Below are 55,640 nucleotides of genomic sequence, written 5' to 3'. Positions count from 1 at the left end.
ACAGCCGACCCGTTTGGCAAACAGCGAAATCAAATTGCTGCTATTCGGATACCCCACCTGCCGGGATACCTCAGCGACAGACAGGTCGCTCGTCAGCAGCAGTGCCTTGGCCTGGTCGATGCGGGAATTGATGACAAACTCGGTGGGCGACTGCCCGGTCATCTCTTTGAACAGATGGGAGAAGTAATAGACGCTCAGTCCAGCCACATCGGCCAGTTCCTGTAACGAAATGCGTTTTCCAACATTGCTGCGGATATAGCTGACCGCACGGATGAGGGAATCGTCGTTTTTCTTCAGGCGCGGCGAAATAATGGGAGAATTGAGCAGCATAAGCAGACGGTAGATGCGAGCCGAAGTTGTAAAAATGCTTTCATTGCCGCCATTCTGGTAAAAAAGGATCATCTCATCCAGGATTTTCAGAATAGTATCGTTGTTTTCCCCATCGATCACCACGCCGCTGTTCTGGTTGATGTACCGGCAAAGTTCGGAGGCCTGCGGGCCGTCAAAATGCAGATAATAAAACTCCAGATCGTCCGAACCGTGATAATAATGCGGCTGACGACAGTCAAAAAAGGCGATTTGTCCGGCTTGCGCCGTATAATGACCATCCTCCAGTTCCAGATAAAACTCGCCGTGCTGCACATAGACCAGCAGGAGCACCGGGAAGGTTTTTCGTTTGATGTAATAATCCTTGGTGCAGAAAAAGTGACCGCACATGGTGTGGTAATAAAACAGTTTTTTGGTGTCCTCGGTGGGCGAAAAGAAAAACCAGGTAGAGGCAGGCAATACGCCGATTTCATAATTCTTCATGACAAAACTCCTGTTTCGAAAGCGGGATTATTCGGACTGCGGCTCATCTGGCCGCTCGGGAATGGCCTTAAAATAGCGCGGGGGATATCCCGTGACCTTTTTAAAGAGGCGGGAAAAATAGTTGGCATCGCAGATGCCGACCTTACGGCCGATTTCGGACACCGGCGCATCACAGGTTTGCAGCAGTTCGAGCGCGCGCAAGATGCGGATGCGGCCCAAGTAATCGGTGGGCGACATGCCGGTGATCTCTTTGAAAATCGCACGGAAATAACTGAGGGTCACGCCTTTGCTGTGCGCAATGGCTTCAAAATCGATGCCCTGTGCCAGGTTTTGATCGATCTGGGTCAGCACCTCGCCGACCATGTCTTCCTTCCACGATGTCTGCTCCCCGGCTGGCTGCAACTGACTGAGCTGGATGCGGCGAATTAAAATCAGCAATTCCTGCAAACGCAGCCGTTTCATTTCTTCAAACCCGCAGCAGCGTTCTTCTTGTTCGGAAGCGATGTTTTGCAGGATTTCATGGAGCCTAGTAAATTCCGCGCGCGCTAAGTGCATGATGTCCGGCGGGTTTGGAGCATCCGAATCGGAGAAAGTGCGCCGCTTGAGCAGCGGCACTTCGCTCGATGCAAAGGCTTGCAGATCGTGCAGCCGCTTGTGCGCCGCAGACGCCTGCGGCATGTCCCAATAGCCGGTATTCTGCATCAGGGTGCGGGGAATGAGATGAGATTCAAACTGACAAGAGCAAATCTGCGCCCCCTTTTGCGGAAGGCAGGCATGCAGCCGGTCGGGCGGAAAGAGCAGCAGGTCGCCCGGAATGAGCAGGATATGATGCCGGCTCGTAAAGACTTTGCAGCTTCCCCGCACAACCAGTGTCACCTCGAAAAAAGAATGGCAGTGTGGCAACGCCGCGGGCGACGGCTCGGGCGATTCCGATTCACACAGCAGGGTGATACCGGACGCATCCGGTTTGGTGCGGTCGATGTATACGGTTGGCATGGGAGGGGCTCCTTTCTGTCCGGGCGGCATTTGGGGGACATGGATTCTTTTCTATATTGTACCGCAGCCCGGCCAGAAAGAAAGACAAAATCGATAAACAATTTTCAAATCAGCAGAAGGAACAAAAAGAAAATAACAATTTAGATAAATTGCATAGAGCAAAATAAAACAGTTGCGTTTTGTGCTAATTTTCGTTTTGTTCTATTCTACCCAAAAACAAAACCTTAATGCTAGAATAAATGTGCAAGATGATAACAAATACAAGAAAAATAAAGAAACCGCTTGGTTGAAAGACGCAAGATGTCGTTATTTTAAAGAAGCAAGAATAGTGAATCCTTGTTCCCGACAGGGTTGCTTCCAAAAAAGCAATATCAATAAGTTTTCAAGCCGCATGCAGTTTGCGCGCGACGCTGCGCGGCATGAAATAATCCGAGAGAATGAAGAAAGGAAGGATCACGCAAATGAGTATATCCAGAAAGGAGTGCATCACGCAGACCGCGAAAAACTGGGCCATTGCGGGCGCCATGATTTTAGTATACCTGATTTTTGCACTTCTGTCTGCCAATTTTCGTACCGGCGAAAATGCCGTACTGATCTTGCGGCAGGTGGCCACGATTGCCGTGATGGGCTGCGGCATGAGCTTTGTCATCATCGGCGGCAACTTCGACCTGTCCGTCGGTTCGCTGCTCAGTTTGTGCTGCTGCATGTGCATCGACCTGCACGATAAGATCGGTCCCATTCCGGCGATTCTGGTGACGTTCCTCGTCGGCATTGCTTCGGGTATGGTCTGCGGATTCCTCGTTGGCTACCTGCGGCTCAACTCCATGATCGTCACCTTGGGCATGATGAATGTTTTGCAGGCCCTGACCCTGATGTATACCGGCGGCTCGTCGGTCATGCTCAAAGACCAAAACGTCTGGTTCGGGCAGATCGGCAAGGGCAGCCTGGGCCCGATCCCCTATGTCACCATCATCATGGTGATCGTCATTGCAGCCTATGCGATCCTGCTGAATAAGACCGTATTTGGCCACCATGTTTTGGCGGTCGGTTCCAACGACCAGGCTTGCCGGTACAGCGGCATCAACGACAAGCGGGTCATCTTCAACACCTTTATCCTGTCCGGTCTTTCCACGGCCATTGGCGCCATCCTGCTGTGTTCGCGCGGCGGCGCGGCCCAGACCACCATTGGCCAAAGCTATGAATTTGACGTTATCACCGGCGTTATCCTGGGCGGTGCGAGCCTGAACGGCGGCAGCGGCAACATTGTGAAAACCTTCATCGGTGTAGCCATCATCGGCATCCTGAAAAACGGATTCGTCATCTTGGGACTGCCCTATTACCTGCAATGGCTGGCCCAGTGCATCATCATCCTGCTGGCTGTTTGGATGGCCATTCGAGCCGCGAGAAAGAAGGCGCTGTCATGAACGGAAAAAATTTCAGAACATTTTTGGAACGCAATACTGTGGTGCCCATTCTGGTGGTCATCCTGGTGCTGGCAGCCATCTTTGTGCCCGACTTTTTGACGGTACGCAACCTGTTAAACGTCTTAAACCAGAACGCCATCAAGGGCATCATGGCCATTGGCATGACGTTCGTCATCATCAACGGCTATTTCGATATGTCGCTGTGTACGCTCATCTCGCTGACCGCTGCGCTGTCCTGCGGGCTGCAATCTTCGCTCGGTCTGGTGCCGGCCATTCTGATTTCCCTGCTGGTGGGCATCGTTGTGGGCGCGATCAACGGTTTTCTGGTCGCCAAGGCGGGCATCAACGCTTTTGTCGTAACCTTGGCCCTCATGCTCGGCTGCCGCTCGCTGTCCTATCTGTACAGCCAGGAGCAATCCATTCTGGCCACCGACCCGGTCTTTATTGAGATCGGTCTGGGCCGCATCGGCAACCTGACCTATATCAGCATCCTGTTTATCGTGATGCTGTGCCTGGCCCATTATGTGCTGCGCTACACCAGTCACGGCCGCAACACCTACGCCACCGGCGGCAACGCCAACGCAGCCTTCAATGCGGGCATCAACGTGACCCGCACCACCTTTATCAACTTTGTCATCTGCGGATTTACCGGCGCACTGGGCGGCGTCCTGTACGCGGCGCAAAGCGGCGCATCCTCTCCCCCGCTGGGCTGGCCGGATATGCACATGCTGGTCATCGCCGCCGTTGTTTTGGGCGGCAGCAAGCTGACCGGCGGCTTCGGCAACATCTGGTACACCTGCGGCGGCGTCCTGATTCTGGGCATTGTGTCCAATGTGATGAATCTGCTCAATGTGCAGACTTATGTATCGACCCTGGTCACCGGCCTGATTATGATCGGCGTCCTGTACCTCGACAAGGTACTGACCGACCGCCGCAAAAAGGCCAGCCTGACCAATGCATAAACAAATTTAAGGAGGAAAAGAAAATGCGTAAAAAGAGATTGGTATCGATGTTGTGTGTAGGTGCAATGGCTCTGAGTTTGACCGCTTGCGGCAGTTCAAGCGGCGACAGCAGCGCAGCCGGCAGCGGCGGCGGTGCCGCAAACGGTGACATCGTCATCGGCATGACGGTCAACAACGCGGGCGCGGACCCGTATCAGACGGCTTACTATTCGGCAGCCGAAGAATACGCCAAAACGCTGGGCGTGGACCTCAAGCTTCTCGACCCGGTCGGCGACGTGACCAAGCAGCAAAACCAGGTGCAGGACCTGATCGGTATGAACTGTGACGTCATCGTCCTGTGGCCGACCAACTCGGAATCGGGCGTTGCGATGGTGCGTCAGATCAATGCCGCTGGCATCCCGGTCATGAGCGCGAACACCAACGTCGAAGAGAGCGGTAAGGAATACCTCGAATGCTATGTCGGCCCGTCCAACGTGCTCGAAGGCAAGCAGACCGCCGAGCAGATGATCGAAGACATCGGCACCGACGCCAAGATCCTGTACATCGACGGTCAGGCCGGTTATTCGACCTCGGCCGAACGCCGCCAGGGCCTGGATGAAGCCATCGAAGGCACCAACATCGAAGTGCTCGAGTCCCAGATTTCGGACGGCAACCGTGAAAAGGCACAGCAGGTCATGGAAAACTATCTGGTCAAGTATCCCGAAGGCTCGGTTGACGCGGTCTTCTGCATGGATGACAACATCGCCATCGGCGCCATCAACGCCATGGACGCAGCCGGACGCACCGACATCAAGGTCTATGCAGCTGCCTGCGGCGACTACAACACCCTGACCTACATCGAAAGCGGCAAGCTGCGCGCAACTGCGATGCAGTCCCCGATCATCGACGCACAGACCGCTCTGGATTATGCTGTCCGCATCGCCAAGGGCGAAGAGATCGCCGAGTTCGACAACTTCATGGAAACCCCGGTTGCAACAGCTGACAATCTCGATTCGCTGAACATCGAACCGTGGTAATCGGCACAGATTGCCCGGTCCCGGAATCCCCATACAAGGAGTCGGTGGATGAACCATGAGTAAGAACGAATTTGTGCTGCAAATGCAGAACATCAACAAAAGCTTTCCAGGTGTCAAGGCGCTCAACGGCGCCTGCCTGGATTTGCGCTACGGCGAAGTGCTGGCGCTGTGCGGCGAAAACGGTGCGGGCAAGTCCACGCTGATGAAATGCCTGTCCGGCGTTTACCAGCCCGACCCCGATTCGGGGGAAATCCTCTATCAGGGCAAGCCGGTGCGCTACACCAACCCGAACGACGCCAAAAAAGACGGCATTGTGCTCATCTTCCAGGAGCTTTCGCTGGTCATGGATTTGAGTGTCGCCGAAAATATCTATCTGGGCTCGCTGCCCATGAAGCATGGCCGCGTAGACTGGAAAAAGCTATACAGCGACGCGCAGGCCGTGCTCGACAAGCTCGGCTGCCCGGCCAGTCCCAAGGATGTCATTTCCACGCTGCCCATCGCCCAGCAGCAAATGGTCGAGATCGCGCGCGGCATCGCCCTGGGCGCCAAGGTGCTCATCCTGGACGAGCCGACCTCGTCGCTGACCGAGCGCGAAAAGAACTATCTGTTCGAGATCATCCGCACCCTCAAGGCCGAGGGCGTCGGCATCGTCTACATCAGCCACAAGATGGATGAAATTTTTGAGATCAGCGACCGGGTGCTCGTCTTCCGCGACGGTCAGCCGACCGGCCAGTTTGTCACCAAGGAGATCGGTCTGGACGACATCGTGCAGGCCATGATCGGCCGCACGCTGGACGGTTACTTCCACAAATGCCAGGCCGAGCCAGGCGAGGAAGTGCTGCGCGTCGAAAATCTGTCGCTGCGCGGGGTGTACAAGGACATTTCCTTCCACGTACGCCGCCGGGAAGTGGTCGGCTTCTATGGTCTGGTCGGCGCAGGCCGGTCGGAAATCATGGAAACCATTTTCGGCGTGCGGCGGCCGGATGCCGGGGACATCTACATGAACGGCAAGAAATCTTCCATCCGCACGAGCGTGGACGCGGTCAAGAACAAGATTGGCTTCGTGACCGAAAACCGCAAGGAGCAGGGGCTGGTGCTCGACAAATCCTGCCGGGAAAACATCGCCCTGGCCAAGCTGCCCTGGATTTCCAAAGGCGGTTTTGTCGACGACAAAGCCACCTATGACATCTACAACGAATATCACGACAAACTGCGCATCTCGTCGCCCTCGTCCGAGCAGCAGATCGTCTATCTATCGGGCGGCAACCAGCAGAAAGTGGTCATCGGCAAATGGCTGACCACCGAGCCCGATCTGCTCATCCTCGATGAGCCGACGCGCGGCATCGATGTGGGTTCCAAGTCTGAAATCCACAAGCTGATCGCCGATCTGGCCGAATCGGGCATGGCGGTGATCGTCATCTCGTCCGAGATGCCCGAAATTATGGGTGTATCCAACCGCATTTACACCATCGCCCAGGGGCTGATCACCGGCGAACTGACCGGCGATGAAATCACCGAGGAAAACCTCATCAAGGCCATTACCATCACCGAATCGGCCAAACACGCTTAATTTGCATCTATTCTTCTCTTTTCTCTTCTTTGGGGCTGCCATCGTGAAAATCCGGCAAACGGATTTTCACGATGCCTGCAGCAGCCAAAGCTTTCAAGGAGCTGATTGTATTGATTACCGAAAAGGAAAAATCCGTAATCCAGGACCTTGCCAAGCGTCTGGCCGAACTGGCCGAGCTGCCGGTCATGGAAGAACGCCGCAAACTGTGGTATGCACACAATGACCTCAAAACCGAGCAGCCGGTCATCGACTGCTCGCCCGAAGGCGCGTGGCGCGAAATCGTCCCGCCGGACACGCTGGTCAGTGAAGACCCGGTGGCCCGTGAAATCGAATGGACGCTGCGCGCGCGCATCTACCGCGCCGAAACCATCAACGACGACGTGCCTGCCGAAAAGCGGTGGGACTGCCGCAAGCGCATTTCGGACACCGGCTGGACACTGGCTGGCCAGCAGGCGCACAACGCCTTCACCAATGAATCGGTACATGTGCCGACCATCTCGACGGTCAACCCGTTCTGGCGCACCGATTATCGATTTGACGAAACCGCGGCCGAATTCGAGCCGCTCATCAGCGACGACGACATCGAGGACGATGAAATCCCCTTCAAACTGGTGCCGCCCAAGGTCATCTATGACGAGGAAGGTTCCAAGCGCGATCTGGAAATCCATCAGGAACTGCTGGAGGATATCCTGGATGTACACTGGTGCGGCAACACCTATGTCGCCTTCTCCTGGATGGAGACCTACACCAAGCTGCGCGGCTACGAAAACGCGCTGTATGACCTGTACGACTATCCCGACCAGATGCACGCTCTGCTGCGCGTGCTGGAGAAGGGCTATCTGGACCTGTACCAGCAGCAGCTCGATATGGGCCTGCTCGAAATGAACAACGGCTGCCAGTACAACGGCACGGGCGGCTATGGCTATACCCACGACCTACCCGATTTGAAGCCGGGCGAAAAGCTGACCTTCAAGCACCTGTGGGCCTATGCCGAGTCGCAGGAATTCGTTTCGGTATCGCCCGAGATGACCCGCGAATTTGCCATCGATTACGAAAGCCGTCTGCTCAGCAACTTCGGCCTGTCGGCCTACGGCTGCTGCGACAATCTGGAGAAAAAGCTGCCCGATGTGCTGAACATCCCGAACATCCGCCGTATTTCGGTTTCGCCCTGGGCGGATGTGGCGTCCATGCGCGACCAAATCGGCAAAAAGGCCATCTTCTCCTGCAAACCCAATCCATCGCTCATCACCAACGGCTGGGATGAGGACCTAATGCGCTCCTACACGACCAAGCTCATGCAGGACGGCAAGGGCACAGCGTTTGAGATCATCCTCAAGGATACACACACCATCCAGAACGACCCGAGCCGCTTCCGCAAGTGGACCGACCTGTGCCGCGCCTGCATCGCCAAGGTGTATGGCTAAGCCCCCCAACACAACGGATGACATCCTTCTTTCTTTGCAAAAAAGTCCGCGAAATCTTACGATTTCGCGGACTTTTTTATCCCTTGCAAGCGGTTTGCAGCCAGCCGATGACATCGTGCAGCGTTTCACACACCGCATCCAGCTTCGCGGTCGTCTGCTCGTCCGGCACATCCAGATCAGGCACCCAAATGGCGTGCATCCCCGCGCGCAGCGCGGCCTGCAACCCACGGGCAGAATCCTCGAGCACCAGACAGTCGGCCGGCTGTGCGCCCACGCGCTCGGCGGCCATCAAAAAGCAGTCGGGCGCCGGTTTGGGGTTTTTGATGTCCGAACCGCCGACGATCGCCGAAAAGTAAGCGGACACCCCGGCCGTATCCAGATATCGTTGCACGACCGCTGCCGAGGACCCGGACGCGACCGCGACCCCGATTCCCTGCCCTTGCAGAAAGTCCAGCAGTTCTTTCAGCCCGGGCTTGCACGGGATGCCCTGGGTGGTGAACTCGGTTTCCATGCGCTCGCGCACCTCGGTCCAGCACTGGCCAAAGGTCAAAACCGAGTCGTCGATGCCCAGTTCTTCGCGGAAAATCCGCGTGCAGGCGTCAAAGTTGGCGCCGCACATGCGCCGCTTCATGTCCATGGTATAGTTCAGCCCGTGCCGGGCGCAGATGTCATGCAGCATCTCATAGGCCACCCGCTCGGTATCGAACATCAGGCCGTCCATATCAAAAATCACAGCTTGAATCAAAATAAAATCCTCCTGTCGGCTTCTTTTTCTTCCCCGTTCATTATAATCGCTTTGCGCACCGAACACCAGAGAATCTTTTTCCGGGCATACAAAACGCGCAGACGAATGCAGCGTCTGCGCGTTTTGTACATGTTGAAAAGGGTGGAGGTTTATGCGACACACCGCTTCAGGCCCGCGATGCGGGTAATCAGCGGTAAGTGACGGTTAAAGAAATTGACAAAGCGGCCCACAACCAGTGCCGATACGATCGTACCAATGCCAAGGCCTTGCAGCGGATGCTGGAACACGACCGACAGCACGCAGGCAAGCAGCACGAGCGAAACATCAAACCCGATCTTGATCGAGCCAAAGCGCTTGCCACTCACTCGGGTGATGGCTTTGACCACGCCTTCACCGGGGACCATCAGCACATCGGGTGCGACCTCGATGCTGATGCCCAGGCCCAAAATCGCGCAGCCCAGCAGCAGCGCAATCGCCTCGCTGACCAGATTGGTGGGTTCAAACCAGGTCAGCAGGTTCATGCTCCCGTCGATGCAGGCGCTGAAAATCAGGTTGACCGCAATTTGCAGCCACTGAATCGGATGAAACTCTTTACGCAGCAATACGAACTGTCCGATGATAAACAGCATATTAAACGCAAATGTGATCTGCCCGAAGGTAAACGGGAACGCAAAGCTGAGTACATAGGGCACGCTGGAAATTGGCGAGGTGCCCAGCGCAGCTTTGGTGATCAGCGCGACCCCAAAGGAGTTGAGGAGTACGCCAAACACAAACCACAGATAACGGTGCATAAAGGTCTTCATTCGTCTTCCATTCCTTCCAAATTTAAAATAATCTGCCGCAGGATACGCACAAACTGTTCCTGTTCGGCCGGGCTAACGCCCTGCCAGGCCTGCGCGTCCACCTGCGCAAACACGGCGCATACCTCGGCCGCTTTTTGCCGGCCTTTGTCGGTCAAAAAAATACGGACCGTGCGCTTGTCGTCCTCTCCGGCGTCCTTGCGCACCAGACCGGCATCCAGCATACGGCCCAGCAGACTGGTCACCGTTGACTTGTCCAGCACGCATCCCTGCCCGATCTCTTTTTGGGTGCAGCCGTCGTGGGTAAAGAGAAACTCCAAAATTTTCGGCTGGCCGGGCAGTAATCCCCCGGCGCAAACTCGCCGGGATATGGTCCGGTGAAACCGGCTTTGTCCAATGAGCATCCAGTAGTGCAGTCCGATGTCTTGCATGGCGCAGCCCCCTGTGCGGCAATTTAGTTTGCATTCAAACTATATTCGAGTATAGGCAATTTTTCCGCATTTGTCAATGGCTTTTGGGCGGTCATTTTGCACAAAAACGCACATCCTGCGACGGGTACGTTGCAATTTGCCGGTCGCTATGCTAGACTGTATTATAAGTATCGTTTCACAGAAGGGACTTTGCGCATGTCTGAAAAAAATACTATGACACGCAACGCCATGCTCTTTTTGCCGGCCAAGGTGCTCGAAGGTGTACTGCTGCTGCTCATGTCGTCGCTGTACACCCACATCTTCACCAAGGATGCGGCAGGTGCATTTGGCTTTGTGCAGCAGACCATGAACTTTGCCTATCTGCTGGTCGCGGCCTGGATGGCCAATTCCTCCACCCGCTATGCGGCTGAGGAATTCAAACGCGACAAGGCAAGCGGCCTGCTGTCGACTATGACGGTTGTGTATATCCTCATGGGCGTGGTCGGCGTGGCTTCCTGCGCCGTGCTGGGCGCCGTGACCGGCGACAGCCGTTTTCTGCCGGGCGCGGTGATGTTCTGCACCTATACCGCGTTTACCATTCTGATCAATACCTTGGTACAGCTCGACCGGGTACGGCCAGCGATTTTGTTTTCGCTGGTGTCGGCGTCCTTAAAGCTGATTGTCGCCATTGTGCTGGTGGGCGGGAAAAGCAATTTCCCCGACCCTACGCCCGGTTTTATCGCCAACATTATCGCCGATGGCGTGGGCGCACTGGGCGCGGTGTTTGCGCTCGGGATGCCTTCGGTCGTGCGTTTCAAGCGCGCTTCCCGGCAAATGCTGAACAAGCTGCTCGCCTATGGCGTGCCGCTGATGGGTGTTGCCCTGTGTTCGGGGCTTTTAACCCTGTTTGACCGCTTCTATATCTATGGTGTGTTCGGCGACGCAACGGGCGGCATCTATTATTACAACAGTTCCATTCCGAACTCGGTGTTCACCATGCTGTCAGTAGGCGTCTTGCGCGGCGTGTATCCGGCGGTGCTGCGTGCCTGGAACGAGCGCAGCCACGACGAAGCCAAGGTGCTGCTGGGCGCCGGGGTACGGCTGTATCTGCTGGTGGCCCTGCCCGCAGCGTTTGGTCTGGCCGCGGTTTCGACCACCTTCTGCCGGGTGTTCTTTGCCGAAGGCTATGATGCAGGCGCGCCGGTCATCTGGATGACCGCGTTTGCGATGGTCTTTATGGGCCTGACCGAATACGCCAACAAGGGCTATGAACTCGAACAGGACACCAAACCAGTGCTGTCCAACTGCGCGATCGCTATGGCGGTCAAGATCGTATCCAGCATCGCGTTTGTGCATATGATGGGCTTTACCGGTGGCGCAATGGGGTCGGTGGTTGCATTTGCGACCTATTTCTTCCTGACCGCTTTCCGGGTGCGCAAGTATTTTATGTGGCGTGTGCCGCTCGGCTCGTTTGTCCGCATCCTGGGCAGCGCCATTTTGTGTGGCGCGGCGGCGCTCGCTTGCTGCACACTGCTGCCTTGCGGCAATCTGCTGCGGCTGGTGTGTGCCATCGTGGCGGGTGCAGGTGTGTATGCGCTGTGCCTGATTCTTTCGGGCGAAGCCAAAGAGGAACTCGGCTGGTTTTTGCGAAAACTCAAACGGCAATAAAAAAACGCGGGATATATCCCGCGTTTTTTATTTTTCCTCTGGACAAAACAGTTCATCGACCGTGGTGCCCAACACCCGGGCCAGCTGAAATGCTAGGGTGAGTGTGGGGTCATACCGGTTGTTCTCGATGGCATTGACCGTCTGGCGGGTCACGCCGCACTGTTTGGCCAGTTCCTGCTGGGAGAGTCCCAATTCCTTGCGCCGCTGATGAATGGTATTTTCCACATTCAGCCCCCGTATTTCCGCTTATAATAGAGCAAATTTGCAAAATAAAGCATGGCGATGATGGTGAGCAGGACAAACGGGTTGATCGGCTCGGCCGCCTGATGATACACCGCACCGCGCACGAAGTTTTCCACCATACAATACAGCAGGTAGGCGACCAGCGCCGCCAGTGTGTTGCTGCTCGCGCGCTGCACAATCATCCGCCGCCGCTCATCCCCCTGCCGGCCCACCGAAACGACCAGCGCTACATCCAAAGCGGCCAGCGCAAACAGGAAAAACAGCCCCAAAATCATCCAGGTATTCATCGTGATCCCTCCGTTCTTTTCCGCCAAAGTGTCAAATTTTTTTGACACTTTGAGTGTACGACATCAGCTTTATAATGTCAAGAAGATTTGACATATTTGTTATAATCAAATTTAATTTGTTTGATCTCCTGCATTTCCTCTTTTCAAACTGCACAAAAAGGCGTATACTTTTTTGGGTAAAAGAACGATTCCCGCGTTGCGGGTTTGGGAGGGGTTTTGTGTGAATTATCTTCGTCAGCTTGGCATCCTGCTGGCTATCTGTGTGCTGGGGGATGTCCTTTCGGTGCTAATCGGCAAGGTCTTGCCCGGCAATGTACTGGGCATGATGCTGCTTTTGGTCCTCCTCGGTGTGCGGCTCATCAAATGCCGCCAGGTGGAACATGCAGCGGACTTTTTTCTGAAAAATATGGCCATTTTCTTTTTGCCGGTCAGCCTGGGCATTTTGGGCCTCTATGCCGAACTGCACAGCCAACTGGCGGCCATTTTGGCCGTATGCCTGATTACGACCTTTTTGACCGCGTTTGCCACGGCAGGCACCGTTCATCTGGTGCTGCGCTTGCAGCAGCGCAAAGCAGCGCAGAAAGGGGGCGACCGGTAATGCGCGAAGCATTGACCACCCCAGCGGCTTTTCTGGCGCTGACTCTCATTGCCTTTACCATCGGCCAATGGATCAATGAAAAGACCGGTTCGCCGATTGCCAACCCGCTGCTCATTGGCTGCATCCTGGTGGGCGTGGTATTGGTCGTATTCGACATCCCGCTCGAGGAATACAACGAAGGCAGCGGCTTTTTGACCCTGTGCCTGACCCCAGCGACCATTGCGCTGGCGGTGCCCATCTACCGTCAGCTCGAAGTGCTCAAAAAACATCTGCTGCCCATTCTGGCCGGGGCCTTGGTCGGGTCGCTCGTGTCGATCGGCAGTGTTTATGGATTGGGCAAGCTGTTCGGCCTGGACGGTAAGTTAATCGTTTCCCTCCTGCCCAAGTCGGTGACTACCCCCATCGGCGTGGCACTGAGTGAGTCCATGGGCGGCCTGACGGCGGTCACGTCGCTGGCTATCATCTTCACCGGCATCGTAGGCGCGGTATTCCTGCCCGCCTCGCTCAAGCTGCTGGGCGTCAAGCATCCGGTCGTAACCGGTATTGCCATCGGCACCTCCTCGCACGCGGTCGGCACCTCGCGCGCGCTTGAACTCGGCGAAGTCGAAGGCGCCATGAGCGGCCTTGCCATCGGCATCGCGGGTTTGATTACCGCTGTGGTCATCTCGGTTGGCTCGGCCATTCTTCTATAAGAAAAACCGCCCCGGTTCTCTTGGTAAACCGGGGCGGTTTTGCATGGGTACGCGTGAGGAAGCACTCATGCATTTTATAGGAAAGTTCGGATGCGGGCAAATTTAGCGAAGGCCGAGTGCCGCCATGACCGACGCCAAATCCAATCCCGTGCCTTCGGGCAGGGTCACCTGGCTGAAGCTGCCGATGCCGATGGGCGAGAAGATCACATACACACCAATCAGGCAGATGATCGCCAGCACCGAGATGGGCTTGGCGTACTTCCAGGGCGTCAGATCGACCGCGCCGGCATCTTCCAGCACAAAATCGGTTTCGCGCGGACTGATCTTGGTGATGACGGCCATGATGACCAGGTTGACGACAAACAAGACAGCCAACACATACAGGTAATGCACGGTACGCGGCACGACGAATTTGGAAGCGCCATACAAAATGACGTGCGCAACCAAGGACACCTTGACCGCCTTGGCCGGGGTACGCTTGGTGAAGAAGCCCAGCAGTACAGCCGCAATGATCGGTACATTATAGAAACCAAAGCATTCCTGCAGGAAGTCGTACAGGCCAGAGGGGGCGAACGACACCAGCGGCGCTACACCGATCGACACAATAGCCAGCACGGTACCGAATTTTTTGCCGACTTTGACCAAATGGGCATCGGAAGCATTGGGATTGAAAATCGGACGATGGATATCCAGTGTATACAGCGTGACCGAAGAATTGAGCGCCGAGTTAAAGGACGACAGGATGGCGCCGAACAGCACGGCCGCGAAGAAACCGAGCAGCCACTTGGGCATGACTTCGATAACGAGTGCCGGATATGCCAGATCGGCATTGCTCAGCAGACCCTCCAGAGTCGCGTCGTCGTAATGGCCGGCCAGCGCCATGCGGAAGGACAGCAGGCCGCAGATGGTGATAAAGAACGGTCCCACCAGCTTGAGGAACGACGTGATGATTGCACCCTTCTGTGCTTCCTTGAGGTTTTTCGCGCCAAATGTACGCTGGATGATCGACTGGTTGGTGCACCAGTAGAACAGGTTGTTGACGACCATGCCGGTAAACAGGATGGGCCACGGGATCATGGGTGCCTGTGCATTGGCCGGATTGAGGGAGGCAAACTTTTCACTGGGCAGGTTCTGAACAAAGTCCATGAAGCCGGCGCCGATGTCGCCATTGCCCAAAAAGGCCAGCGCAAAGATCGGAACCATAAAACCGCCGATGATCAGGCCGATGCCGTTGATGGTATCCGACACGGCAACCGCCTTCAGGCCGCCGAAGATGGCATAAATCGCGCCGATCACGCCAATCGCCAGAGCGGTAATCGTCACGCCGGTCAACTGGCTGACGCCGAGCAGGGTATCGATGCCGAACAACTGGTTAAAGACCAGGGCGCCCGAATACAGGACGGTGGGCAGGTAGGTCAACAGATAGCCCAGCAGGAACAGGATGGAAATGATACGCTTGACCGTTTTGTCGTAGCGCTTTTCCAAAAACTCAGGAATGGTGGTAAGACCTGCCTTCAGGTATTTGGGCAGGAACACGTTGGCCAAAATAATCAGCGCAAAGCATGCGGTGGCCTCCCAGGCCATGGGGCCCATGTTGGTGCGGAAGGATTGCCCTGACTGACCGATGAGCTGCTCAGTAGACAGATTGGTAAGCATCAGCGAGCCTGCGATCACGCCTGCTGACAGGCTGCGCCCGGCCAGGAAATATCCGTCCTGGCTGGTCAGATCTTCCTCGCGGGTCTTCCACCAGGAGATCAGGGCAACCAGCGCGGTGAAGCCCACAAACGTCAGTAAGATGAACATGTACTTTCTCCTTTCTCTCTTTTCGGGCGGTATTTTCTCGAATCCAGCCCGATTTTGCGTATAAAAAAGCAAGCCTGCCCTCTGCCTCACATCGGCAGGCTTGCTTTTTCGTCTTATTTTGGATACTGCGTCTATGCGGGATGGGAATGCCGGAAACCGCTCGATTCCGGCGCTTTAGATTGCAACGACCTTGCCGCTTTTCCACGCCTCGGTGGTGGCAAAACCGATCTTGGTGGAGGCGGTACCGTCGTACACGCTCACGCCCGGCTTGCGTCCGGTCAGGGCACAATCGACGAATTCCTCCATTTCCAGACGGTAAGCGTCTGCAAAACGCTCGCCGAAGTTCTCGACGCATTCGGTCACGACACCGTTCGTATCATACAGCACCGCCAGATTTTTGGCCGGTACCGGGCTGACCCGAATCGAGCCTTCGGTGCCCACGATCTCGGTTTCGATGTGGTAGCCATGAGGTGCGGTGCGGCCGACATGGATGGTACCGATGGCGCCGTTGGCAAAGCGATAGGTGGCCACGCCCGTTTCGTCGTCGCCCGCTTCCTTGAACTCCGGATGCTTAAAGGTCGCACCCAGCGCATACACTTCGGTCGCCTCTGCGCCCAGGAACCAGCGCATCAGGTCAATGTCATGGATGGCCATGTCGATGAAGATGCCGCCCGAGGTGTGCGCAAAGCGGATGGAGCCTTCGACCAGCGCTTCCGGGTCAATGCCGGTCGCCTTGACCAGATAGGGTGTACCGATGGCGCCGGCTTCGATCTTCTTCTTGGCGTAGGCGTACGACGGGTCGAAGCGGCGCATGAAGCCGAGTACAAACGTCAAATCGGGATGGCGCTCGACCGCCTGCTCGGCCAGCTGGCACTCTTCCAGCGTAACGCCCAGAGGCTTGTCGGAAAAGACATGCTTGCCGGCATCCAGCGCTGCGGCGATCTGCCAGCAGTGCTCGGACGAGGTGGTGACGATGGCCACCGCGTCAATGTCCGGGGTTGCGATCATTTCGTTAAAATCGGTATACACCTGGGTGACGCCCAGTTCCTTCTGGGCATATTCCAGTTCGGCCGGCACGATCGAGCAGGCCGCTACCAGTTCGGCGCCCGGGATCTTATTGGCCAGATTGTTTGCATGCACCTTGCCCAGACGGCCCAGGCCCGCGATGCCGACTCTTAATTTCTTCACAATGATTCCTCCCAAATCGTAGAAATCCCGGAATTTTTGCATTTTTCGGAACTTTGCTGTTGCTTTTTTCATCGTTGCTCATTGTATTTCCAAACGGCAAAAAAGTCAACAAATCCGCGGATTTTTCAGAAAAATGCTGTCCTGCCCCGCCGGTTTTTTATGGAATGTGCCCGGTTTGCGGCGGGCGGATGCAGGCTTTTTTCTGTGCCCTGTGCCTTTTTTATGTGACAACTTGTATCCATGCTGGTATACTGAAAGCATCCGATTCCGAGAGGTGTGCTTTATGAAACCAACCATCCGTTCCCTGGCGCGCATGTGCGGCGTATCGCGCGGCACAGTCGACCGGGTCCTCAACGACCGCCCCTATGTCAAACCCGAGGTGCGCCAGCGCGTGCTGCGCGCCGTGCAGCAAACCGGCTATGTTCATCCGTCCGCCCGCGCCCAGGCGGGCGCACACGCGACCCATATCGGCTTTTTGATGGCCCAGTGGGAAAATACTTATTTCCGCGAACAGACCACCCGCGGCATCCGCCGGGCCGAGCGGTATCTGCGGCCGGGCGAACTGAAACTGACCGTGGAAACCATGGGCAGCCGGTCAGAAATCGAATATTTACAGCGCATCGACCGGCTGCTGGACGCCGGGGTGGACGGCATCCTGCTCAATGCAGCCGACACCGCGCTGCTGCGCGGCAAAATCGACGAGCTGGCCGCGCGCGGTGTGCCGGTGATGACGTACAATTCCGATCTGCCGTCCAGCCGCCGGGTGTGCCATGTCGGCCAGGACCTGGCCAAAAGTGGCCGGGTAGCTGCCGGACTGTTGGCCAGGCTGCTCGGTCCGCAGGACACCGTTTTAGCCGTGACTGGCAACCTGGAATTTCGCTCGCACCGCAGCCGGGTGGAAAGCTTTTGCCGCCATCTGGAAGGGTTGGGGGTGGCCGGGGAGCGGCTGACCCTGCGCGAATGCTTTGAACGCTATGACCTGACCTATCAGGCGGTGTGGGACGCTTTACAGGCCGACCCGCGCCTGCGCGGCATCTATATGGGCACCGAACATGTGCCTGCCTGTATCGATGCCATCCGCAAGGCCCGTCCCCGGCACAAAATCCATGTGATCGTCAACGATCTGACGCCCATGGCTACCCGCTATCTCAAAAGCGGCGACATCGATTTTGTCATCGAGCAGGACTTTGCCGCCCAGGCCTATGAGGCCATTCTGGTGCTGTATGCCCTGCTCGCCCACGACCGGCCGCCCAAAAAGCCGGTGCGCTATGTGACCACCAGCATCTATACCCGGGAACTGCTGGAAACGTCCTTCCCCTGACCCGGCCGCTGTGCTATAATCAGGTTGTGTAACAACAAAAGGAGGACCCCGGCATGTTGGATTTTTGGCGCGGCTTGCTCGAACGTTGGCGGCTGCGCGTGGTGTCGTTTGCCAAGTGGGTGCTGTTTGCCTGCATCGTCGGCGGTCTGATCGGCGTGGTGGGCGGCGGTTTCCATGAGGCGGTCAACTGGGCGACCGCATACCGCGAGGCCCATCCCGGACTTTTGTATCTGCTTCCGCTGGCCGGTCTGCTCATCTGGGGGCTGTACCGCCTGTGCGGATTTGCCCGCGACCCGGGCACCAATTATGTGCTGGTCGCGGTGCGCGAAAACGCGCCCCTGCGCCTGCGCACGGCGCCGCTCATCATCGCGGCGACCGTCATCACCCATCTGTTTGGCGGCTCGTCCGGCCGGGAAGGCGCGGCGCTGCAAATGGGCAGCTCGATTTCCGATTTTATCGGCCGCCGCATGCGGTTAAATGCCAAGGATGAGCGCATCCTGATGATGTGCGGCATGGCCGCCGGATTTTCCGCCCTGTTCGGCACGCCGCTGGCGGCTGCCATCTTTGCCATGGAAGTGTGCAGCGTGGGCGTGATGTATTATGCCGCGCTCTTTCCCTGCATGCTGTCCTCGCTGGTAGCCAGCCTGGTGGTGCGTACCATGGGCGGCCATGCGACCGCCTTTTCGCTTGCCGGTGCGCCCGGCCTGACCGCCCTGTCACTGGCCCAGGCGGCAGCGCTCGGCCTTTTGTGCGCCGCGGTGTCCATTCTGGTGTGCACGGTGTTTGGTGTGACCGCCCGGTTTTTCGGCCGCTATATTCCCCGCCCCTGGGTGCGGGTCTGTGTGGGCGGCGCGGCGGTCGTGCTGCTCACCCTGCTCACCGGGGTGCGCGATTATAACGGCGCGGGCATGGATATCATCACCCGGGCGGTCGAGGCTGGACAGGCCCAGCCCGAAGCCTTTTTTCTCAAAATCATCTTTACCGCGGTCACGCTCGGCTGCGGCTTTAAGGGCGGCGAAATTGTGCCCGCCTTCTTTGTAGGCGCGACCTTTGGCACGTTTTACGGCGCTTTGCTCGGCCTGCCCGCCGGCTTTGCCGGTGCACTGGGGATGACGGCGGTGTTTTGCGGCGTGACCAACTGCCCGCTCTCGTCCATTCTGCTGGCCTATGAGCTGTTCGGCGGAGCCGGACTGCCGCTGTTTGCGCTGTGCATCGCGGTCAGCTATATGCTGTCCGGTTATCGCGGCTTGTACAGCGAACAAAAGATCATGTACTCCAAATACAGCGCCGAATTCGTGGACCGCCGCGCCGGCGACTGAAAAAAACTGCAAAGGAATGTGGATCTATGAACCCCAAAGACCTGACCCTTTATGTGATTACCGACCGCACCTGGCTGGATGGTGCACCGCTCGAAGACGCGGTGCGGGCAGCCATTGAAGGCGGCGCGACCATTGTACAGATTCGGGAAAAACATGTCACGACCGAAGAATACATTGCCCGGGCAAAGCCCATCCAGGCGGTGTGCCAGGCCTATGGCGTACCGCTCATCATCAACGACTCGCTGGACGTGGCCAAGGCGCTCGGCGCAGGGGTACATCTGGGCGCGTCGGACGGTGACATCGCCGAAGCCCGGCGGGTGCTCGGCCCGGACGCCATCGTAGGCGCGACGGCCAAGACCATCGAGCAGGCGCAGGCGGCTGAGCGCGCGGGAGCCAACTATCTGGGCTCGGGCGCGGTATTCGGCTCCACCACCAAGACCGACGCCAAGCCCATGCCGATCGAGCAGTTTGCCGCCATCTGCCGGGCGGTTTCCATCCCGGTGGTGGCCATCGGCGGGGTATCGGCCGACAATGCCATGCAGCTCAAAGGCACCGGCCTTGCCGGTCTGTGCGTCATTTCGGCTGTATTCGGCCAGCCCGATGTCAAGCAGGCGGCCGAGCGCCTGCGCACCCTGGCCGGGGAGGTGCTCGCATGATCGCAGGCGCGATTTTTGATATGGACGGTACTCTGCTCGACTCCATGCAGGTGTGGGACCAGCTTTCCCAGCGGTATCTGGACAAGTTTGGGGTACGCATCACGGCCACCGACTATGCCGCCCTGGAAGCCTGCACCCAGTATCAGGGGGCGCAGTATTTCTGCGACCGGTATCCGGAGATCACCGAGACGCCTGCCGAGGTCGCACGAGGCATGGATGCGCTCATCTGCGCGCGGTATGAGGCTCTGGCCCGCCCGCGCGAGGGCATCTATGAACTGTTGGACGCGCTGCGCGCACGGGGCGTGCGCATGGCGGTCGCCACGCTGACCGACCGTCATCACGCGGAAAAAGCACTGCGTGACCGCGGGATGCTGGAATTTTTCGATTTTCTACTGACCATTGACGACGTGGGCGTAGGCAAGCGCGACCCGAAAATCTATCAGGATGCTGCCAAACGGTTGCAGCTCTCCCCCGAGCGCTGTCTGGTCTTTGAGGATGCGCCCTATGCGGCGCAGACGGCCAAACAGGCCGGTTTTCCGGTGTGCGGCGTGTGCGAGGACCGGTATGCTGCCGGTCGGGCCCAGCTGCGGGCAGCCAGTGACTGGCTGGTTTCGCACAGCTTTTCCGAGGTGCAAGACAGTATTCTGAAAAAAACCCAAAAAACCTTGGCGTAACGTCAAAAAAATGGTTGCATTCTTGTAAAGATTTCGTTAAAATAGAGGGAGCGTTTCCGGCTGCATGGGAAAATTTTTCCGATGCAGCCTGATTTTTCGCCCATTTGCTTTGGTAAAAAAGGAGGCTCCTTCTATGGATGCGTCGCAAAACAAAATGGCTACCATGAAAATGGTACCGCTGATCTTCTCCATGGCGCTGCCGGCGATGATCTCCATGCTGATCAACGCCCTGTACAACATTGTGGACAGCATCTTCGTGGCAAAGTATTCCCAGGATGCCCTGACGGCGGTTTCGCTGGTGTTCCCACTCCAGCAGCTGGTCATCGCCATCGCGGTGGGCACGGCCGTGGGTGTCAACTCGCTCATTGCCCGCCGGTTGGGCGCTAAAATGCAGGAGGATGCCGACAGTGCCGCCGAACACGGCATTGCGCTTTCGGTCGTTGGCGGTGTGGTCTTTATCCTCATCGGCTTTTTCCTCAGCCGCGCCTTTCTGTCGGCCTTCACCAACAAGGCAGCCGTGCTCGAACAGGCGGTATCCTATTCGCACATCGCGGTCGGCCTGTCCATCTTCCTGATGATCTCGGTCATGTGCGAAAAGGTGCAGCAATCGACCGGTAATATGATCATCCCCATGTGCCAGGGTCTTGTGGGCGCGATCGTGAACATCATCTTTGACCCGCTGCTCATCTTCGGCATTGGGCCCTTCCCGGAGCTTGGCATCGTCGGCGCTGCGCTGGCGACCATTTTGGGCCAGTTTATCGGTATGCTGATCGGCCTGTGGGGCGTTTTCCGGCATCAGAAGGTCCTGCGTGTGCGTATGCGGGAGTTCCGCTGGAAGGCTGCCACGGTGCTGGATATTTACCGCGTCGGTCTGCCGGGCATCATCATGCAGAGCGTTGTGTCGGTCATGACTTCGGGCATGAACATCATCCTCATCCGTTTTTCCGACATCGCCGTTTCGGTGCTGGGCATTTACTTTAAACTGCAAACCTTTATCTTTATGCCGGTCTTTGGCATCAACCAGGGTGCGCTGCCCGTTCTGGGCTTCAACTATGGCGCACGCAACCGCAGCCGCCTGATGAGCGCCTATTACGTATCCCTGGTCGGAGCGTTTGCCATCATGTTCCTGGGACTGATTATCTTCCAGTTCCTCCCCGAGCAGATGCTCATGCTGTTTGCCGACACCAAAAATGCAGCGGCGACCGCCGAACTGTTGGACACCGGCATCCCGGCCCTGCGCACGATCAGCTGGTCGTTCCTCTGCTCGGCCTTTGGCATCATCAATTCCACCATGTTCCAGGCCATTGGCCGCGGCATGGCCAGTCTGATCGTTTCGGTCTGCCGCCAGCTGGTCATCATCCTGCCCGCTGCCTGGCTGCTCGGCAACCTGTATGGCCTTGCCGCAATTTGGTGGGCGTTCCCGATCGCAGAAGTGATCGCTGTAATCATCTCCTATGCGCTGCTGTACCACGCGTATCGTGTGGACCTCCGCTTTTTAAACAGTTCGCAGCAAGCATAAAAAAAGAACCCGGTATGGTTTGAACCGGTCCAGTAAAAATGGACAGTGACAAAAACCCCCTGATGTAGGAAAATAGACTACATCAGGGGGTTTTGTCATGGAGAAACGAAAATACACACACATTCAAGTGCTGTTGCCAGAAATCAAGGCTATGCTGGCAGCGGGGAAAACCCAGCGGGAAGTTGCAGAATATTACGGTTTTCAGGATAAGCAGGTGATAAAAAGTCTACTTAAGCGTGAACGGAGGAAAGAACGTATGTTAGAAGCTGGCATCCTTGCGCGGCCCCAAGGGCGGCCAAGAACAAATGCCGCACCAAGAGATATTGTAACCGAGCAGGCACATGAGATCCAGCGACTTCGTATGGAGAATAAACTGCTGCGGGATTTTCTGCACTGCATAGGAAGGAAGTGAGGGCAAAGGTAAAATATCACATCATATATCGTCACAGAGCAGAGTATCCCGTGGCAGTTATGTGCAAATTCTTTGGAGTATCCAGAAGCGGATACTATGCCTTCGTCCATCGCCTTGGTAAGCCGGAGAAGGACGCAGCTCTTGCAGAACTAATTGGACAACAGCGGGAACGCAGCTTCCGCACCTACGGCTACCGGCGGATGTGTCTATGGCTGAAGAACCAGAATATTTTCTGTAATCCAAAAACAGTGCTGCGAATTATGAAGAAATATGATCTGCTCTCAGAAATCCGCCGACGCAGGAAATGGCAGCAGATGGGGCAGCAGCTCCACAAGTACGAGAATCTGCTAAGCAGGCAGTTTCAGGCCGACAAGCCCAACAGCAAATGGGTAACGGACATCTCCTACATCCACACCAGGCAGGGCGTACTGTACCTGTCCATGATCCGGGATCTCTATGACAACAGTATTGTGGCTTACAAAACCGGAACGGAACAAACGGTGAATCTGGTTCTGGACACCATTCGTCTGGCAATGAAGCAAGAGAAAAAGAGGGTCGCTGCGGAGTTGCAGCTCCACAGCGACCAGGGTGCTCAGTACGCCTCACAAGCATATTTTGAGCTAACTCAAACATACGGCATTACGCCGTCTATGTCAAGACGTGGAAATCCTTATGACAACGCTATGGCGGAAAATTTCTTCTCTATCCTCAAAACAGAGTGCATCTACCGCCACAAACCGGCTACCTTCTCGCAAGCCAATGAAATGATTGACCGCTACATCTACTTTTACAACCATGAGCGCATCCAGCTAAAGACTGGAGAAGCGCCGCTTACGCGACGCCTCTCCGCTTAAAACTCAATCTTTCCTACCAGGGCTCTTTTTTGTACTGTCCGCACAATCTGGGGCAGTCCAGTTTCCCATACCGGGTTTTATTTGTTTTATACGCCGACTTTGTACTTTTCAATGGCGTCTTCTACGCCTTCGTGCTGGCTCTTCTTGCCGTACTGGTCGACCTTCATGCGGCTCTTGGGCTCATGGGTCAGGCTGCCGGCGCCGCCAATGCAGCCGCCCGGGCACGCCATGCCTTCGATGAAGTTCTTGCCCAGCTTGCCAACCTTAGCCTTGAGCAGAGCGACCTTGCATTCTTCAATGCCGCTGCAAATCTCGGCCTTGACTTCAAAGTCCAGGTTGCGCTCCTTGGCGACTTGCAGCACCGCCTCGGTCAGACCGCCCGAACGGCCAAAGACACGACCGAAATAGGACGCATCGTTGATCGGGGTCTCGTCCATATCCGACAGGTTGATCTCCTTGGCGTCGATCATGGCCTGCAATTCTTCAAAGGTCAGCACGCAGTCGATCCACATATCGACCGTGGGCTTGCACTTTTCTTCCTTCTTCGCCGTGCACGGCCCGATGAAGATGGTCTTGACCGGAGTTTCGGCATTGATCTTGATGAACTTGCCGATCTCGGCCATGGGGGACAGGTTGTGCGAAATGTTGTCCGCCAGTTCGGGCATCTGCTTCTGGATGTACGAAACAAAGGCCGGGCAGCAGGACGAGGTCAAAAAGCCCTTTTCGGCCAGCTCCTGTGCTTCCTTGTCGGCAACCATATCGGCGCCCATTGCGGCTTCGACGACATAGTCGATACCGAGCGCACGGATACCGGATGCCACCTGGCCGAGCGAGCAGCCTTCAAACTGCGACGCGATGGCCGGTGCCACGATGGCTGCGACCTTGTAATTGCGTTCGCCAAAGCGGTCGACCGCGTTGTGGATGAGGTTGATAGCATCGACCATGAACGACTTGTCCATCACCGCGCCAAACGGGCAGGCCGATACACAGGCGCCGCACGAGATGCACTTATCCGGATTGATCTGCGCCTTCTTTTCCTCGTTCATGGCAATTGCGCCCACCTTGCACGAGCGTTCACACGGACGCACATGCTCGGTAATCGCACCATAGGGGCAGACCTTGGCGCAGCGGCCGCATTCGATGCAGGCATCCAGATCGATGACAGCACGGCCGTTTTTGTCCTTGGAAATCGCATTCTTGGGGCAGTTCTTGATGCAGCGCTGGGAAATACAGCCGCGGCACGATTCGGAAACGGTGTAGCGCTCAACCGGGCATTCGTCGCAGGCGATCGGGATAACTTCGATCACGCTGGGGTTGCGGCGGTCGCCGCCCATCGCCAGACGGACACGCTCCTGCGCAATGGCGCGTTCCTTGTAGATGCAGCAACGCATGGTAGCCTTGGGACCCGGCGAGATGATCTTCGGAATCTCATAATAAGACTCCATCAGGTTGCCGTCAAAGGCACGAATGGCAACTTCCTTGAGTACGCGATACTTGAGCAGCTGCACATCGGTTTCAAATGTTCTCATCTTCTTTTTCATTCCTCCACTTTCATCAACATGAACTTAACTCTTCCTTCTCTTTCCAAACTCTCTCTATTGCATCGCCCGACCCCAAAACGGGAATTCAGACGTTTTGCGCTTTGTACTTGGCGACCCCTTCTTCATAGAGGTTGCCGCCCACACAGTCCATAGACACGATGGCGGTAAAGCCTTCCACGGTCAGCCGCTTGACCGATTCGCAGCCCAGATCGTCATAAGCGACCACTTCCAGGCCCTTGATCGAGTCGGCTTTGACTGCACCTGCGCCGCCGATCGCGACCATATAAACCGCGCCGTTGCGGCGCATGGCCTCGAGTACACCCGGACCGCGTACACCCTTGCCGATCATGCAGCACAGCCCGGCATCGAGCAGTGCCGGTGCATAGGGGTCCATGCGGCCCGAGGTGGTCGGACCGACCGAACCGATGACCTGGCCGGGCTTGGCCGGGGTCGGGCCTGCATAATAGACGGCTGCGCCGTCCAGATCAAACGGCAGGGGGGTGCCCTCCTGCATGGCGGTCACGATGCGCTTGTGCGCGGCATCGCGTGCCGTATATAAGGTACCGGTCAGGGTCACGGTATCGCCCGCGCGCAGCTTGGGCGCCATGGCCTTGAGGTCTTTTGTATGTAAATCATAATGTGCCATTGGGATTCCCTCCATTGCGCGCCGGTTTGACGCTCCGCAAAACATCGTCCAGAGCCGTATGCCGTTCGGGTGCCGGAGCCGGTGGATTTTTTTCGGTCGGAGTCTCCGAACCGCTGCCCAGCCGGTTGAGGATCTCCTCGGTGCGGCGGCGCGCCTCATCGGCGGCCTGCTGGGTGCGGCGCAGGGTGTTGCTGTATTCCTGCCGCGTGTTTTCCAGTTCGCGCTTCATGGCCTCGATGCGGCGTTCGGCATCGGCTTCGATCTGGGCCGCATGCTTTTGCGCCTGCTCTTCGAGTTCCTGTGCGCGCCGGTGGGCACACAGCTCGATCTCGGCCAGATGGTCGCGGGCGGCGGTATATTCGTCCGACCGTGCTTGCAGCTTCTGATTTTGCTCCCGCAGGCGGGCACACTCGCTTTCGAGCGTCTTATACTGCGTATGCAGCTCCTCGTAGCATTCGTTTTGTACGGTGGACTCCTCGCCGGCCAGCGCGAGCGAACGGTCGCGCTCGTCCAGATCGGCCTTGGCCTTGTCCAACTCCATAGTCATCTCGCCCAGACGCTCGAGCAGCCCGGCGTTCTTCTGCGTCAGCTCAGCTACTTTTTCAGCCCGGTTCTTGGCGTCCTGTTCGGCCTTGTCCAGTTTGTCTTTCAGTTCTGCGATTTCCTGCGCATGTTTTTGCGCGGCCTCTTCGATATATTTGAGCACATCGTCGCGCTGGAATCCGCCGACGACTGCGCTGCGAAAGCCGATCTCCAGATCGCCCATAGGAGGCCCTCCTTTTTCTGTTCCCAGGTGTTTGTTTAATTTCTGTCAATCCTATTATAACAACGCCCTGAGCCGTTGACAAGTGGCAATGGGCGAGAAAAAAACCAATTTCCGTTGCATTCCTTGTGCATGCATGCTATATTTATATGGAATTGAAAGTTAAAAAGGAGAAACCGTCATGTTAAGCGTCAACGACTTCCAGGCGGCGGCCGGCCGTCTGAAAAATGTGATCCATACCATTCCGCTTTCCTCGTCCAAGACCTTTTCGGAAATGTCGGGGGCGGAAGTGTATCTGAAATATGAAAACCAGCAGAAAACCGGTTCGTTTAAGGTGCGCGGCGCGTACAATAAAATCATGAAGCGCTATGAAGAAGGCGGTCTGTCGGCAGTCGTTGCGTCGTCGGCCGGCAACCATGCGCAGGGCGTGGCCTTTGCAGCCAGCCAGATCGGCGTCCCGGCGACCATCGTGATGCCGCGTTCGACGCCCATCGCCAAGGTGTCGGCCACCGAAGGCTACGGCGCCAAGGTCGTGCTGCACGGCTCCATCTACGACGAAGCTTATGCCAAGGCGTGTGAGATCGTCGAGCAGGAGGGCGCGGAGTTCATCCACCCCTTTGACGACGAAGATGTCATGGCCGGACAGGGCACGATCGCGCTGGAGATTTTGTCCGACCTGCCGACTGTCGATATGATTTTTGTCCCGGCGGGCGGCGGCGGCCTGATTTCGGGTGTTGCGGCCTGCATCAAGCAGATCAATCCGCGCATTCAGGTCATCGGTGTTCAGGCCGAAGGCGCCAACGCCATCGTCGCATCGTTCGGCAAGGACAAGGTCCAGCCCTCGACCTCGGTGCACACCATCGCCGACGGCATCGCGGTCAAGACCCCGGGCGAAAAGACCATGGCTTACATCAACCAGTACGTCGACCAGATGGTCACCGTATCCGATTCCGAGATCGCGGGCGCCATCCTGCTGCTGCTCGAACGCACCAAGCAGGTGGTCGAGCCTTCGGGCGCTGCCCCGCTGGCCGCTGTCCTCAACCACAAGGTGGACATCCGCGGCAAAAAGGTGTGCTGTGTGCTGTCGGGCGGCAACATTGACGTGTCGTTCATCCACAAGGTGGTCGAAAAGGGTCTGGTCACCCGCGGCCGTCATTTGAAGTTCTCGACCATTATGCCCGATGCGCCCGGTTCGCTCGAACGGTTTGCGCATCTGGTGGCCGAGCAGAATGCCAATGTGATCCTCTTCAACCACGACCGTGTACAGGCCGATCTGGACATCGGCGACGCCATCATCCATGTGGTGTGCGAGGTCGGCGGCAAGGAGCACGGCAAGCGCCTGCTGGACGTGCTGCGCAAAAACGGGTACACCATTTTGGCGTAAATGCAAAAAGCCTTCCCAAATCGGGAAGGCTTTTGTTATGCGTTTTTTAAGAGGCTGCATTATGCTCTCGGGATGCTGCGATGTCATCCGCATCAAAATCGGTGCCGCAGTAGCAACCCCTGGCGTATTCGGTGTGCGTTCCTGCTCCATCCTGTACTGTGATTTTCGCCTTGATATAGAGATAGGGAGCATCGTACGCATCTAGGGCAATGCGGCCAGATGCTGGAAGCCCGTTTGCTTCCGGCTCGCTGTCTGCAATCTGCTCGGCCGAGGTAATCACAAAATCTTCCCCGTACTGAATCGCCGTGATGACCGCGTTTTTGTCCTCTTTATCCCAGGTATAGACCAGGCTGTCCGAAGAAGTCGCGACCGCCGGCCCGGGATAGGTATCGAGCGCGGTGGTTTCCGGCTCGACCGGGCCTACATCAAAAACCAGACGGCCGATCTTGCGGTGTACCTCGCTCCCATCGGGCTGATGCAAAATCACCTCTTCGCAGGCCGCTGTACCCTGCTGCGCCGCCGAAAGCGTCAGGCTCAATCCGTCAAATACCATACCATCCTGCTGAGCCGGTGCCCCCGGTTCGACCACCTCGGCATCGATCACTTCTATCGGGCAAAAGTCATCCTCAAACACGAGTTCGACCGCGCTCGCCTGCTCAAGTGCAGGGTCTTTGGTTCCCTCTGGACGAAACGAGGTGAGCATCAGCGACCACTCTTCCCCTTCGGCTAGGGCAATATAGCCTTCCATCCAAGCAAAAAACGGGGTATTTTCCAACGCATTCTGCCCAGGTGCGGCCACCTGCGACGCCGGGCTGCATCCCGCGCCCAAAAGAGCGAATATCCCAATGAGGAACTTCCAGTTGCATGTTTTTCTCATGTCATTCACCCTTTGTTATTGATAAGCCTCCCATTTATCTTCTCTTTTGTAATAGCCAAAACCAGCAGGATACAAGCCACCCCTTTCGCCCATGCTGCAACCGCAGCGGAATCATCCTCTATTGTGACTTGTTTTCGCAAAAAATAGCGGTCGACTACTCCGTTTCTGCATTCTTCCACCTGAATCACAGTATTTTCTTCCGGTTGTTCTAAGGGCTTTGCATAGATTTCATAATCACCATTTGGATAATATGTCGCCGTTATATAGCTTTCTGCTGTCATATACCCTATGATGATATTATCCTTATATTTTGTGATTTCCCCTGCTTCTTCCATACCAGAAATGTTAAGATCCCACAATAACTCTTTATTGTACTGTATGATATCTCCAGGTAATACGCCAACTTGGTTGTCCTCTACTGCTACTCTTCGCAAGTCTTCATACGAATAATTGATTTCATCCAAGCTATAAGGTACAGGAATTGAATCATCACGTACAAACTCCACCAATTCAATCGGAGTCGCCGAATCCGGTTCTTGTCCCTGGGTATCGGAAACTGCCATCGCACAATTTGACGATAGAATCGTCATAATCAACAGGCCAGAGATAACTTTTCTTAGCATAAACTCGCTCTCCTCTTTATACTCTGAAAAGTTACTACATTTTTATTCTTGAATATATTTCACTTCCTTCCTTTTTTTGATTGTATCGCATTCATAGTTGCAATTCAATACCATTTATTTGTTCACCTTTCCGAATGTTCGTGGTTTATCACACTTTTCTTTTGCTTTTTGGTCAAATCCCGCATGGAAAATGTGTACATGTTGCGTAAATTTGGTTTTGGCGGCCCCGCCCGCTTGACGCTGCCCGCTTACATTGATATAATTTTGACAAAACGGTTATTTTAGAAGAATGAGGAGGAGTTTCCCATGGATTACAAAGCTTTATACAGCCAGAAACTGACCACCGCCGACGAGGCTGCTGCGGTCGTAAAATCGGGTGACTGGGTCGATTACGGTTGGTGCGTTGGCACCCCGGACGCGATCGACAAGGCACTGGCCAAGCGGCTGCCCGAACTGACCGACGTCAACTTCCGCGGCGGTGTTTTGATACGCGTGCCCGAGATCTACAAGATCGAGGACCCGGCAGCGCACATGACCTGGAATTCCTGGCACATGTCGGGCATTGAACGCAAGTTCATCTCCACCGGTGCTGGTTTCTATGCTTCGATGCGTTATTCCGAACTGCCGCGCTTCTACCGCGAAAACATCCGTCACGTAGACGTTGCGTTCCTGCAGGTTGCACCGATGGACGAGCACGGCTTCTTTAGCTTTGGCCCGCAGGCTTCCCACCTGCGCGCAATTTGCGACGTAGCGGACAAGATCTATGTCGAAGTCAACACCAATATGCCGCGCTGCCTGGGCGGCATGGAGGACTGCATCCATGTTTCCGAAGTGACCGGCATTGTTGAAGGCGACAACCCGGGTATGCCGCAGATGGGCTCCATCCCGGCAACCGACGTAGACCGCAAGGTTGCCGAACTGATCGTGCCCGAAATCCCGAACGGTGCTTGCCTGCAGCTCGGCATCGGCGGTATGCCCAACACCATCGGCGCGATGATTGCAGACTCTGACCTGAAGGATCTGGGCGTTCACACCGAAATGTATGTCGATGCGTTTGTCGACATCGCGATGGCAGGCAAGATCACCGGCCGTCATAAGAACATCGACCGCGGCCGTCAGGCATACGCGTTCGCTGCCGGCACCCAGAAGCTGTACGATTATCTGGACAATAACCCCGAATGTGCATCGGTCCCGGTTGACTACACCAACGATGTCCATGTCATTGCGGGCATTGATAACTTCATCTCGATCAACAATGCGGTTGACATCGACCTGTACGGCCAGGTAAACGCCGAATCCGCAGGCACCAAGCAGATCTCGGGCACCGGCGGCCAGCTGGACTTCGTCATGGGCGCATACCTGTCCAAGGGCGGCAAGAGCTTCATCTGCCTGGCATCCACCTTCAAGCAGAAGGACGGCACCATCGCATCCCGTATCCGTCCGACGCTGGCCAATGGCTCGATCGTCACCGATACCCGTTCGGCAACCCACTATGTCGTAACCGAGTACGGCATGGTATGCCTCAAGGGCAAGTCGTCCTGGGAGCGTGCTGAAGCGCTCATCTCTATCGCGCACCCGGACTTCCGCGAACAGCTCATCGCAGACGCTGAAAAGATGAACATCTGGAAGCGTTCCAACAAGCGCTAATCGATGACCATCCGGTCTTATCGCACCCTTCCGCCGGAGGCGGTGGCTATCCGGCAGGCGGTCTTTGTCGATGAGCAGGGCTTTGCCGAGGAGTTTGACGGCACCGACCGCGAGGCGGTGCATCTGGTCCTGTTTTTGCAGGATACCCCCACCGCGACCTGCCGGTATTACTGGAACCCGGAACAGGGCTGTCATGCCATCGGTCGTCTGGCCGTGGTACGGACCCATCGCGGACAACAACTGGGCGCTGCCATGCTGCGCGCTGCCGAGGAGCAGATCGCGCAGGCGGGCGGAACCCAGGCGGCGCTGGCCGCACAGATCCGCGCCCAGGGTTTTTATGAAAAACAGGGCTATCAGCCCCACGGTGCGCCCTTCGACGAAGAAGGCTGCCCGCATATCTGGATGCGCAAAGCGCTGTAAATCGCTGCATAAAAAAAGCGGACAGGCATATACTATCCTCGAGGTGATGAACAGATGGAACCCATTTCTTCCCGCGAGGAAACACTGTACGACTGCGTGCAGAGCCTGCTTTCAGCCGAGCCGCGCGCCAAAGAATACTATCTGGCGCTCAATGAACGCGAACAGGGTGAAGTCATCCTGCACGCGGACAGCATCTGCTCCTATGAGCGCCTGCAAAATTTCGTTTCCGGGCTGCGTGCCTGAATTTCGAGTTTCCCTAAGGGACCGGTCTTGCCGGTCCCTTTTTTATGTTTCCAAACAAAAAAAGAGCCCAAAGGGGCTCTTTTAGGAGAAAAAGAACAAAATAAAACCATAGATCACGCTGGCTGAAATGCCATACACCAGCACTGGTCCGGCGATGGTGAACAGCTTGGCCGCCATGCCGAGGATCAAACCTTCGCTTTTAAACTCCATGGCCGGGGAGACGACCGAGTTGGCAAACCCGGTGATGGGGACAATCGTGCCCGCGCCCGCGTATTTGGCGATCTTGTCATACAGGTGCAGACCGGTCAGCAGCGCACCCAAAAAGACCATGGTGATGGCGGTCGCTGCGGCGCTTTGTTCGGTGTCCAGTCCGCGCGTTTTATAGAACGTCGAAACCGCTTCGCCCACCACACAAATCAGGCCGCCGATCAGTCCGGCCAGCAGCATGTCCCGTCCGAGCGGCGACGGCGGCGATTCTTTCTTGAGCATGTACTGATATTCGGTGCGGTTGAGTTTCATGGGGATGGCCTCCTTTGCAGTGCCCGCCGCAGCGGGCCAACGATTGCACAAGGCTAGTTTGTCCCTTTTTTCCACCGCTATGCACCCGAAAATCAGCCGTGTTCGGGCAAATTTGGCAAATTTTTTTCGAGTTCCAGCAGGCCCTGCACGGTGCGCCGCCCGCGCGCATCCAGTGCGCGGAAGCCGGCCAGCAGCGTGCGTTCTTCGTCGGTCAGTGGCTCGGCCAGGTCCGGGCAGTCGCTGCGCCCGATGAGATAATCGACCGAAACCCGGAAATGGGCTGCCAAAATGTCGAGCGCTTCCAGTCCGGGCTGCCGCTTGCCCGATTCGTACATCGAATACGCTTCCCGGCTCACGCCCAGCAGACCAGCTACGTCATTTTGCGTCTGTCCCGCCGCCAACCGCAGCGGTTTTACCCGCAGCGAACCCGCCATATCGGTCCCCTCCTATCTTGCGTTTTCTTTTATGGTATCATAGCTTGGGCTGGTGTGCAAAGCCCTCCCGCCATCTTTCCCGCACAAAAAGTTTTCCCACTTTCGCTTGACAAAGTGGAAAGCAGCGCCTATAATAGCACCATAAGGCAAAACCGTTGACAAAGACGAGTAGCCCGGAAGCTGTCCTTTTAGAGAGCCGCAGATGGTGGAATTGTGGCAGGTGCAGGCCGGTGTGAATGGACTTTGGAGGGCAAGGCGAAAGGAAATATTTCCGAGTATCTGCGCCGGGTTCCCCACCCGTTACCAGAGGGGCGCGTATTTTGTACGCGGCCAAAGTGGGCGCTTTGCGCCAATCCGGGTGGCACCGCAGAAGAGTATTGAGGCTTCTGTCCCAGAATCATGGGACAGAAGCCTTTTTAAGTTTTTTCGATAAAGGAGCGATCATTATGCCGAAGATTCCGCACAGACTGTATTTGACCGAAGACCAGATGCCGCGCCAGTGGTACAACCTGCGCGCTGATATGCCCGAGCAGCCCGACCCCATGCTGAACCCCGCCACCGGCAAGCCGGTGACCGAAGAAGAACTGTATCCCATCTTCTGCAAAGAGCTGGCCCATCAGGAACTCGACGGCGAGACCCGTTACGTCGACATTCCGGCCGACATCCTCGAAGAATACATGATTTACCGTCCCTCGCCGCTCATCCGCGCATACAACCTGGAAAAGGCGCTCGATACCCCGGCGAAGATCTATTACAAGTTCGAAGGCAACAACACCTCGGGCAGCCACAAGCTCAATTCGGCCATCGCCCAGGCGTATTATGCCAAGCAGCAGGGCATCCAGCGCCTGACCACCGAGACCGGCGCCGGCCAGTGGGGCACGGCTCTGGCCGAAGCCTGCGCATACTACGGCTTGGAACTGGACGTCTTCCAGGTCAAGTGCTCGTATGAGCAGAAGCCCTTCCGCAAGGCCATCATGCAGGTGTTTGATGCCAATGTTGTCCCGTCCCCGTCCATGACCACCGAAATCGGCCGCCAGATTCTGGCCAAGGACCCGAACACCACCGGTTCGCTCGGCTGCGCCATCTCGGAAGCCGTCGAAAAGGCAACCCATACCGATTCGTGCCGGTATGTGCTCGGTTCGGTGCTCAATCAGGTGCTGCTGCACCAGTCGATCATCGGCCTGGAAGCCAAGACAGCCATGGAGATTCTGGACGAATATCCGGACATCGTCATCGGCTGCGCGGGCGGCGGCTCCAATCTGGGCGGCCTGATTGCACCCTTCATGCAGGATAAGCTGACCGGCAAGGCTGACCCGCGCATCATCGCGGTCGAACCGGCTTCCTGCCCGTCGCTCACCCGCGGCCGCTATGCGTACGACTACTGCGACACCGGCAAGGTCACACCCATGGCGCGCATGTATACCCTGGGCGCTGGCTTCGTGCCCTCGGCCAACCATGCGGGTGGCCTGCGTTACCACGGCATGAGCCCGATCTTGTCCAAGCTGTATCACGACGGCTATATGGAGGCCACCTCGGTCAAGCAGACCGAAGTATTCGAAGCAGCCGTTTACTTTGCCAAGAAGGAAACCATTCTGCCCGCTCCGGAATCGGCACACGCCATCCGTGCGGCTATGGACGAAGCCATCCGCTGCCGCGAATCGGGCGAAGCCAAGACTATTCTGTTCGGCCTGACCGGCACCGGTTATTTCGATATGACCGCTTACTCGGCTTACCGAGAAGGCATCATGCAGGACTACATCCCCACCGACGAAGATCTGGAACGTGGCTTTGCGTCGCTGCCCACCATCCCGGGCATTCAGGAATAAAAAAAGAGAAACCAGGCGGACTGCCTGGTTTCTTTTTTTTATGTGCCCAGATGAAAAACGACGCCCACCACCGCGGCAAAGGCGATATAAATAACCGGATGCCAGTCGGTCTTTTGGGTAGCGACCAGCAAGACCGCCGCCAGCGCGACCTGCGGCCAGCGCACGGCCATGCCCGCCAAAAACGTGGTTTTGGCGACCAGCAGACCGGCGGACGCAATCAGCGCCGTGGACGCCGGACGCAGGCCATAAAACGCATTGTCCACCAGCGTGCTGTGCCGAAAGCGCTCCAAAACCTGCGATATGAGCAAAATCACGATAATGGCCGGTGTAATCAGGCCGAGTGTTGCCACAATAGACCCCGGCAGACCGTCGGTCAAAAAGCCGACATAGGTGGCCGCATTGACGCCAATGGGGCCGGGGGTGGATTCGCTGATGGCGATTAGATTGGTCACATCGGTGTGGGTAAACCACTGGGTCTTTTCGCCCATGGCATAGAGAAACGGCAAGGTCGCCAAACCGCCGCCCACCGAGAACAGACCGACCTTGAAAAATTCATAAAACAGTCGCAGCAGGAGCATGCTCATTCCCCCTTCCGATAGCGCAGCCCGCGCATCAAAACGCCTGCCAGACCGGCCGCGATGACCAGCACCACGGGCGACAGACCGGTGAACATCGCACCTAAAAATACGACCGCAAAAATCGCCAGGGCGCCCGGATTGACGACCGACTTTTTCCACAGCTTGCGCACCGCGTTAAAAATCAGCACACAGACGCACACGCTGATGCCAGCAAAGGCATCCTGCACGACCGGATAATCGGCAAAGTTCTGCAAGCAGGCGGCAATGATCGCGATAATCACCAGGGACGGGAACACCACGCCCAACGTCGCCACGATGCCGCCGAGGATGCCCCGCCGCCGGTAGCCGATAAATGTGGCGGTGTTGACCGCAATAATGCCTGGCGTGCACTGGCCGATAGCGTAATAATCGGCCAGTTCTTCTTCGGTGGCCCAGCCATAATGTTCGACGATTTCCCGCTGGAGCATGGGCAGCATGGCATATCCGCCGCCAAATGTCAGCCCGCCGATACGGGCAAACGTACTGAATAACGTGAAATATTCTTTGAAAGAACCCAAACTTCTTTTGCCTCCTGCTAAACTTTTTTCTTTTATTGTATCACAGCGCTGTCTGGGTTGATACCTTGTTTTCATAAAAAAAAGACAAAGCAGTGGGAACTTTCCTGCGACTGCTGCGTCTATATGGTCAGGAGTCCTGAAAAAAAAGGAATAAAGGAGAGCAATGACGATGCAAAAGAAAAGACGTTTTACTGCGCCGGCAGCGCTGGCGCTGTCGCTTGCGCTGCTGGGCACGGTTCCGGCGTATGCAGCAACCGATATCAGCGGCCACTGGGCCGAAGCAACCATCAACAAGTGGCTGGATGCCGGTTCGATCAGCGGCTATGAGGATGGTACCTTCCAGCCCGACCGCGCGATGACCCGCGCCGAATTTGCCACCCTGCTGGCCAATGTAGTTTCCAAGGACGCCACCATCGGCGACGCGGTTTTTACCGACGTGACCGAAGGTCAGTGGTTCTACGAGCCGGTTATGAAGCTGGTCGCTCTGGGCATTATCGCAGAGGATACCACCTTTAACCCGGATGCTTACATCACCCGCCAGGACGTGATGACCATGGCTGGCCGCGCTTTCACGGTTTCCGGTTCGGGCGCTGACGGTCTGGCACAGTTCACCGATGCGGCGCAGGTATCCGATTACGCGGTGACCGCGGTTTCCGGCTTTGTGGAAAAGGGCTATGTCAATGGCTATCCGGACGGCACCCTGCGCCCGCTGGCACAGATCACCCGCGCCGAGTGCGTCCAGATGCTCGACGGTCTGGGCGTTGTCGCCGAAAAGGGCTCGCTGGAAGATATCATGGCCCGCGTCTATGCTGGGGTCGATGCCGAAATGCCGGCAGTTTCCAACACCCGCATCACCACTGAAAATTCGGAATATTACCTGGGGCTGAAGAATCTGGACGATGTACAGGAAGCAATCGGCTCGGATGCCCTGATGAGCTCGGTTGCCCATTCGGTTTGCCTGGTACGCGCTAAGGACGGCGTGGATGTCGAAAAGCTGATGGAGACCATCCGTACGTCGGTCAACCCGCAGAAGTGGATCTGCGTGGGCGTAGACCCGGAAGACGTTGTTGTCGTCAACCAGGGCAATCTCATCCTGCTGGCTATGGATGCAGAATATTCGCAGGCCATCGCGGACAGCTTCCTGGCGCTTGACCTGTCGGAAGAAACCCCGGAAAATCCGGAGACCCCTTCAGAAGATAAGCTCAAGCCGGATGCAAACGGCCTGATCCAGGCAGACGGCTATTACATGGACTTCATCGGCGAGCTGCGCCCGGATTCCATCACCCGCTTTGCCGACAAGGTGGACAGCCTGTCGGAAACCTATCTGCAAAACGCAAACAGCATCTACTATGCGGTCGTACCGAGCAAGGCATACTTTGTCAACGACCGTCTGGAAACCCCGTTTGATTACGACACCATGAACAAGATGCTCGACGAAGGCATCCAGAGCGCCAAGAAGATCGACCTGACCGGTGCGCTCGAGCTGACCGACTACTGCGTGACCGACCCGCACTGGAAGCAGGACAAGCTGCAGGAGGTTGTGGACCGTCTGGGCGACGCCATGGGCTTCTCGGCTGACCTGTCCAAGATGACCGCCAACACGGTGGAAAACTTCACCGGCCAGCATGGTTACAACAAGGAAGGCTTCCCGTCCGAAACGCTGACCTATCTGACCAGCGACGTCATCGACGGCGCGACGGTGGACAACTACCAGAAGCCCGACTTTACCAAGGTGTATGACACCGCGGCACTGTCGTCCGATTCGCCGTATGATCTGTTCCTGTCCGGCCCGACCCCGCTGCTGACCATCACCAATCCGGCAGCCGAAGACGGCAAGGATCTGGTCATCTTCCGCGATTCGTTCGCATGCAGCCTGGCTCCCCTGCTCATCGAGCAGTATCATACCATTACTCTGGTGGACATCCGCTACATGGCAAGCTCGCTGCTGCCGCAGTATGTGGACTTCACCGGCAAGGATGTTTTGTTCCTCTACAACGAACAGGTTGTCAACCACAGCGAAATGCTGCGATAATTTCTCCTCTGCCAGCGCCCCACTTGCGGGCGCTGGCTTTTTTGTGCCCCGAAACTTTCAAATCCTTGCGGTTTTGGCCGGGCAGCCTGTCTTTTCCCCTGGCCTTGTGCTACAATAAGGGCAGAGAAGCGGGCCCGGCGGCAGGCCGGTCCGGAAGAACAGAAAAGGAGGCCCCTCAAGATGCTGAAACTCGGATTCAACGAAGCGACCTGCAAGGAAAATTCCTCGGTCGAAAAAGACCTCGAGCTTTGCGAAAAATATGGCTATGACTACATCGAACTGCGGCTCGACATGCTCAAGGAGTATTTCAAGACCCATACCATCGATGACCTCAAGGCCTTTTTTGCAAAGAGCCACTTAAAGCCCTTTGCCTTCAACTCCATCGAGGACATCAACTTCCGCACCCCGGAGCAATGGGAAAAGCTCGTCGAGCTGTTCACCTTCGGCTGTGAAGTCGCCCAGGCCATCGGCAACAAGTACATGATCGTCGTGCCCACCATGACGGACGAATACAGCACCAAAACCGAAAAGGAAGTCTTTGAAGACTCGGTCGAGGTGTTAAACAAGCTGGCCGACATCGCCGAGCCTTACGGCGTGTGCTGCTCGTTTGAGCCCATCGGTGACCGCCGCTGGTGCTGCAATTCGCTGCGGCAGGCTCTGGAAATCGTGCAGGCAGTCAATCGCGACAGCGTGGGCCTGACGGTCGACTGCATCAACTTCTACATGCACGACAAGTGCGCGGATGTGGACTTTATCCGTAAGGTACCCAAGGAAAAACTGTTTGTCTATCACATCAACGACTGTGAGGACCTGCCGTTCGGCGTACTCGATCACTGCCATCGCATCATGCCCGGCAAGGGCTGCATCCCGGTCGCCGAGATCAGCAAGGCGGTCATGGACGCGGGCTACGATGGCCCGGCGTGTCTGGAGCTGTTCCGCCCCGAATACTGGGACATGGACGCCGAGGAGGTTATCAAAATGGGCGCGGAGTGCTGCGCACCTTTCCTCAAATAAATCGCAAAAGCCGGGCGTCTGCCCGGCTTTTTTGTGGTATACTAAAAGAGTAGAAAGGGGGTCCTGCCCATGGAACAGCAACTGCTCTCCTGCCCGCTCTTTGCCGGCCTGTCGGTCCGGGAAATCGAAGATTGCCTGGCCTGCTGCCAGGCGGTCACCACCCCGTATGACCGGGAACAGGTCATTTTCCGGCCGGGTGACACGCCCGACCGTCTGCTCATCCTGCTCGAAGGGATGGTGCGGGTGTGCAGCTATACCCCCAGCGGGGAACGGCGGGTGATCGCCTCCTTTGACCGGGCCGGCGAACTGTTTGGCGAGGTTTTTCTGTTCTTGCCCGATACCCCTTATGAACACTTTGCCGAAGCGGCTTCCCCCGCCCGGGTGCTCGGCCTGCCGCGGGATTTCATCCTGCGCACCGATGGGCAGGACTATCACGCTCGGCTGGTCGCCAATGTGCTGGCGATTTTCGCCCAAAAAGCCTATTTCCTCAACCAGCGGGTGCAGGTGCTATCGTGCGCCACCCTGCGGCAGAAATTGGCCCGTTTGCTGCTGCGCAGCGCCGGGCCGGACGGCTGGGCGGTGCTGGGCATGAACCGCGAAGCATTGGCCGATTTTCTGGGCGCAGCCCGGCCGTCGGTGTCGCGGGAACTGTCCCACATGCAGCGCGATGGGCTGATCGAATGCGCGCGGACGGGCATCCGTCTGACCGACCGCGCCGCGCTGGAAGAATTGGTGTAACGCATAAACTTTTTGCAAATTGTTTCGATATTGATAAAAACGAGAGGAGGAGATTCCGATGACATTCCCGAAGCTTCTGCGAAAGTGTAGCCTTGCCTTTCTGTGTTTGGGCGTCTGTCTGCTGACATTTTTCCTCTTGCAGGTGCCCGCCTGGGCCTTCTATCCGGCGGACAATTTTGCGGTGAATGGGGCAGCGGCGGCAGTCAAAATCCTGGCCTGCACCGGCTTGGGGGCATCCTTTGCCCGAAAGGCGGAAATCCGTCCTGCGCAAAGCGGGGTGTCCAAATATGTTCTCGGCGGCCTGCTTTTGCTGGCCGTGCTGGTGGCGTATTATTTGACCCCATCGCTGTATTGGAATGTTTGCAATCAGTTTTCGGCGCTGACGGCCGACCCGGCGGTCTCTACCCCCTCGGTCGGGTCGTATCTCTGGGCTTGGTGCATCTCCGATTTTGCGGCATTTTCCTCGGTTGCGGCCTATGTTGGCTGCGGCTTGGGCTATTTCTTTGTCAAAGGGCGGCGGGTACAGGCCGCTTATGCAGCAAAAAACATCGGCTAAATCAATCCAAAAACCCGGCGGGCTTCGGCCCGCCATTTTTTCGCGTCGAAAAGACGCGATTTTTTTATTTTTGTAACATATGTTACAGACGAATGTACACCGATCTGGTAGGATAAGACCATCGAACAAACCCATGCAGAGGAGAAGAAACGATGGAACCGAAAATGTTTTGTTATCAATGTCAGGAAACCGCGGGCTGCAAGGGCTGCACCCAGGCGGGTGTGTGCGGCAAGACCGCAGACGTGGCCGCCATGCAGGATCTGCTGGTCTATGTCACCAAGGGCCTGTCGGCCGTGACCACTCGCCTGCGCGAGCAGGGCGCAGCGGTGTCCAGCGACATCAATCACCTGATTACCCTCAATCTGTTTGTCACCATTACGAACGCGAATTTTGACAAGGCCGCGATCATCGACCGCATTCACAAGACGCTCGCCGTCAAGGCCGACCTGCTCGCGCAGGTGAATGACCCGGATACGCTGCCCGAAGCCGCTCACTGGACGGCAGACGAGGCCGAGTTTGAAGCCAAGGCCAAGACGGTCGGCGTGCTGTCCACCGAAAACGAGGACATCCGCTCGCTGCGCGAACTCATCACCTATGGCCTCAAAGGCCTGTCGGCATACTCCAAGCACGCCAACGCGCTGCTGCGCGACGATGAAAATGTGGATGCGTTCCTCCAGCGTGCGCTGGCCGCGACGCTGGACGACAGCCTGTCGGCCGATGATCTGACCGCGTTGGCGCTCGAAACCGGCGCGTACGGCGTGCAGGGCATGGCCCTGCTGGACGCGGCCAATACCGAGTCGTACGGCCATCCGGAAATCACTAAGGTCAACATCGGCGTCGGCACTCGTCCGGGCATTCTGGTGTCTGGCCACGACCTGCGTGACCTCGAGATGCTGCTCGAGCAGACCGAGGATTCTGGTGTGGACGTCTACACCCACTCGGAGATGCTGCCCGCGCACTATTATCCGGCGTTCAAGAAATACTCGCACTTTTTCGGCAACTACGGCAATGCGTGGTGGAAACAGAAGGAGGAATTTGCTTCTTTCAATGGCCCCATCCTGATGACCACCAACTGCATCGTGCCGCCCGCCCCGGCCTACAAGGACCGTCTGTACACCACGGGCGCGGCTGGCTATCCGGGCTGCACGCACATTCCGGGCGAGCCGGGTCAGCCCAAGGACTTCTCGGCGCTCATCGAGCACGCCAAGCGCTGCGCGCCGCCCGAGGAAATCGAACGCGGCGAGATCGTGGGCGGCTTTGCCCACAATCAGGTGCTCGCCCTGGCCGACAAGATCGTGGACGCGGTCAAATCGGGCGCTATCGGCAAGTTCGTCGTCATGGCGGGCTGCGACGGCCGCGCGGGGTCCCGCAATTACTACACCGACTTTGCCAAGGCGCTGCCGGGGGATGCCGTCATTCTGACCGCGGGCTGCGCCAAGTATAAGTACAACAAGCTGAACCTCGGCGACATCGGCGGCATCCCGCGCGTACTGGATGCCGGTCAGTGCAACGACTCCTACTCGCTGGCCGTGATTGCGCTCAAGCTCAAGGAAGTCTTTGGCCTGGACGACATCAACGACCTGCCGATCGTCTACAACATCGCCTGGTACGAGCAGAAAGCGGTCATTGTCCTGCTGGCGCTGCTGCATCTGGGCGTGAAGAACATCCATCTGGGGCCGACGCTGCCCGCCTTCCTCAGTCCGAATGTCGCCAAGGTGCTGGTCGACAACTTCGGCATTGCCGGCATCGGCACGGTCGAGGACGACATCCGCCTGTTCTTCGGCGAAACCGCCCCGGCGGTGACGGCTGATATGCGCATCGGCGATATCCTGCGCGAGTATCCGGCGGCTGCCGAAGTACTGATGGACTGCGGCATGCACTGCCTGGGTTGCCCGTCCGCCCAGATGGAAGCCCTGCGCGACGCCTGCGCGGTGCACGGTCTGGAAGCCGACACCGTTCTGGCCCGCTTAAACGACGCGCTGCGCGCCTAAAACGAAAGATTAACTATTAAAAGTCAACCCCAAAAATGAATGGTGGTGGTGAAAAGAGATAGTTCAAGAAAGGTATAGCAAAGCAGAGGTCCGTAGGGACCCCGGCGTAGGCTAACAAGATGGAATTAGGCCGCCAAGCTGCAATAAGGCTGTCTGGATCTTTCCAGGGCAAACAGCAGACGAACTAACTTTTTGGTGGCATGAGAAAGTGCGACATTGTAGTGTTTGCCTTCATCTCTTTTCTTAGCAAGGTAAGCAGCAAAGGTTGGGTCCCAGTGACAGACATACTTGGCTGCGTTGTAAAGAGCGTAGCGTAAGTATCGAGAGCCACGCTTCTCCATGTGGGGATAGCAATTTTTGAGCTGCCCGGACTGGTAAGTAGAAGGCGACATTCCGGCGTAGGCCAATAATTTGTCCGGCGACTCAAACCGAGAGAAGTCGCCGATTTCAGCAAGAATCATGGCAGCCATACGAAAGCCCATGCCAGGGATAGTTATAATGGGAGACTGTATCTTGTCCATCATTGTCTCAATTTCAGCCTCGATTTCAGCGATCTCAGCATCCAATTCACGGATAAGCCGGATGGTATGTTGCAATTCCAGGGATTTGGCAGGCATACAGGACCCAACAGAATTCTGAGCAGCGCTCCGGATAGTAACAGCCATATCCCGACCGTAGCGACCTTTGGAGGCGTTTCCCAAAAGGGTTTTGAGCCTTGTCAGGTGTGCCTTGGCAATCTGTTTGGAACCTGGAAACTCTTCCAGCAGAGCGTAGACAGTCGCCAAATGGAGAGAGGACACCAGCTTCTCCAGTTCAGGGAAGAGAATGCAAACCAGTCTGGAAATTGAGCTTTTCAGCTTTGCTCGTTCTTTCACCTTGTCAAAACGGTATCTGGTGAGTGACTTTAGTTCCTCGTTGTGATATGCTGTATTCGTGTAGGGTTTGAGGCCCACATCGGATAACAGCATAGCAGCAATGGTTCGAGCATCTACACGGTCGGTCTTGGTCTTTCGCAGGCTGAGACTTTTCCGGTAGAGGTTCGTGCGTAGGGGATTCAAGACATAGGTGGCCAGACCGTTGTCCAGAAGAAACCCAAGAATGTTGTAGCTGTAATGCCCGGTTGCCTCAAGCCCTACTTTTATTTTGTCCTGCGGTGTAGTACAAGCTCGAATTTTTTCCAGTAGAGCATCAAAACCGTCCATGTTGTTAGGGATAGTAAAAACATCCGCCAGGACTTCACCCTCTGAGCTTACAATGAAGCAATCATGCTTGTTTTTTGAGACATCAATGCCAACAGAAACTACCATAACAAATACCTCCAGAGAAAATATGTGATGCTGTATCCACAGTACACCTTACTTTTGTAGCCTTGTTCCACATAAACCGTCTGGCGGTATTTAACTGATTAACAAAATTGTAAGGGGCTGTGGTTGGAACCTTTCGTGAACCATCTTGTGGTAGGAGCCGCCAACCAATCCACAGCATCCCTTACAGTGTAGCACAGCCCTTGGAGAGGGGCTCTAATAACTACTACTCTATAATACAAGGAGTCCCGTATGTACGGTATTGAAGTTCTGGTGGAGGAACATGAAAATGTCCGCACCTTTACCGGCATTGTCCGCCGCGCCTGCTGCGCCATCTTGGATGGCGCGCCGGTGGACCCCGCCGATTTCCGCGACATGATCGTCTTTATCCGCGAATATGCCGACCAGCACCATCATGGCAAAGAGGAAAAACTGCTCTTTGGCGAGATGATGGACGCGCTCGGCCCGGTGGCGGTCAATCTGGTGCAGCACGGCATGCTGGTCGAGCATGAGCTGGGCCGTCTGCATGTGATGAATCTGGAAGCGGCGCTGGACCGCTACGAAGCAAATCCCAACACCATGGACAAGCTGGACATCGTCGCCGAAGCGACCGGCTATGCGAATCTGCTGCTGCGGCATCTGGAAAAGGAAAATCAGGTGCTCTTCCCCTTTGCCGAGAAGAACCTGCCGTCCGAAGCGCTTGCGCGCATCGAGCAGCGCATCCGGCAGTTTGAAGAAGAGGCCAAGGCGGCCGGCGTACAGGACGCGCATTTGGCGCGGCTGCGCCGTCTGGCCGAAAAATATCCCGCATAAACGAAAACCGGACCGTAGAATGATACGGTCCGGTTACTTTTATGCTTTATTCTTGTTTTCAATGGTGGTCACACCATTTTCCCCGGCCGAAATGATCAGGTCGGTGGTGTTCAGGAAGAACCCGGTTTCCAGCACGCCCAGCAGACCGCTCACAAAGGCTTCCATGGCCTTGTAGTCGGTGCCAAAGCGGGTGTTCGTGTAGCCGGTATCCAGAATGTAGTTGTGGTTGTTGGTTTCGTAGATCGCGCCGTCCTTCATGCGCAGACGGGAGGTAAAGCCCGCCTCTTCCAGCTTGCGCACCACGTGCTTATAGCCAAAGGGCAGCACTTCGATGGGCAGGCCGAACGCGCCGATGGTTTCCACGCGCTTGGAGTCGTCGCAAATCCAGATGTTGTACTTGGCGCTCATGGCCACGATCTTTTCGCGGAACAGCGCACCGCCGCCGCCCTTGATGCCGTTAAACGCCGGGTCGACTTCGTCCACGCCGTCGATGCAGATGTCGAGCACCGGGGCATCGTTGGTGTCGAGCAGCGGGATGCCCAGGCTCTTGGCCTGTTCGGTGGAAGCGTCCGAGGTGGACACGCACTGGATGTGCAGCCCTTCCTCCTTCATCCGCTGGCCCAGCTTTTCGATCAGGTAATAGGCGGTCGAGCCGGTGCCGATGCCGACCAGCATGCCGTCCTTGACGTATTTGGCGGCCTCATAACCGGCCATTTGTTTTGCATTCATGGATTTTGGTCCTTTCTCGGTGGGTTACTGCATGGCAAAGGTCTGCATGGCGCGCTTGACGTCCTGCTTCATGGCGTCCATCGCCAGGGTGCGCATGGTGGAGAAGAAGATCGGCTCACCCGCCGGCTTGCCCTTCAGCCACTCGGCGACCGCCGTGCCGGCTGCCTTGTCCATGTAGGTGAAATAGTTGATTTTGCGTACGCCGGCGCGGATGGCTTCCTGGAAATCTTCCCGGCTGACGCCCGAGCCGCCGTGCATGACGACCGGAATGCCGTTCGCCTTTTCGCGTACCTGGCGCACGATGTTCAGGTCCAGACGCGGCTCCTTGAGGTAAATGCCGTGGGTGGTGCCGAACGAGCAGGCCAGCGCCTGGATGCCGGTGCGCTCGACAAAGTCGCGCGCCATATCCGGGTCGGTGTAGATCTTGGCGTCATCGTCGCTGCCGTCGCCGTCGCCGAATTCGCGGCGGCCCATGGAGCCGATCTCGGCTTCCACATCGACACCGCGGTTATAACCTGCGGCCAGCTGAACCGCCTGGCAGGTCGCCTGCACATTGGCTTCATACGGCCGGTCGGAGCCGTCGTACATAATGGAGGTAAAGCCCATATCCAGCGCGGTTTTGAGGTAGTCCATGGTTTCGCCGTGGTCCAGGTGGACGCAGACCGGCACTTTGGCCTTTTTCGCGTGGTCGACCATGATGGGCCCGATGATTTCGAGCGGCATGAGCGGCTCATGGCACTGGGCAAACTGCACGATGACCGGCAGGTCCAGTTCTTCCGCGGCGGCAATCACCGCGCACAGGCTCTCGAGGTTGGGGGTATTGAAGGCGCCGATGGCGATTTGCTTTTCCTCGGCGATTTTTAAAACATCCGTCAGTGTGCTTAACATGCAAATTCCTTCCCGATGCCGCTGTGCGGCATCTGTATCCGATCAACAGATTTCTTCCAGTTCCCGCAAGATCTGTCCGGCCGCGCGGTAGGCGCGGCGGAAGGCAAAGCTGGACGAGCGCACGGGCGAGGGAATCACGATCAGTTCCCGCACCCCGGCGTTTTTCAGGCGCAGCCGCACGACCATCCGATCGATGACGACCGTTTCACGCGGGTTCGCGGCCAGTTCTTCCAGCCGCTCGGGCGGCAAAGAAGGCTCGCAGGCCAGCATATAGCCGGTCAGATCTTCATAGCGGTAGATTTCCGGCCGGGCGACCTGGCCGGTGATGCGCCGGTTGCTGGGGATACAGAACTTCCGGCGCGTTTCGTCGAGCAGGAGGAACCCACCCACCTTCCGGCTGGTCAGAAAACCATCCTCTCCCAGGTCCAGCGGCGCCGCGTTTTGGCGGTAATCCTTCCTGAGTTCTGCCAGCGTCTTTCCGGTCACAGTGGTGGTATAGTGGTTGCTGACGATCTTATAACAGTCCTTGCAGATCACGCCGTCCTGACAGTGAAACGCCCGCCAGCCGGTCTTTTTTCCGCACAGATCGCACATTCTAGCCAAAAATGGTTCCTCCTGTTCCAAAATAGGGTCAATCGGTGATGTTCAGGATGACCTTAAAGGTATCCGGCCGCATCGCACAGGCCATGGCCTCTTCAAAATCGTGATAGTCGTAGATCGCTTCGGTCAGCGGGGTGGGGTCAAACAGTCCCTTGGTGATCATCTGCACAGCCTGCCAGAAGGTTTTGACCGAGCCGTTCTGCGCGCCGGTAATCTTCTTCTGGGTCGAGTGGATCTTGCCCAGATCGACTTCGACCGGCTTATTCGGGTGCAGCGACGAGAACATGACCACTGTGCCGCAAACCGCGGTGCATTCGATGGCCTGGGTGGCCAGCGCGGGCACCGCCGTGGTATCAAATACCGCACGGGCGCCCAGACCGCCGGTCAGTTTCATGACCTCCTGCACGGCGTCTACTGCGGTCGGGTCAATTACAATATGCGCGCCCAGTTCAAGCGCCTTTTCGCGCCGGCTGGCCATGGGCTCAGACAGGATGACGCGCGCGCCGCGCATCTTGGCCAGCATCACATGCAGCATACCCATCGTGCCGCCGCCGATGACCAGCACGTCGTCGCCGTAGCTGATGTCGCACTGGGCGATCGAGTTGATGACGCAGGCCAGCGGTTCGGTGAAGGCCAGCTTTTCATACGGCGTGTCCTGCCCGCAGAAATACACGTCCTCGGTCTTGGCAATGACGTACTGCGAAAAGCCGAGGAAGCCCGAGATACCGTCCGGATTCTGGTAGCAGGTGGTGTGTGCAAAGGCCGGGCACACGTTGGTGTAACCGTTTTTGCAGTGATAACAGGTGTTGCAGTTGTCGATGACATAGGTAACTACCCGGCTGCCGATCGGGAACTGTTCGGGCGAAACGCCGTTGCCCAGCGCGACGATCTCGCCGGCAAATTCATGCCCGCCAATGCGCGGGTAACTGAAATTGCACTCGCCCTTATAATCGCGTACATCGTTGACACAGATGCCGGATGCGTGTACACGCACCAGCACTTCGCCTTTTTCAGGCTGCGGGGTGGGAAGTTCCTGCAGGGACACCTGTCCCGGCTGGCTCATGACCAATGCTTTCATACTATGTAGACTCCTTTTTCATGCAGCCGCGTGCTGGTAGCACAAGCGGCGGCTTTCGTTCTCGAAAGCCGCCGCACTGCTGCCAGGCTCCTTTCGGGATCTGCCTGTTTTTTCGGTATGGAATTTAGACCAGAATGTTGAAGAAACCGCCGACGATGCCGATAACAACCATCAGGATGATGATGCGGATAGAAGTCCACTTCTTCTGCATCAGACCGTAGACACCCATGGTGGCTGCGAGCGGCAAAATATTCGGTAAGACGGCGTCAAATAGACTTTCTTGCAGGGAGAATTCGGCGCCTGACGTGACAATGTTGATACCACAGCTTACGCTAACGTAGTTTACGATCAGACCGCCCATAACCATGCAGCCCATGATGGATGCGCCCTTGAGCAGCTTGTTGAGGATGCCGCGTTCTAGGAAATCCATGATCGCGTCACTACCAGCATGGTAGCCGAACATGAAGTTTGCGTACGAGAAGATGTAGGTGATGAAGAACATCGCGACCGCGTAGATGATCGCGCCCCAGATGTTGCCGCTGCCCGAACGGGTAATGTCGATGCACAGCGCCAGCAGGATCGGGATCAGAACGCCCTGCCAAATGGTGTCGCCCACGCCGGCCAAGGGGCCCATGAGCGAGGTCTTGATGTTGGTGATGAACTCATTCGGGATGTCCTTGCCCATGGCCTTCTCTTCTTCCAGCGAGATGGCCAGACCGAGGATACAGGAACCGAACTCCGGATGGACGTTGAAGAACTCCATCTCACGGGTCATCAAATCGATCTGCTTTTCCTTGTTGTTGGGATACAGGTATTTTACAACCGGCAGGAAGGTGTGGGCACATGCCATACCCATCATGCGTTCGTAGTTGTAGCAGGTCTGTACCCAGGTCTCCCAGATGAGGGAGGCACGGAACAGCGCCTTCTTCGGAACCAGCTTTTGCTCTTTATTCGTCATGATACTCTACCTCTCTCTTACTCGTCATCCGGGTCGTAATCGGGATCATACTCTCCGCTCGGGGCAGAACCTGCCGCCGAAACCGCCGGAGCGGCATTGTCGGTTACCTGGATGTAGATCAGAGCTGCAATCAGGCCGATGATACCCTGCTGGATGAGGGTCAGGCCGAAGCAGGTCGAGATCATAAAGCCCAGGAACAAGAAGATACGGGCTTCGCCCTTGAAGATGTACTGCAGGGTGATTGCAATACCGAGGGCAGGCATCAGACCGCCGATGATCTCAAAGATCTGAAGCGGCTTGCCCGCGCACATTTCGATGAACGACTGGATGTAGTCTGCGCCGAAGTACGCAGCCAGCGTACACGGAACAACACAGATGACAGCCGAGAAAATCTGAGGTAAAATAACATTGGACAGGTACAGGTGATTAAACTTGCCCTGTGCGACCCAGCGGTCGCCCATATGTACGAATACCGAGTCAATGGTCATACGCAGATACCAAACGATGGTGCCCAGCAGGCCCAGCGGAACTGCGATGGCCAGCGCGGTGTTTGCGTCCAGATTGCCGGTGATGGCGTATGCGGTGCCGAGAACACCTGCCAGCGCCATATCCGCCGGCATCGAACCGCCGGCCGAGATGAAGCCCAGGTAAACCAGGTTGATGGTGCCGCCGACTACGGCGCCGGTAACCGGATCCCCCAGGAAGCAGCCGGTGATAAAGCCGCATACGAGCGGCCGCTGCAAAGTCCAAAGACCGACAAAAGGCAGGTTCGCTTCTGCCAGCCAGTACAGAATACCGCACAGAATTGCCGTAACAATACTCATATCTTTCTCGTCCTTTCTTTTCCTTCCCCCTGCGTATTACAGGCCGAAGTTCGCCTTGGCCTTTTTCAGCGCATCGTCGATTTCGATGACGCCCTGCTCGGGCACGAGCTGATAATACACATGCACGCCAGCCTTCTGCATCTCTTCGCAGGCCAGCACTTCTTCCGGGCTCAGCGCCACGTTGTTGATGAACGGCTGCCGCTCGCCACGGATGCCCGCACCACCGAGGTTTACTTCCTTCAGCGGTACGCCAGCCTTGACCAGACGGCTGAACGTGGTCGGGGTCTTGGCCAGGATGATGATTCTTTCACCTTCCACGCCAGGAACCATCAGCTTTTCGGCTGCCTTTTCCACGCTGTACACGATGACCTTGGTGCCGGCCGGAGCCAGTGCCTTGACCACGCGCACATTGAACGTGTCGCGCACCACATCATCGTCGACAATCATGATACGATTGCCGCGCATGGTGGGCGTCCATGCCGTAACCACCTCACCATGGATCAGACGGTCATCGACACGGGCCAGTACTACATTTCTCATAGGTCCTCCTCCTCGTCTCCGGATTCCTCCAGAATTTTTCTTACGTCCGCGAAGCTGCCCTCCACGGCAGCAATAGCAGCATCACAAATGCTTTCAGCGGTTGCGTTTTCATCATCGCGTTCCATCAGCGCTGCCATGAGCATCGCCAGGTTGGTGCCGGTGATATGGTACACCGAATGATCGCGTGTGAGCGAAACGACCGCATTGAAAGGCGAACCATGCATCAGTTCGGTCATGAAGATGATGTTTTCCGAACCATGGGTTTCGACTTCTTTTTTCAGTTCCTCAGTCAGGTCGGTGACCGACTGTTCGGGGTACAGGCTGTATGCAGCCATGTTCTGCTGCGGTCCTAAAAGCATCTGCACGGTATTGAGCATGCCTTTGGACTGCTCGCCGTGTGACACCAGGATCACACGGAATTTCGGGCTTTCCATTGTATGGATCATCCTTTCTGCATCAAGTTGACCGGCCATCCGTCCTGGAACGCCGCGGGCGGTCCGCCGATCGGGGATGGCTTGTTGCTATCATGATACCATGTGTGCTTTGCTAAGTTGCACAAAAATATTGCGACGAAATCCCGCAATTCCTTCATTTCTCTACAACACCTTTTTCAGCCCGATCGGTTCCCATTCCGGCAATGGTCTTCGTGTAAAATCCGGTCGGGTTGCGGCATTCTCCAGCCCGTTTTATGCGCAAATGTGCATTTCCCACCGAACGGCCCATTCTGCACCGCGTCTGCATTGCCGCAAAACCCTTGTTTCAGCCCATCCGCCCTTTTTCGCCGTTGCGCGAAAAAAACCAACCTCAACGCTATGTCCTTATATGATAAAATTGCTTATAAAGAGGGCGAAAACCCTCATTTTCTTGGGAAAAGAGGATACATATGTTAAATTTGCGGCAACTTGAGATCATACTGGAACTGTGCGAAAATCCAGGCCAATATGTGACCGCTTCTTCTTTTGCCAAGAAGCAGCAGGTCAGTCTGCGCACGATCCAGAATGATATCAAACAAATCAAGAACGAACTGTCCAATACCGGCTGCATGGATTTCCAAACCGTGGCCCGCAAAGGCTGCCGGATTGTCGTAACCGATGCAGAAGCCTTTCCATCGTGCAAGGATTTCTTCTATAAACAGTTCAGTTCCTCGTCCATTTACCAAAACGGACGCATCAACCAAATCCTTCAGATTCTGCTCTATCAGCACCGGGCACAATCGCTGTACGACATTGAAAACCAAATTTATGTTTCCCATTCCACCCTTTTAAACGATTTTAAACGGGTTTCGGAGATTTTGGAGGAATACAGCCTGGAACTGCTGCGCAGTTCCAATAAGGTCATGGTTGACGGCAGCGAGATCAACAAGCGCCAATGCATTCTGGAGCAGGGTCTCATTACCCCGGACACGTCGGCTGCCTTTGCGCCGAACAGCACAGACAGCCTTTTGGACCAAATCAAAAACATTGTGGTCGAAACGTTTGTGGCCTTCAAACACCCTGTGACTGAAGCGGCGCTCAACAACACCATCTTACAGCTGCATGTTGCGGTCAACCGCATGCAATCGTGGTTCTTCATTACACCCACCGACATGCGGATTACCGACAAACTGGAACCTGAGCGCCAAATCGCGCAAGCCGTTTTTTCGCGAATTAGCGAAGTCTTCCACATTCGCATCCCGGATGCCGAAGTTGACTATTTCGCACTTTATATGAAAGGGCAAGGTTGCTCGGGCGACCCGGAAGTCATTTCCGACGAAGTGGACAATCTGGTATTGGGCGCTTTGCAGGAAATCAACGAAACGCACGGCATCGACCTGACCAATAACCTCAACCTGCGCATCGCGCTGGCGCTGCACATCACGCCTTTGATCGTCCGCATCAAATACGATATGCAGCTGAAAAACCATCTGGTCGATTATATCCGGCAGACTTTCCCGCAAGGCTTTGACTTGGGCATCTACTTTGCTGCCTACCTGCAAAAGATTTTCCACAAGCGCGTATCCGATGAGGAGATCGCTTTCATTGCCATCCACCTGTACAACGCTCTGGCGCAAAAGCGCAAGGAGGAAGGCACCAAGCGTATTCTGGTCATTTCGTCCATGCGGCAAAGCGAAAACATCCTATTGCAGCAGACGCTGCTCAACTGGCTGTCCAGCGACATTGCCGAACTGACCTTTGTCACCCCTTCCGAGGTGACCGAGCAGCATCTGGACACGTATGACCTGTTCCTCACCACCGAAAAGGAAAAGTATTACGAAATCGGCCTAGCGTTCTATATCAATCCATTCCCGAACACGCAGGATTATCTCAACCTCAAGCTGGCCATGGATGGCTTTAAGAGCATCGATGACATTGCATCCATCTTCCACGAAGAACTGTTCTTCCTGGGCCATGGTCACAACCGCGAAGAAATCCTGTGCCACCTGTGCCAGAGCGCGACCGAACACTTCGGCATCGAAGCCGACTTGCAGGACGCTGTTTTGCAGCGCGAAGCGCTGGGCAGCACCTTCTTTGGCAACGGCATTGCAGCGCCCCACCCCATTTCGGCGGTATCGTCCGAATCGTTTGTAGCTGTTGCGGCCCTGCCCCAGGCCATGGAATGGGACGAAGACAAAAATATGGTCAATCTGGTGCTTCTGGTCTGCATCGGTAAAAACAACACCAAGGCGTTCCACCTGTGGAACTATCTGTCCACCGTGTTTGCCAACCGGCATTTTGTCGACCAGTTGCTCATCAGCCCGAGTTATGATACGTTCATCCGGCTTTTGAAGGACACCATTGCGGAAAACTTCAAGTCCTGATGAGAAAGGAGGCCCCCTATGACAGTCACCGAGGCCATTCAGGCCACCCAAGGCCATCCGGCCGGATTTTTCAACCGTTTTTCTGTGCGCCGGGCACAGTCCATGCTGGAACCCGACGAAACCGTTTTGGCGGCTGTGGTCGCCAATGTGCGCACCCGCAGCGACAAATATCCGGGGGTCGTTGTGCTGACCGACCGGCGGGTGATGGCCGTATGCGGCCTGCCCGGCATCCCACGCGAAACCATCCTGGACATCGACCAGCTCGAGCGCTGCGAGGAAACCAGCACGATCATCCAATACAAGGCCACCTTTTTGACCCGCAAAGCAGCGTTCAGCATGGTGGTCGACCCGGATGTCGGCGAAGCTTTTTCGCCGTTTATCGCCCAGATCAACGGCGAGCAGTTTGAGGATATCCAGCTCAAGGTGGACGGAGCCTTTCTCAATCCCAATTTGCTGCGCAGCCGCAAACGCAATCAGCTGCGCCGTGAGCGGCAGAAAGAGCGCCAGCGCCAACGCAGCATCCAGCGCCAACGGGACGCGGAAGCGAATTTCCGGGCGCAGGACGACGACTAAAACCATTATCCCCCCTTTTTCTTTGCGTGCCGCCTCGTGCGGCACGCCTCTTTTTTATATAAATAGCCAAAAGCAAAGGGTACGGAAGAATCCGTACCCTTTGCCCGGTGATTTCCGGCTTCGCCGCACAACGCCGCCGGAGGTGTGAAGTTTGGCACGAAATGTGCCGCAATATGGAGAGATTTGAGGGAACAATTCCCGAAAGAAAAGGTCAAACGATTTCAGCCAAGTATGCCTGGAGCGCGGTAGCCGCTTCCTGCTCCTGCTCGCCCTCGGTGGTGACCACGATGGTCTCCCCACCCTTGATGCCCAGACCCATCAGGCTAAACATCTTGCTGGCATCGGCCTTTTTGCCATCCTTGATGATGGTGACGGTGCACGGAAATTCCTTGGCTTTCTTGACAAACGCGCCTGCCGGACGAGCGTGGAAGCCCGCGGGGTCGTTGATGGTATATTCAAATTGCTGCATACAGTGATATCCTCCTTATTCGTTTACAAACGCGACGACCTTGTCGGCCAGTTCTTCCAGCATGCCCAGATCGGCGATCATGGACAGCATGGTGTAACGGGCACGGGTCTCCTTGGCATAGATGAGCGCATTGCGCAGCATGTCCGCATCAAAGCCAATCTGTGCCGGATAGTACGGCGCATCCAGGCTCTTGAGGATCTCGATCATGCGCGAAGCCTTGGGCATGTTGTCGTCCATGGTCTTGACGATGGCATCCCAGTTCTTTTCAATGGCATCGATACGTGCCAGACGGCCAGCCGGTTCGTTCTTGCCCGACTCATGCTCCAGCTTGATGATGGAGTCAGCCGAAGCGCCGTAAACCTTCTTGATGTTCTCTTCCCAGGCTGCTGCGTCGTATGCCTTGGCCTTGGCGCGAGCCGCTTCGAAGTCCGGACGGTTTTCGCGCAGGAATTCGGTCATCTTGAGGATCATCACCGTACCAACGGCAACCTTGGTGCCGTGCAGCACCGGAATCTTGCCAGCCTGCAGTTCCTGGGTCTCCCAGAAGTGGCACATATGGTGCTCACAGCCAGCCGCCGGACGCGAGTTGCCGATAAAGCTCATGGCTACACCGGTCAGGACCAGGCCTTCCATGATGTCGCCGATGACCTTGGGGTCACGGGATGCAACATTGTCGGCATCGGCCAGCACGTTCTGGATGCAGTCGGTGACCAGATCGACGATGGTGTCGCAGTAATATTCGTTGTTGACGATCTTGGAGATACGCCAGTCGTTGAGGCAGGTAAACTTGCCCAGCAGGTCACCCAGACCGGCCGAAACCATACGGCCCGGTGCGCCACACAGAACATCGGTATCGCCGATGATGAACAGCGGGGTCTGTGCCGGGATGGTGACCTTCATGCTGTTGATGATGAGCGCTGCGCCCGAGGAAGCAAAGCCGTCCATCGGGGCTGCGGTTGCAACGATGGCATAGGGGATGCCCATCTGATAGCTGAAGAAGCGGCACATATCGTTGATCGAACCCGTGCCGACCGCAACGACCAGGTCGCAGGTACGGTCTGCATCGATCATCAGGTCGCCCAGCGCCTTTTCATCCGGGATGAAGCGCTTGCCGGTAAAGACATGGGCCTTGGTCTGGATGCCGGCATCCTTCAGGATTTGCATGACCTTTTCGCCTGCAATTCCGTAAGTAATTTCATCGCAAGCGATGTACAGGTTCTTAAATTCATATTTCTTGACGTAATCAACCAGGGAATTCATCGCGCCCGGTCCAACCGTTACGCCTTCCAGCGCCGTCGAGTGGGTCTTTCCACATGCACAGGCAAAGGGTTTGCCCAGATAATCCGCCAGTTTGGGAGCATTCGCCATAAAAATGTGCCTTCCTTTCCGAGTTTAAAATGCAAAGGAGGAGGGCGGCGTCCGGATTCCTGCCGGAGCGTTCGGCGCTCCCCGTCCTATGTTCATCTTACCAGAGGAACCCGGCCACAAAAGCTAAAGTTTTTTCATTTTTGTCCCGCAATGCTGCGGAAAATCCCGCAAGTTTCCGAAAAAAATCCCCGCAATCCCAATGCCGCATTCGGCAGGCTTTTTCCCGAAACGCGCAACAGCTCCCAAACAGCACGTCTGCCACATGCACGCGCAAAGCAGGCATTTCGGCTGCGCACAGCATTGCGCCCTACATGCCGGTCAGCGTGGACGCGATATTGTACAGACAGATGGCAAACACCGCAAGCTGCACCAGATTAAACGCCTGCTCGACCTGCTTTTGCGTCATTTGCCGGTTCCACTTGGCGCCGCTCCAACCGCCGATGACCGCTGCGACCAGCATCAGCGGCAGCACATGCAAATCATATCCCGAAAATCCACCGTGCAGCAACACGGTGCCCAGTTTGGACAACTGCGCAAAGAAGATGGTCAAGATCGAATTGACGGCTGCGGCCTTGGTGTCCATGGAAAAGACAAAGATCAGCGCCGCCACGTTGATCGGACCGCCGCCGATGCCCAGAAAGGTGGACGCCATGCCGGCAAGCAAACCGGTCACCAGGCCGGCCAGCACCCCTTTGGCGTGCAAGGTAGGCAAATGGTCCTTGTGCTTCATATAAAGGTATACGCCCAAAAGCAGCAACCCCAGCAGGCTGTTCTGCGTAATGACCACCCGGGCGTTGTCCTGTCCGGCTACGATATACCGCAAAAGCCGTTCGCCGCTCCAGCCGCCCAAAATCGAGCCTGCCGACAGCGGCAGGGCGATGGACAAATCGATTTTGGCCTTTTGCCGGACCTGCTTGTG

The 55,640-nt window shown here is 56.4% G+C and carries 58 protein-coding genes (2 of these 58 cut by a window edge); 28 read left to right on the top strand and 30 right to left on the bottom strand.

Annotated features, from left to right (window positions below; translation table 11 throughout):
• Positions 1-810: the 5' portion of an AraC family transcriptional regulator gene (locus tag EFB11_RS15805; RefSeq protein ID WP_122791256.1), read on the bottom strand. The gene continues 99 nt to the left of window position 1, outside the view; the window shows 810 of its 909 coding nt (coding positions 1-810); it begins with the start codon at positions 808-810; its stop codon lies beyond the left edge, outside the window.
• A 27-nt stretch (positions 811-837) separates the two neighbouring features.
• Positions 838-1,806 (bottom strand): AraC family transcriptional regulator, encoded by a 969-nt coding sequence (locus EFB11_RS15800; protein ID WP_164706815.1) that lies wholly within the window; start codon positions 1,804-1,806, stop codon positions 838-840.
• 461 nt (positions 1,807-2,267) lie between these two features.
• Here EFB11_RS15800 and EFB11_RS15795 point away from each other — a divergent pair, with 461 nt between their 5' ends.
• The 5 genes from EFB11_RS15795 to EFB11_RS15775 all read left to right on the top strand — a co-directional run bounded on the left by EFB11_RS15795 (position 2,268) and on the right by EFB11_RS15775 (position 8,202).
• Positions 2,268-3,230, top strand: coding sequence for an ABC transporter permease (locus EFB11_RS15795; RefSeq protein ID WP_164706814.1), 963 nt, complete (start codon positions 2,268-2,270; stop codon positions 3,228-3,230).
• On the top strand, positions 3,227-4,192 hold the full coding sequence (locus tag EFB11_RS15790; RefSeq protein ID WP_164706813.1) for an ABC transporter permease: 966 nt from the start codon (positions 3,227-3,229) through the stop codon (positions 4,190-4,192). Before EFB11_RS15795 ends, EFB11_RS15790 begins: the two co-directional genes overlap by 4 nt.
• A gap of 23 nt (positions 4,193-4,215) precedes the next feature.
• Entirely contained in the window at positions 4,216-5,208 is a 993-nt protein-coding gene (locus EFB11_RS15785) for a sugar ABC transporter substrate-binding protein (protein ID WP_122791252.1), read from the top strand.
• Positions 5,209-5,263: 55 nt separating this feature from the next.
• Positions 5,264-6,778 carry a sugar ABC transporter ATP-binding protein gene (locus EFB11_RS15780; protein ID WP_122791251.1) on the top strand — a complete coding sequence of 505 codons (1,515 nt, stop codon included), beginning with the start codon at positions 5,264-5,266 and terminating at the stop codon, positions 6,776-6,778.
• 110 nt (positions 6,779-6,888) lie between these two features.
• Positions 6,889-8,202 (top strand): hypothetical protein, encoded by a 1,314-nt coding sequence (locus EFB11_RS15775; protein ID WP_164706812.1) that lies wholly within the window; start codon positions 6,889-6,891, stop codon positions 8,200-8,202.
• A gap of 76 nt (positions 8,203-8,278) precedes the next feature.
• Here EFB11_RS15775 and EFB11_RS15770 read toward each other — a convergent pair whose 3' ends face one another.
• From EFB11_RS15770 to EFB11_RS15760, 3 genes are all read right to left on the bottom strand, one after another.
• Positions 8,279-8,947 (bottom strand): HAD family hydrolase, encoded by a 669-nt coding sequence (locus tag EFB11_RS15770; protein WP_122791249.1) that lies wholly within the window; start codon positions 8,945-8,947, stop codon positions 8,279-8,281.
• 149 nt (positions 8,948-9,096) lie between these two features.
• Positions 9,097-9,750, bottom strand: a complete 654-nt coding sequence (locus tag EFB11_RS15765; RefSeq protein WP_122791248.1) for a YczE/YyaS/YitT family protein — start codon at positions 9,748-9,750, stop codon at positions 9,097-9,099.
• Complete coding sequence (locus tag EFB11_RS15760; protein ID WP_122791247.1) at positions 9,747-10,178, bottom strand: MarR family winged helix-turn-helix transcriptional regulator; 432 nt, start codon at positions 10,176-10,178, stop codon at positions 9,747-9,749. The genes EFB11_RS15765 and EFB11_RS15760 overlap by 4 nt, the downstream gene beginning before the upstream one ends.
• A gap of 195 nt (positions 10,179-10,373) precedes the next feature.
• Here EFB11_RS15760 and EFB11_RS15755 point away from each other — a divergent pair, with 195 nt between their 5' ends.
• Positions 10,374-11,825 carry a lipopolysaccharide biosynthesis protein gene (locus tag EFB11_RS15755; RefSeq protein ID WP_122791246.1) on the top strand — a complete coding sequence of 484 codons (1,452 nt, stop codon included), beginning with the start codon at positions 10,374-10,376 and terminating at the stop codon, positions 11,823-11,825.
• Positions 11,826-11,852: 27 nt separating this feature from the next.
• On the opposite strand, the gene EFB11_RS15750 is transcribed toward EFB11_RS15755, so the two are convergent.
• Both EFB11_RS15750 and EFB11_RS15745 read right to left on the bottom strand, forming a co-directional pair.
• Complete coding sequence (locus EFB11_RS15750; RefSeq protein ID WP_122791245.1) at positions 11,853-12,050, bottom strand: helix-turn-helix transcriptional regulator; 198 nt, start codon at positions 12,048-12,050, stop codon at positions 11,853-11,855.
• Between the two features lie 2 nt (positions 12,051-12,052).
• Positions 12,053-12,355, bottom strand: a complete 303-nt coding sequence (locus EFB11_RS15745; protein ID WP_122791244.1) for a hypothetical protein — start codon at positions 12,353-12,355, stop codon at positions 12,053-12,055.
• 220 nt (positions 12,356-12,575) lie between these two features.
• Here EFB11_RS15745 and EFB11_RS15740 point away from each other — a divergent pair, with 220 nt between their 5' ends.
• The gene (locus tag EFB11_RS15740) at positions 12,576-12,953 is read left to right on the top strand and encodes a CidA/LrgA family protein (RefSeq protein ID WP_164706811.1); all 378 of its coding nucleotides are present in this window, start codon (positions 12,576-12,578) and stop codon (positions 12,951-12,953) included.
• Complete coding sequence (locus EFB11_RS15735) at positions 12,953-13,645, top strand: LrgB family protein (protein ID WP_122791242.1); 693 nt, start codon at positions 12,953-12,955, stop codon at positions 13,643-13,645. The genes EFB11_RS15740 and EFB11_RS15735 overlap by 1 nt, the downstream gene beginning before the upstream one ends.
• A gap of 102 nt (positions 13,646-13,747) precedes the next feature.
• Here EFB11_RS15735 and EFB11_RS15730 read toward each other — a convergent pair whose 3' ends face one another.
• Both EFB11_RS15730 and EFB11_RS15725 read right to left on the bottom strand, forming a co-directional pair.
• A complete protein-coding gene (locus tag EFB11_RS15730) occupies positions 13,748-15,448 on the bottom strand; it encodes a solute:sodium symporter family transporter (RefSeq protein ID WP_122791241.1) in 1,701 nt (566 codons plus the stop codon).
• 174 nt (positions 15,449-15,622) lie between these two features.
• Positions 15,623-16,636: a Gfo/Idh/MocA family protein gene (locus EFB11_RS15725; RefSeq protein ID WP_122791339.1), complete on the bottom strand. Its 1,014-nt coding sequence runs from the start codon at positions 16,634-16,636 to the stop codon at positions 15,623-15,625.
• 283 nt (positions 16,637-16,919) lie between these two features.
• On the opposite strand from EFB11_RS15725, the gene EFB11_RS15720 reads away from it, so the two are divergent.
• The 7 genes from EFB11_RS15720 (at position 16,920) to EFB11_RS15690 (ending at position 23,391) form a co-directional block, all read left to right on the top strand.
• Positions 16,920-17,957 (top strand): LacI family DNA-binding transcriptional regulator, encoded by a 1,038-nt coding sequence (locus tag EFB11_RS15720; protein ID WP_164706810.1) that lies wholly within the window; start codon positions 16,920-16,922, stop codon positions 17,955-17,957.
• 53 nt (positions 17,958-18,010) lie between these two features.
• Positions 18,011-19,276, top strand: a complete 1,266-nt coding sequence (locus EFB11_RS15715) for a chloride channel protein (RefSeq protein ID WP_122791239.1) — start codon at positions 18,011-18,013, stop codon at positions 19,274-19,276.
• A 26-nt stretch (positions 19,277-19,302) separates the two neighbouring features.
• The gene (thiE, locus tag EFB11_RS15710) at positions 19,303-19,932 is read left to right on the top strand and encodes a thiamine phosphate synthase (RefSeq protein WP_122791238.1); all 630 of its coding nucleotides are present in this window, start codon (positions 19,303-19,305) and stop codon (positions 19,930-19,932) included.
• Positions 19,929-20,606 (top strand): HAD family hydrolase, encoded by a 678-nt coding sequence (locus EFB11_RS15705; RefSeq protein ID WP_122791237.1) that lies wholly within the window; start codon positions 19,929-19,931, stop codon positions 20,604-20,606. The genes thiE and EFB11_RS15705 overlap by 4 nt, the downstream gene beginning before the upstream one ends.
• Before the next feature lie 133 nt (positions 20,607-20,739).
• Positions 20,740-22,125, top strand: coding sequence for an MATE family efflux transporter (locus EFB11_RS15700; protein WP_122791236.1), 1,386 nt, complete (start codon positions 20,740-20,742; stop codon positions 22,123-22,125).
• Positions 22,126-22,222: 97 nt separating this feature from the next.
• A complete protein-coding gene (locus EFB11_RS15695; RefSeq protein ID WP_122791235.1) occupies positions 22,223-22,537 on the top strand; it encodes an imidazolonepropionase in 315 nt (104 codons plus the stop codon).
• Between the two features lie 50 nt (positions 22,538-22,587).
• Positions 22,588-23,391: an IS3 family transposase gene (locus EFB11_RS15690; RefSeq protein WP_243115175.1), complete on the top strand. Its 804-nt coding sequence runs from the start codon at positions 22,588-22,590 to the stop codon at positions 23,389-23,391.
• A gap of 86 nt (positions 23,392-23,477) precedes the next feature.
• Here the strand turns inward: EFB11_RS15690 and EFB11_RS15685 are convergent, their stop codons facing one another.
• The 3 genes from EFB11_RS15685 to EFB11_RS15675 all read right to left on the bottom strand — a co-directional run bounded on the left by EFB11_RS15685 (position 23,478) and on the right by EFB11_RS15675 (position 26,344).
• A complete protein-coding gene (locus EFB11_RS15685) occupies positions 23,478-24,920 on the bottom strand; it encodes a monomeric [FeFe] hydrogenase (protein ID WP_243115243.1) in 1,443 nt (480 codons plus the stop codon).
• 97 nt (positions 24,921-25,017) lie between these two features.
• Positions 25,018-25,578 (bottom strand): FumA C-terminus/TtdB family hydratase beta subunit, encoded by a 561-nt coding sequence (locus EFB11_RS15680; protein WP_122791233.1) that lies wholly within the window; start codon positions 25,576-25,578, stop codon positions 25,018-25,020.
• A complete protein-coding gene (locus EFB11_RS15675) occupies positions 25,565-26,344 on the bottom strand; it encodes a hypothetical protein (RefSeq protein ID WP_122791232.1) in 780 nt (259 codons plus the stop codon). The genes EFB11_RS15680 and EFB11_RS15675 overlap by 14 nt, the downstream gene beginning before the upstream one ends.
• Before the next feature lie 178 nt (positions 26,345-26,522).
• Here EFB11_RS15675 and ilvA point away from each other — a divergent pair, with 178 nt between their 5' ends.
• A complete protein-coding gene (ilvA, locus tag EFB11_RS15670; RefSeq protein ID WP_122791231.1) occupies positions 26,523-27,725 on the top strand; it encodes a threonine ammonia-lyase in 1,203 nt (400 codons plus the stop codon).
• 46 nt (positions 27,726-27,771) lie between these two features.
• Here ilvA and EFB11_RS15665 read toward each other — a convergent pair whose 3' ends face one another.
• Positions 27,772-28,602, bottom strand: coding sequence for a hypothetical protein (locus EFB11_RS15665; protein WP_164706809.1), 831 nt, complete (start codon positions 28,600-28,602; stop codon positions 27,772-27,774).
• A 5-nt stretch (positions 28,603-28,607) separates the two neighbouring features.
• Positions 28,608-29,225 (bottom strand): hypothetical protein, encoded by a 618-nt coding sequence (locus tag EFB11_RS15660; RefSeq protein WP_122791229.1) that lies wholly within the window; start codon positions 29,223-29,225, stop codon positions 28,608-28,610.
• Between the two features lie 306 nt (positions 29,226-29,531).
• Here EFB11_RS15660 and EFB11_RS15655 point away from each other — a divergent pair, with 306 nt between their 5' ends.
• From EFB11_RS15655 to EFB11_RS15645, 3 genes are read left to right on the top strand one after another with little or no spacing between them, the layout of a single operon-like run.
• The gene (locus EFB11_RS15655) at positions 29,532-30,872 is read left to right on the top strand and encodes a butyryl-CoA:acetate CoA-transferase (RefSeq protein WP_122791228.1); all 1,341 of its coding nucleotides are present in this window, start codon (positions 29,532-29,534) and stop codon (positions 30,870-30,872) included.
• A gap of 3 nt (positions 30,873-30,875) precedes the next feature.
• The gene (locus EFB11_RS15650; protein ID WP_122791227.1) at positions 30,876-31,292 is read left to right on the top strand and encodes a GNAT family N-acetyltransferase; all 417 of its coding nucleotides are present in this window, start codon (positions 30,876-30,878) and stop codon (positions 31,290-31,292) included.
• A gap of 54 nt (positions 31,293-31,346) precedes the next feature.
• The gene (locus tag EFB11_RS15645) at positions 31,347-31,535 is read left to right on the top strand and encodes a hypothetical protein (protein ID WP_122791226.1); all 189 of its coding nucleotides are present in this window, start codon (positions 31,347-31,349) and stop codon (positions 31,533-31,535) included.
• Positions 31,536-31,616: 81 nt separating this feature from the next.
• Here the strand turns inward: EFB11_RS15645 and spoVAC are convergent, their stop codons facing one another.
• Positions 31,617-32,054: a stage V sporulation protein AC gene (gene spoVAC / locus EFB11_RS15640; protein WP_122791225.1), complete on the bottom strand. Its 438-nt coding sequence runs from the start codon at positions 32,052-32,054 to the stop codon at positions 31,617-31,619.
• A 92-nt stretch (positions 32,055-32,146) separates the two neighbouring features.
• Positions 32,147-32,488, bottom strand: a complete 342-nt coding sequence (locus EFB11_RS15635; protein ID WP_122791224.1) for a helix-turn-helix domain-containing protein — start codon at positions 32,486-32,488, stop codon at positions 32,147-32,149.
• A 446-nt stretch (positions 32,489-32,934) separates the two neighbouring features.
• Here EFB11_RS15635 and EFB11_RS15630 point away from each other — a divergent pair, with 446 nt between their 5' ends.
• Entirely contained in the window at positions 32,935-34,314 is a 1,380-nt protein-coding gene (locus EFB11_RS15630) for a TrpB-like pyridoxal phosphate-dependent enzyme (RefSeq protein ID WP_122791223.1), read from the top strand.
• Between the two features lie 38 nt (positions 34,315-34,352).
• On the opposite strand, the gene EFB11_RS15625 is transcribed toward EFB11_RS15630, so the two are convergent.
• Both EFB11_RS15625 and EFB11_RS15620 read right to left on the bottom strand, forming a co-directional pair.
• Positions 34,353-34,892 (bottom strand): chromate transporter, encoded by a 540-nt coding sequence (locus tag EFB11_RS15625; RefSeq protein ID WP_122791222.1) that lies wholly within the window; start codon positions 34,890-34,892, stop codon positions 34,353-34,355.
• A gap of 2 nt (positions 34,893-34,894) precedes the next feature.
• The gene (locus EFB11_RS15620; protein ID WP_279220560.1) at positions 34,895-35,449 is read right to left on the bottom strand and encodes a chromate transporter; all 555 of its coding nucleotides are present in this window, start codon (positions 35,447-35,449) and stop codon (positions 34,895-34,897) included.
• A 169-nt stretch (positions 35,450-35,618) separates the two neighbouring features.
• Here EFB11_RS15620 and EFB11_RS15615 point away from each other — a divergent pair, with 169 nt between their 5' ends.
• From EFB11_RS15615 to hcp, 5 genes are all read left to right on the top strand, one after another.
• Positions 35,619-37,481, top strand: a complete 1,863-nt coding sequence (locus EFB11_RS15615) for a DHHW family protein (RefSeq protein WP_164706808.1) — start codon at positions 35,619-35,621, stop codon at positions 37,479-37,481.
• A gap of 180 nt (positions 37,482-37,661) precedes the next feature.
• Positions 37,662-38,495 carry a sugar phosphate isomerase/epimerase family protein gene (locus EFB11_RS15610; RefSeq protein ID WP_243115242.1) on the top strand — a complete coding sequence of 278 codons (834 nt, stop codon included), beginning with the start codon at positions 37,662-37,664 and terminating at the stop codon, positions 38,493-38,495.
• A 69-nt stretch (positions 38,496-38,564) separates the two neighbouring features.
• Complete coding sequence (locus tag EFB11_RS15605) at positions 38,565-39,233, top strand: Crp/Fnr family transcriptional regulator (protein ID WP_122791219.1); 669 nt, start codon at positions 38,565-38,567, stop codon at positions 39,231-39,233.
• Between the two features lie 58 nt (positions 39,234-39,291).
• Positions 39,292-39,789 carry a hypothetical protein gene (locus EFB11_RS15600; RefSeq protein WP_122791218.1) on the top strand — a complete coding sequence of 166 codons (498 nt, stop codon included), beginning with the start codon at positions 39,292-39,294 and terminating at the stop codon, positions 39,787-39,789.
• 152 nt (positions 39,790-39,941) lie between these two features.
• The gene (gene hcp, locus EFB11_RS15595) at positions 39,942-41,780 is read left to right on the top strand and encodes a hydroxylamine reductase (protein WP_122791217.1); all 1,839 of its coding nucleotides are present in this window, start codon (positions 39,942-39,944) and stop codon (positions 41,778-41,780) included.
• 125 nt (positions 41,781-41,905) lie between these two features.
• Here hcp and EFB11_RS15590 read toward each other — a convergent pair whose 3' ends face one another.
• The gene (locus EFB11_RS15590; protein WP_122788747.1) at positions 41,906-43,087 is read right to left on the bottom strand and encodes an IS110 family transposase; all 1,182 of its coding nucleotides are present in this window, start codon (positions 43,085-43,087) and stop codon (positions 41,906-41,908) included.
• 249 nt (positions 43,088-43,336) lie between these two features.
• On the opposite strand from EFB11_RS15590, the gene EFB11_RS15585 reads away from it, so the two are divergent.
• Positions 43,337-43,897 (top strand): hemerythrin domain-containing protein, encoded by a 561-nt coding sequence (locus EFB11_RS15585; protein WP_122791216.1) that lies wholly within the window; start codon positions 43,337-43,339, stop codon positions 43,895-43,897.
• Between the two features lie 39 nt (positions 43,898-43,936).
• Here the strand turns inward: EFB11_RS15585 and rpiA are convergent, their stop codons facing one another.
• From rpiA to EFB11_RS15545, 8 genes are all read right to left on the bottom strand, one after another.
• The gene (rpiA, locus tag EFB11_RS15580; RefSeq protein WP_122791215.1) at positions 43,937-44,626 is read right to left on the bottom strand and encodes a ribose 5-phosphate isomerase A; all 690 of its coding nucleotides are present in this window, start codon (positions 44,624-44,626) and stop codon (positions 43,937-43,939) included.
• 24 nt (positions 44,627-44,650) lie between these two features.
• Positions 44,651-45,514 (bottom strand): class II fructose-bisphosphate aldolase, encoded by an 864-nt coding sequence (locus EFB11_RS15575; protein WP_122791214.1) that lies wholly within the window; start codon positions 45,512-45,514, stop codon positions 44,651-44,653.
• Between the two features lie 42 nt (positions 45,515-45,556).
• Positions 45,557-46,108, bottom strand: coding sequence for a DUF4428 domain-containing protein (locus tag EFB11_RS15570; protein ID WP_122791213.1), 552 nt, complete (start codon positions 46,106-46,108; stop codon positions 45,557-45,559).
• Between the two features lie 37 nt (positions 46,109-46,145).
• On the bottom strand, positions 46,146-47,192 hold the full coding sequence (locus EFB11_RS15565; protein ID WP_122791212.1) for a zinc-dependent alcohol dehydrogenase: 1,047 nt from the start codon (positions 47,190-47,192) through the stop codon (positions 46,146-46,148).
• Positions 47,193-47,316: 124 nt separating this feature from the next.
• Positions 47,317-48,150 carry a PTS system mannose/fructose/sorbose family transporter subunit IID gene (locus EFB11_RS15560; RefSeq protein ID WP_164706806.1) on the bottom strand — a complete coding sequence of 278 codons (834 nt, stop codon included), beginning with the start codon at positions 48,148-48,150 and terminating at the stop codon, positions 47,317-47,319.
• A gap of 17 nt (positions 48,151-48,167) precedes the next feature.
• Positions 48,168-48,974 (bottom strand): PTS mannose/fructose/sorbose/N-acetylgalactosamine transporter subunit IIC, encoded by an 807-nt coding sequence (locus tag EFB11_RS15555; RefSeq protein ID WP_122791210.1) that lies wholly within the window; start codon positions 48,972-48,974, stop codon positions 48,168-48,170.
• Positions 48,975-49,010: 36 nt separating this feature from the next.
• Positions 49,011-49,514, bottom strand: a complete 504-nt coding sequence (locus EFB11_RS15550; RefSeq protein ID WP_122791209.1) for a PTS sugar transporter subunit IIB — start codon at positions 49,512-49,514, stop codon at positions 49,011-49,013.
• Positions 49,511-49,948 (bottom strand): PTS sugar transporter subunit IIA, encoded by a 438-nt coding sequence (locus EFB11_RS15545; protein ID WP_164706805.1) that lies wholly within the window; start codon positions 49,946-49,948, stop codon positions 49,511-49,513. The genes EFB11_RS15550 and EFB11_RS15545 overlap by 4 nt, the downstream gene beginning before the upstream one ends.
• A gap of 449 nt (positions 49,949-50,397) precedes the next feature.
• Here EFB11_RS15545 and EFB11_RS15540 point away from each other — a divergent pair, with 449 nt between their 5' ends.
• Together EFB11_RS15540 and EFB11_RS15535 are read left to right on the top strand one after the other, a co-directional pair.
• The gene (locus EFB11_RS15540; RefSeq protein WP_122791207.1) at positions 50,398-52,311 is read left to right on the top strand and encodes a BglG family transcription antiterminator; all 1,914 of its coding nucleotides are present in this window, start codon (positions 50,398-50,400) and stop codon (positions 52,309-52,311) included.
• 18 nt (positions 52,312-52,329) lie between these two features.
• Positions 52,330-52,884, top strand: a complete 555-nt coding sequence (locus EFB11_RS15535; protein ID WP_122791206.1) for a hypothetical protein — start codon at positions 52,330-52,332, stop codon at positions 52,882-52,884.
• Positions 52,885-53,095: 211 nt separating this feature from the next.
• On the opposite strand, the gene EFB11_RS15530 is transcribed toward EFB11_RS15535, so the two are convergent.
• The 3 genes from EFB11_RS15530 to EFB11_RS15515 all read right to left on the bottom strand — a co-directional run.
• A complete protein-coding gene (locus EFB11_RS15530; RefSeq protein ID WP_122791205.1) occupies positions 53,096-53,353 on the bottom strand; it encodes an HPr family phosphocarrier protein in 258 nt (85 codons plus the stop codon).
• A 15-nt stretch (positions 53,354-53,368) separates the two neighbouring features.
• Positions 53,369-54,721 carry a sn-glycerol-1-phosphate dehydrogenase gene (locus tag EFB11_RS15525; protein WP_122791204.1) on the bottom strand — a complete coding sequence of 451 codons (1,353 nt, stop codon included), beginning with the start codon at positions 54,719-54,721 and terminating at the stop codon, positions 53,369-53,371.
• 307 nt (positions 54,722-55,028) lie between these two features.
• A protein-coding gene (locus EFB11_RS15515) for a sulfite exporter TauE/SafE family protein (RefSeq protein ID WP_122791202.1) crosses the window boundary here: on the bottom strand, positions 55,029-55,640 show its 3' portion. Its footprint extends 174 nt past the window's final position; the window shows 612 of its 786 coding nt (coding positions 175-786); the start codon falls outside the window, past its right edge; it ends in the stop codon at positions 55,029-55,031.

Origin of the sequence: Intestinibacillus sp. Marseille-P6563, from assembly GCF_900604335.1 — a bacterium.
Lineage (GTDB): Bacteria > Bacillota > Clostridia > Oscillospirales > Butyricicoccaceae > Butyricicoccus_B.
The sequence above is the reverse complement of the archived record's forward strand: the minus strand, read 5'-3'. Positions and strand labels throughout refer to the sequence as shown.

Excerpts from the sequence above, each read along its gene's own strand:
- EFB11_RS15745 (WP_122791244.1), bottom strand. The coding sequence starts at position 12,355 with ATGAATACCTGGATGATTTTGGGGCTGTTTTTCCTGTTTGCGCTGGCC.
- EFB11_RS15650 (WP_122791227.1), top strand. The coding sequence starts at position 30,876 with ATGACCATCCGGTCTTATCGCACCCTTCCGCCGGAGGCGGTGGCTATC.
- EFB11_RS15545 (WP_164706805.1), bottom strand. The coding sequence starts at position 49,948 with ATGGAAAGCCCGAAATTCCGTGTGATCCTGGTGTCACACGGCGAGCAG.
- EFB11_RS15615 (WP_164706808.1), top strand. The coding sequence starts at position 35,619 with ATGCAAAAGAAAAGACGTTTTACTGCGCCGGCAGCGCTGGCGCTGTCG.
- EFB11_RS15730 (WP_122791241.1), bottom strand. The coding sequence starts at position 15,448 with ATGTTCATCTTACTGACGTTTGTGGGCTTCACCGCGCTGGTTGCCCTG.
- EFB11_RS15705 (WP_122791237.1), top strand. The coding sequence starts at position 19,929 with ATGATCGCAGGCGCGATTTTTGATATGGACGGTACTCTGCTCGACTCC.
- EFB11_RS15560 (WP_164706806.1), bottom strand. The coding sequence starts at position 48,150 with ATGACGAATAAAGAGCAAAAGCTGGTTCCGAAGAAGGCGCTGTTCCGT.
- rpiA (WP_122791215.1), bottom strand. The coding sequence starts at position 44,626 with ATGAATGCAAAACAAATGGCCGGTTATGAGGCCGCCAAATACGTCAAG.
- EFB11_RS15535 (WP_122791206.1), top strand. The coding sequence starts at position 52,330 with ATGACAGTCACCGAGGCCATTCAGGCCACCCAAGGCCATCCGGCCGGA.
- thiE (WP_122791238.1), top strand. The coding sequence starts at position 19,303 with ATGAACCCCAAAGACCTGACCCTTTATGTGATTACCGACCGCACCTGG.
- EFB11_RS15540 (WP_122791207.1), top strand. The coding sequence starts at position 50,398 with ATGTTAAATTTGCGGCAACTTGAGATCATACTGGAACTGTGCGAAAAT.
- EFB11_RS15765 (WP_122791248.1), bottom strand. The coding sequence starts at position 9,750 with ATGAAGACCTTTATGCACCGTTATCTGTGGTTTGTGTTTGGCGTACTC.
- EFB11_RS15685 (WP_243115243.1), bottom strand. The coding sequence starts at position 24,920 with ATGAGAACATTTGAAACCGATGTGCAGCTGCTCAAGTATCGCGTACTC.
- EFB11_RS15525 (WP_122791204.1), bottom strand. The coding sequence starts at position 54,721 with ATGGCGAATGCTCCCAAACTGGCGGATTATCTGGGCAAACCCTTTGCC.
- EFB11_RS15635 (WP_122791224.1), bottom strand. The coding sequence starts at position 32,488 with ATGGCGGGTTCGCTGCGGGTAAAACCGCTGCGGTTGGCGGCGGGACAG.
- EFB11_RS15610 (WP_243115242.1), top strand. The coding sequence starts at position 37,662 with ATGCTGAAACTCGGATTCAACGAAGCGACCTGCAAGGAAAATTCCTCG.
- EFB11_RS15600 (WP_122791218.1), top strand. The coding sequence starts at position 39,292 with ATGACATTCCCGAAGCTTCTGCGAAAGTGTAGCCTTGCCTTTCTGTGT.
- EFB11_RS15660 (WP_122791229.1), bottom strand. The coding sequence starts at position 29,225 with ATGCTAAGAAAAGTTATCTCTGGCCTGTTGATTATGACGATTCTATCG.
- EFB11_RS15555 (WP_122791210.1), bottom strand. The coding sequence starts at position 48,974 with ATGAGTATTGTTACGGCAATTCTGTGCGGTATTCTGTACTGGCTGGCA.
- EFB11_RS15645 (WP_122791226.1), top strand. The coding sequence starts at position 31,347 with ATGGAACCCATTTCTTCCCGCGAGGAAACACTGTACGACTGCGTGCAG.
- EFB11_RS15585 (WP_122791216.1), top strand. The coding sequence starts at position 43,337 with ATGTACGGTATTGAAGTTCTGGTGGAGGAACATGAAAATGTCCGCACC.
- EFB11_RS15630 (WP_122791223.1), top strand. The coding sequence starts at position 32,935 with ATGCCGAAGATTCCGCACAGACTGTATTTGACCGAAGACCAGATGCCG.
- EFB11_RS15625 (WP_122791222.1), bottom strand. The coding sequence starts at position 34,892 with ATGCTCCTGCTGCGACTGTTTTATGAATTTTTCAAGGTCGGTCTGTTC.
- ilvA (WP_122791231.1), top strand. The coding sequence starts at position 26,523 with ATGTTAAGCGTCAACGACTTCCAGGCGGCGGCCGGCCGTCTGAAAAAT.
- EFB11_RS15720 (WP_164706810.1), top strand. The coding sequence starts at position 16,920 with ATGAAACCAACCATCCGTTCCCTGGCGCGCATGTGCGGCGTATCGCGC.
- EFB11_RS15550 (WP_122791209.1), bottom strand. The coding sequence starts at position 49,514 with ATGAGAAATGTAGTACTGGCCCGTGTCGATGACCGTCTGATCCATGGT.
- EFB11_RS15790 (WP_164706813.1), top strand. The coding sequence starts at position 3,227 with ATGAACGGAAAAAATTTCAGAACATTTTTGGAACGCAATACTGTGGTG.
- EFB11_RS15680 (WP_122791233.1), bottom strand. The coding sequence starts at position 25,578 with ATGGCACATTATGATTTACATACAAAAGACCTCAAGGCCATGGCGCCC.
- EFB11_RS15780 (WP_122791251.1), top strand. The coding sequence starts at position 5,264 with ATGAGTAAGAACGAATTTGTGCTGCAAATGCAGAACATCAACAAAAGC.
- EFB11_RS15665 (WP_164706809.1), bottom strand. The coding sequence starts at position 28,602 with ATGAGAAAAACATGCAACTGGAAGTTCCTCATTGGGATATTCGCTCTT.
- EFB11_RS15700 (WP_122791236.1), top strand. The coding sequence starts at position 20,740 with ATGGATGCGTCGCAAAACAAAATGGCTACCATGAAAATGGTACCGCTG.
- hcp (WP_122791217.1), top strand. The coding sequence starts at position 39,942 with ATGGAACCGAAAATGTTTTGTTATCAATGTCAGGAAACCGCGGGCTGC.
- EFB11_RS15675 (WP_122791232.1), bottom strand. The coding sequence starts at position 26,344 with ATGGGCGATCTGGAGATCGGCTTTCGCAGCGCAGTCGTCGGCGGATTC.
- EFB11_RS15755 (WP_122791246.1), top strand. The coding sequence starts at position 10,374 with ATGTCTGAAAAAAATACTATGACACGCAACGCCATGCTCTTTTTGCCG.
- EFB11_RS15590 (WP_122788747.1), bottom strand. The coding sequence starts at position 43,087 with ATGGTAGTTTCTGTTGGCATTGATGTCTCAAAAAACAAGCATGATTGC.
- EFB11_RS15795 (WP_164706814.1), top strand. The coding sequence starts at position 2,268 with ATGAGTATATCCAGAAAGGAGTGCATCACGCAGACCGCGAAAAACTGG.
- EFB11_RS15695 (WP_122791235.1), top strand. The coding sequence starts at position 22,223 with ATGGAGAAACGAAAATACACACACATTCAAGTGCTGTTGCCAGAAATC.
- EFB11_RS15575 (WP_122791214.1), bottom strand. The coding sequence starts at position 45,514 with ATGTTAAGCACACTGACGGATGTTTTAAAAATCGCCGAGGAAAAGCAA.
- spoVAC (WP_122791225.1), bottom strand. The coding sequence starts at position 32,054 with ATGAAACTCAACCGCACCGAATATCAGTACATGCTCAAGAAAGAATCG.
- EFB11_RS15565 (WP_122791212.1), bottom strand. The coding sequence starts at position 47,192 with ATGAAAGCATTGGTCATGAGCCAGCCGGGACAGGTGTCCCTGCAGGAA.
- EFB11_RS15800 (WP_164706815.1), bottom strand. The coding sequence starts at position 1,806 with ATGCCAACCGTATACATCGACCGCACCAAACCGGATGCGTCCGGTATC.
- EFB11_RS15655 (WP_122791228.1), top strand. The coding sequence starts at position 29,532 with ATGGATTACAAAGCTTTATACAGCCAGAAACTGACCACCGCCGACGAG.
- EFB11_RS15570 (WP_122791213.1), bottom strand. The coding sequence starts at position 46,108 with ATGTGCGATCTGTGCGGAAAAAAGACCGGCTGGCGGGCGTTTCACTGT.
- EFB11_RS15735 (WP_122791242.1), top strand. The coding sequence starts at position 12,953 with ATGCGCGAAGCATTGACCACCCCAGCGGCTTTTCTGGCGCTGACTCTC.
- EFB11_RS15530 (WP_122791205.1), bottom strand. The coding sequence starts at position 53,353 with ATGCAGCAATTTGAATATACCATCAACGACCCCGCGGGCTTCCACGCT.
- EFB11_RS15785 (WP_122791252.1), top strand. The coding sequence starts at position 4,216 with ATGCGTAAAAAGAGATTGGTATCGATGTTGTGTGTAGGTGCAATGGCT.
- EFB11_RS15760 (WP_122791247.1), bottom strand. The coding sequence starts at position 10,178 with ATGCAAGACATCGGACTGCACTACTGGATGCTCATTGGACAAAGCCGG.
- EFB11_RS15605 (WP_122791219.1), top strand. The coding sequence starts at position 38,565 with ATGGAACAGCAACTGCTCTCCTGCCCGCTCTTTGCCGGCCTGTCGGTC.
- EFB11_RS15715 (WP_122791239.1), top strand. The coding sequence starts at position 18,011 with ATGTTGGATTTTTGGCGCGGCTTGCTCGAACGTTGGCGGCTGCGCGTG.